Annotated in this window: 64 protein-coding genes (2 of these 64 running past the window's edge); 33 read left to right on the top strand and 31 right to left on the bottom strand. The window is 60.6% G+C overall.

Going from position 1 to position 54,084, the window contains the following annotated elements:
- The 5 genes from ACP15S_RS01770 to ACP15S_RS01750 form a co-directional block, all read left to right on the top strand.
- Positions 1-120 carry the final stretch of an AraC family transcriptional regulator gene (locus tag ACP15S_RS01770; protein WP_425037862.1) on the top strand. Its footprint begins 906 nt before the window's first position, so only the last 120 of its 1,026 coding nucleotides appear in the window; the start codon falls outside the window, past its left edge; the stop codon is at positions 118-120.
- A gap of 106 nt (positions 121-226) precedes the next feature.
- A complete protein-coding gene (locus tag ACP15S_RS01765) occupies positions 227-589 on the top strand; it encodes a glycine zipper family protein (protein ID WP_425037861.1) in 363 nt (120 codons plus the stop codon).
- A 150-nt stretch (positions 590-739) separates the two neighbouring features.
- Entirely contained in the window at positions 740-1,633 is an 894-nt protein-coding gene (locus ACP15S_RS01760) for an SDR family oxidoreductase (RefSeq protein ID WP_425037860.1), read from the top strand.
- Positions 1,630-2,340, top strand: coding sequence for a hypothetical protein (locus tag ACP15S_RS01755; RefSeq protein WP_425037859.1), 711 nt, complete (start codon positions 1,630-1,632; stop codon positions 2,338-2,340). The genes ACP15S_RS01760 and ACP15S_RS01755 overlap by 4 nt, the downstream gene beginning before the upstream one ends.
- Positions 2,337-3,365, top strand: a complete 1,029-nt coding sequence (locus ACP15S_RS01750; RefSeq protein ID WP_425037858.1) for a serine hydrolase domain-containing protein — start codon at positions 2,337-2,339, stop codon at positions 3,363-3,365. The genes ACP15S_RS01755 and ACP15S_RS01750 overlap by 4 nt, the downstream gene beginning before the upstream one ends.
- A gap of 49 nt (positions 3,366-3,414) precedes the next feature.
- Here the strand turns inward: ACP15S_RS01750 and ACP15S_RS01745 are convergent, their stop codons facing one another.
- Entirely contained in the window at positions 3,415-3,972 is a 558-nt protein-coding gene (locus ACP15S_RS01745; protein ID WP_425037857.1) for a 5-formyltetrahydrofolate cyclo-ligase, read from the bottom strand.
- Positions 3,969-5,363, bottom strand: a complete 1,395-nt coding sequence (gene mgtE, locus ACP15S_RS01740; protein ID WP_425037856.1) for a magnesium transporter — start codon at positions 5,361-5,363, stop codon at positions 3,969-3,971. The genes ACP15S_RS01745 and mgtE overlap by 4 nt, the downstream gene beginning before the upstream one ends.
- 114 nt (positions 5,364-5,477) lie before the next feature.
- Here mgtE and guaD point away from each other — a divergent pair, with 114 nt between their 5' ends.
- The 3 genes from guaD to ACP15S_RS01725 all read left to right on the top strand — a co-directional run bounded on the left by guaD (position 5,478) and on the right by ACP15S_RS01725 (position 9,048).
- Positions 5,478-6,785 (top strand): guanine deaminase, encoded by a 1,308-nt coding sequence (gene guaD, locus ACP15S_RS01735; RefSeq protein ID WP_425037855.1) that lies wholly within the window; start codon positions 5,478-5,480, stop codon positions 6,783-6,785.
- 183 nt (positions 6,786-6,968) lie between these two features.
- Positions 6,969-8,363: an aspartate aminotransferase family protein gene (locus ACP15S_RS01730; RefSeq protein WP_425039630.1), complete on the top strand. Its 1,395-nt coding sequence runs from the start codon at positions 6,969-6,971 to the stop codon at positions 8,361-8,363.
- Positions 8,305-9,048: a GNAT family N-acetyltransferase gene (locus ACP15S_RS01725; protein WP_425037854.1), complete on the top strand. Its 744-nt coding sequence runs from the start codon at positions 8,305-8,307 to the stop codon at positions 9,046-9,048. The genes ACP15S_RS01730 and ACP15S_RS01725 overlap by 59 nt, the downstream gene beginning before the upstream one ends.
- A 44-nt stretch (positions 9,049-9,092) precedes the next feature.
- Here ACP15S_RS01725 and ACP15S_RS01720 read toward each other — a convergent pair whose 3' ends face one another.
- Positions 9,093-9,638: a hypothetical protein gene (locus ACP15S_RS01720; protein ID WP_425037852.1), complete on the bottom strand. Its 546-nt coding sequence runs from the start codon at positions 9,636-9,638 to the stop codon at positions 9,093-9,095.
- A gap of 398 nt (positions 9,639-10,036) precedes the next feature.
- On the opposite strand from ACP15S_RS01720, the gene ACP15S_RS01715 reads away from it, so the two are divergent.
- Complete coding sequence (locus tag ACP15S_RS01715; protein WP_425037850.1) at positions 10,037-11,515, top strand: PLP-dependent aminotransferase family protein; 1,479 nt, start codon at positions 10,037-10,039, stop codon at positions 11,513-11,515.
- Here the strand turns inward: ACP15S_RS01715 and ACP15S_RS01710 are convergent.
- The 17 genes from ACP15S_RS01710 to coxB form a co-directional block, all read right to left on the bottom strand.
- Positions 11,484-11,723, bottom strand: a complete 240-nt coding sequence (locus ACP15S_RS01710; RefSeq protein WP_425039629.1) for a hypothetical protein — start codon at positions 11,721-11,723, stop codon at positions 11,484-11,486. The genes ACP15S_RS01715 and ACP15S_RS01710 overlap by 32 nt on opposite strands.
- A gap of 4 nt (positions 11,724-11,727) precedes the next feature.
- Positions 11,728-12,657, bottom strand: a complete 930-nt coding sequence (fmt, locus tag ACP15S_RS01705) for a methionyl-tRNA formyltransferase (protein ID WP_425037848.1) — start codon at positions 12,655-12,657, stop codon at positions 11,728-11,730.
- Entirely contained in the window at positions 12,654-13,148 is a 495-nt protein-coding gene (gene def / locus ACP15S_RS01700; protein ID WP_425037846.1) for a peptide deformylase, read from the bottom strand. Before def (ACP15S_RS01700) ends, fmt begins: the two co-directional genes overlap by 4 nt.
- Entirely contained in the window at positions 13,145-13,603 is a 459-nt protein-coding gene (gene def, locus ACP15S_RS01695) for a peptide deformylase (protein ID WP_425037844.1), read from the bottom strand. The genes def (ACP15S_RS01700) and def (ACP15S_RS01695) overlap by 4 nt, the downstream gene beginning before the upstream one ends.
- Positions 13,603-14,127 (bottom strand): peptide deformylase, encoded by a 525-nt coding sequence (def, locus tag ACP15S_RS01690; protein WP_425037842.1) that lies wholly within the window; start codon positions 14,125-14,127, stop codon positions 13,603-13,605. The genes def (ACP15S_RS01695) and def (ACP15S_RS01690) overlap by 1 nt, the downstream gene beginning before the upstream one ends.
- A 162-nt stretch (positions 14,128-14,289) precedes the next feature.
- A complete protein-coding gene (locus tag ACP15S_RS01685) occupies positions 14,290-15,702 on the bottom strand; it encodes an FAD-binding oxidoreductase (protein ID WP_425037840.1) in 1,413 nt (470 codons plus the stop codon).
- A 1-nt stretch (position 15,703) separates the two neighbouring features.
- The gene (locus tag ACP15S_RS01680) at positions 15,704-16,528 is read right to left on the bottom strand and encodes an MBL fold metallo-hydrolase (protein ID WP_425037838.1); all 825 of its coding nucleotides are present in this window, start codon (positions 16,526-16,528) and stop codon (positions 15,704-15,706) included.
- A gap of 52 nt (positions 16,529-16,580) precedes the next feature.
- Positions 16,581-17,405 carry an MBL fold metallo-hydrolase gene (locus tag ACP15S_RS01675; protein WP_425037836.1) on the bottom strand — a complete coding sequence of 275 codons (825 nt, stop codon included), beginning with the start codon at positions 17,403-17,405 and terminating at the stop codon, positions 16,581-16,583.
- Positions 17,406-17,485: 80 nt separating this feature from the next.
- Entirely contained in the window at positions 17,486-18,070 is a 585-nt protein-coding gene (locus tag ACP15S_RS01670; RefSeq protein WP_425037835.1) for a GNAT family N-acetyltransferase, read from the bottom strand.
- Positions 18,070-19,332 (bottom strand): M16 family metallopeptidase, encoded by a 1,263-nt coding sequence (locus tag ACP15S_RS01665; RefSeq protein WP_425037833.1) that lies wholly within the window; start codon positions 19,330-19,332, stop codon positions 18,070-18,072. The genes ACP15S_RS01670 and ACP15S_RS01665 overlap by 1 nt, the downstream gene beginning before the upstream one ends.
- Positions 19,329-20,717 (bottom strand): threonine synthase, encoded by a 1,389-nt coding sequence (gene thrC, locus ACP15S_RS01660; protein WP_425037832.1) that lies wholly within the window; start codon positions 20,715-20,717, stop codon positions 19,329-19,331. Before thrC ends, ACP15S_RS01665 begins: the two co-directional genes overlap by 4 nt.
- Positions 20,718-20,722: 5 nt before the next feature.
- Positions 20,723-21,394, bottom strand: a complete 672-nt coding sequence (locus ACP15S_RS01655; RefSeq protein WP_425037830.1) for an SURF1 family protein — start codon at positions 21,392-21,394, stop codon at positions 20,723-20,725.
- Positions 21,395-21,473: 79 nt separating this feature from the next.
- Complete coding sequence (locus ACP15S_RS01650) at positions 21,474-22,313, bottom strand: cytochrome c oxidase subunit 3 (protein ID WP_425037828.1); 840 nt, start codon at positions 22,311-22,313, stop codon at positions 21,474-21,476.
- Between the two features lie 25 nt (positions 22,314-22,338).
- A complete protein-coding gene (locus ACP15S_RS01645; protein ID WP_425037827.1) occupies positions 22,339-22,917 on the bottom strand; it encodes a cytochrome c oxidase assembly protein in 579 nt (192 codons plus the stop codon).
- A complete protein-coding gene (locus ACP15S_RS01640; protein ID WP_425037825.1) occupies positions 22,917-23,078 on the bottom strand; it encodes a cytochrome C oxidase assembly protein in 162 nt (53 codons plus the stop codon). Before ACP15S_RS01640 ends, ACP15S_RS01645 begins: the two co-directional genes overlap by 1 nt.
- On the bottom strand, positions 23,075-24,013 hold the full coding sequence (gene cyoE, locus ACP15S_RS01635) for a heme o synthase (protein ID WP_425037823.1): 939 nt from the start codon (positions 24,011-24,013) through the stop codon (positions 23,075-23,077). The genes ACP15S_RS01640 and cyoE overlap by 4 nt, the downstream gene beginning before the upstream one ends.
- A gap of 66 nt (positions 24,014-24,079) precedes the next feature.
- Entirely contained in the window at positions 24,080-24,934 is an 855-nt protein-coding gene (gene coxB, locus ACP15S_RS01630; RefSeq protein WP_425037822.1) for a cytochrome c oxidase subunit II, read from the bottom strand.
- A 163-nt stretch (positions 24,935-25,097) separates the two neighbouring features.
- Here coxB and tldD point away from each other — a divergent pair, with 163 nt between their 5' ends.
- The 3 genes from tldD (at position 25,098) to topA (ending at position 30,474) form a co-directional block, all read left to right on the top strand.
- The gene (tldD, locus tag ACP15S_RS01625) at positions 25,098-26,519 is read left to right on the top strand and encodes a metalloprotease TldD (protein WP_425037820.1); all 1,422 of its coding nucleotides are present in this window, start codon (positions 25,098-25,100) and stop codon (positions 26,517-26,519) included.
- Between the two features lie 84 nt (positions 26,520-26,603).
- Positions 26,604-27,734 carry a DNA-processing protein DprA gene (gene dprA / locus ACP15S_RS01620; protein ID WP_425037818.1) on the top strand — a complete coding sequence of 377 codons (1,131 nt, stop codon included), beginning with the start codon at positions 26,604-26,606 and terminating at the stop codon, positions 27,732-27,734.
- A 97-nt stretch (positions 27,735-27,831) separates the two neighbouring features.
- Positions 27,832-30,474: a type I DNA topoisomerase gene (gene topA / locus ACP15S_RS01615; RefSeq protein WP_425037816.1), complete on the top strand. Its 2,643-nt coding sequence runs from the start codon at positions 27,832-27,834 to the stop codon at positions 30,472-30,474.
- A gap of 73 nt (positions 30,475-30,547) precedes the next feature.
- Here the strand turns inward: topA and ACP15S_RS01610 are convergent, their stop codons facing one another.
- The 5 genes from ACP15S_RS01610 to ACP15S_RS01590 form a co-directional block, all read right to left on the bottom strand.
- Complete coding sequence (locus ACP15S_RS01610; RefSeq protein WP_425037815.1) at positions 30,548-31,111, bottom strand: F0F1 ATP synthase subunit B; 564 nt, start codon at positions 31,109-31,111, stop codon at positions 30,548-30,550.
- 4 nt (positions 31,112-31,115) lie between these two features.
- On the bottom strand, positions 31,116-31,667 hold the full coding sequence (locus ACP15S_RS01605) for a F0F1 ATP synthase subunit B' (RefSeq protein WP_425037814.1): 552 nt from the start codon (positions 31,665-31,667) through the stop codon (positions 31,116-31,118).
- Positions 31,668-31,760: 93 nt separating this feature from the next.
- Positions 31,761-31,985, bottom strand: coding sequence for a F0F1 ATP synthase subunit C (locus tag ACP15S_RS01600; RefSeq protein WP_425037812.1), 225 nt, complete (start codon positions 31,983-31,985; stop codon positions 31,761-31,763).
- A 78-nt stretch (positions 31,986-32,063) separates the two neighbouring features.
- Positions 32,064-32,819, bottom strand: a complete 756-nt coding sequence (locus tag ACP15S_RS01595; RefSeq protein WP_425037811.1) for a F0F1 ATP synthase subunit A — start codon at positions 32,817-32,819, stop codon at positions 32,064-32,066.
- Positions 32,809-33,144 carry an AtpZ/AtpI family protein gene (locus ACP15S_RS01590; RefSeq protein WP_425037809.1) on the bottom strand — a complete coding sequence of 112 codons (336 nt, stop codon included), beginning with the start codon at positions 33,142-33,144 and terminating at the stop codon, positions 32,809-32,811. The genes ACP15S_RS01595 and ACP15S_RS01590 overlap by 11 nt, the downstream gene beginning before the upstream one ends.
- A gap of 233 nt (positions 33,145-33,377) precedes the next feature.
- Here ACP15S_RS01590 and ACP15S_RS01585 point away from each other — a divergent pair, with 233 nt between their 5' ends.
- Entirely contained in the window at positions 33,378-33,731 is a 354-nt protein-coding gene (locus tag ACP15S_RS01585) for an ArsR/SmtB family transcription factor (protein ID WP_425037807.1), read from the top strand.
- A gap of 121 nt (positions 33,732-33,852) precedes the next feature.
- Here ACP15S_RS01585 and ACP15S_RS01580 read toward each other — a convergent pair whose 3' ends face one another.
- Positions 33,853-34,722: a LysR family transcriptional regulator gene (locus ACP15S_RS01580; protein ID WP_425039628.1), complete on the bottom strand. Its 870-nt coding sequence runs from the start codon at positions 34,720-34,722 to the stop codon at positions 33,853-33,855.
- 115 nt (positions 34,723-34,837) lie between these two features.
- Between ACP15S_RS01580 and ACP15S_RS01575 the strand changes: the two genes are divergently transcribed.
- The 12 genes from ACP15S_RS01575 to ACP15S_RS01520 all read left to right on the top strand — a co-directional run bounded on the left by ACP15S_RS01575 (position 34,838) and on the right by ACP15S_RS01520 (position 43,017).
- On the top strand, positions 34,838-35,422 hold the full coding sequence (locus ACP15S_RS01575; RefSeq protein ID WP_425037805.1) for an FMN-dependent NADH-azoreductase: 585 nt from the start codon (positions 34,838-34,840) through the stop codon (positions 35,420-35,422).
- Between the two features lie 263 nt (positions 35,423-35,685).
- On the top strand, positions 35,686-37,212 hold the full coding sequence (gene ffh, locus ACP15S_RS01570; RefSeq protein ID WP_425037804.1) for a signal recognition particle protein: 1,527 nt from the start codon (positions 35,686-35,688) through the stop codon (positions 37,210-37,212).
- Positions 37,213-37,218: 6 nt separating this feature from the next.
- Positions 37,219-37,764, top strand: coding sequence for a GNAT family N-acetyltransferase (locus tag ACP15S_RS01565; protein WP_425037802.1), 546 nt, complete (start codon positions 37,219-37,221; stop codon positions 37,762-37,764).
- The gene (locus tag ACP15S_RS01560; RefSeq protein ID WP_425037801.1) at positions 37,761-38,348 is read left to right on the top strand and encodes a GNAT family N-acetyltransferase; all 588 of its coding nucleotides are present in this window, start codon (positions 37,761-37,763) and stop codon (positions 38,346-38,348) included. Before ACP15S_RS01565 ends, ACP15S_RS01560 begins: the two co-directional genes overlap by 4 nt.
- Positions 38,345-38,872: a GNAT family N-acetyltransferase gene (locus ACP15S_RS01555; RefSeq protein ID WP_425037800.1), complete on the top strand. Its 528-nt coding sequence runs from the start codon at positions 38,345-38,347 to the stop codon at positions 38,870-38,872. The genes ACP15S_RS01560 and ACP15S_RS01555 overlap by 4 nt, the downstream gene beginning before the upstream one ends.
- Entirely contained in the window at positions 38,869-39,471 is a 603-nt protein-coding gene (locus ACP15S_RS01550; RefSeq protein ID WP_425037798.1) for a GNAT family N-acetyltransferase, read from the top strand. The genes ACP15S_RS01555 and ACP15S_RS01550 overlap by 4 nt, the downstream gene beginning before the upstream one ends.
- Positions 39,464-39,772 (top strand): chorismate mutase, encoded by a 309-nt coding sequence (locus ACP15S_RS01545; protein ID WP_425037796.1) that lies wholly within the window; start codon positions 39,464-39,466, stop codon positions 39,770-39,772. Before ACP15S_RS01550 ends, ACP15S_RS01545 begins: the two co-directional genes overlap by 8 nt.
- Positions 39,773-39,810: 38 nt before the next feature.
- A complete protein-coding gene (gene rpsP, locus ACP15S_RS01540) occupies positions 39,811-40,194 on the top strand; it encodes a 30S ribosomal protein S16 (RefSeq protein ID WP_425037795.1) in 384 nt (127 codons plus the stop codon).
- A gap of 132 nt (positions 40,195-40,326) precedes the next feature.
- A complete protein-coding gene (locus ACP15S_RS01535) occupies positions 40,327-40,467 on the top strand; it encodes a hypothetical protein (RefSeq protein ID WP_425037793.1) in 141 nt (46 codons plus the stop codon).
- Positions 40,464-40,970: a ribosome maturation factor RimM gene (rimM, locus tag ACP15S_RS01530; RefSeq protein ID WP_425037792.1), complete on the top strand. Its 507-nt coding sequence runs from the start codon at positions 40,464-40,466 to the stop codon at positions 40,968-40,970. Before ACP15S_RS01535 ends, rimM begins: the two co-directional genes overlap by 4 nt.
- 3 nt (positions 40,971-40,973) lie before the next feature.
- A complete protein-coding gene (gene trmD / locus ACP15S_RS01525; RefSeq protein WP_425037790.1) occupies positions 40,974-41,762 on the top strand; it encodes a tRNA (guanosine(37)-N1)-methyltransferase TrmD in 789 nt (262 codons plus the stop codon).
- Positions 41,763-41,853: 91 nt separating this feature from the next.
- The gene (locus tag ACP15S_RS01520; protein WP_425037788.1) at positions 41,854-43,017 is read left to right on the top strand and encodes a phytanoyl-CoA dioxygenase family protein; all 1,164 of its coding nucleotides are present in this window, start codon (positions 41,854-41,856) and stop codon (positions 43,015-43,017) included.
- A gap of 42 nt (positions 43,018-43,059) precedes the next feature.
- Here ACP15S_RS01520 and ACP15S_RS01515 read toward each other — a convergent pair whose 3' ends face one another.
- From ACP15S_RS01515 to ACP15S_RS01505, 3 genes are all read right to left on the bottom strand, one after another.
- Complete coding sequence (locus tag ACP15S_RS01515; protein ID WP_425037787.1) at positions 43,060-43,890, bottom strand: class II fructose-bisphosphate aldolase; 831 nt, start codon at positions 43,888-43,890, stop codon at positions 43,060-43,062.
- A 63-nt stretch (positions 43,891-43,953) separates the two neighbouring features.
- Entirely contained in the window at positions 43,954-44,796 is an 843-nt protein-coding gene (locus tag ACP15S_RS01510) for a 5-deoxy-glucuronate isomerase (RefSeq protein WP_425037785.1), read from the bottom strand.
- Positions 44,797-44,801: 5 nt separating this feature from the next.
- Positions 44,802-45,773 carry a PfkB family carbohydrate kinase gene (locus ACP15S_RS01505; RefSeq protein WP_425037783.1) on the bottom strand — a complete coding sequence of 324 codons (972 nt, stop codon included), beginning with the start codon at positions 45,771-45,773 and terminating at the stop codon, positions 44,802-44,804.
- 125 nt (positions 45,774-45,898) lie between these two features.
- Between ACP15S_RS01505 and ACP15S_RS01500 the strand changes: the two genes are divergently transcribed.
- From ACP15S_RS01500 to ACP15S_RS01490, 3 genes are all read left to right on the top strand, one after another.
- Positions 45,899-47,008, top strand: a complete 1,110-nt coding sequence (locus tag ACP15S_RS01500; RefSeq protein ID WP_425037781.1) for a Gfo/Idh/MocA family protein — start codon at positions 45,899-45,901, stop codon at positions 47,006-47,008.
- 12 nt (positions 47,009-47,020) lie between these two features.
- Positions 47,021-47,911, top strand: a complete 891-nt coding sequence (locus ACP15S_RS01495; RefSeq protein ID WP_425037779.1) for a TIM barrel protein — start codon at positions 47,021-47,023, stop codon at positions 47,909-47,911.
- Positions 47,912-48,004: 93 nt separating this feature from the next.
- Positions 48,005-49,138, top strand: a complete 1,134-nt coding sequence (locus ACP15S_RS01490; RefSeq protein ID WP_425037777.1) for a Gfo/Idh/MocA family protein — start codon at positions 48,005-48,007, stop codon at positions 49,136-49,138.
- A gap of 115 nt (positions 49,139-49,253) precedes the next feature.
- Here ACP15S_RS01490 and ACP15S_RS01485 read toward each other — a convergent pair whose 3' ends face one another.
- Complete coding sequence (locus ACP15S_RS01485; protein WP_425037775.1) at positions 49,254-49,886, bottom strand: hypothetical protein; 633 nt, start codon at positions 49,884-49,886, stop codon at positions 49,254-49,256.
- Positions 49,887-49,961: 75 nt separating this feature from the next.
- On the opposite strand from ACP15S_RS01485, the gene ACP15S_RS01480 reads away from it, so the two are divergent.
- From ACP15S_RS01480 to ACP15S_RS01470, 3 genes are all read left to right on the top strand, one after another.
- On the top strand, positions 49,962-51,194 hold the full coding sequence (locus ACP15S_RS01480; protein ID WP_425037774.1) for an MFS transporter: 1,233 nt from the start codon (positions 49,962-49,964) through the stop codon (positions 51,192-51,194).
- A 23-nt stretch (positions 51,195-51,217) separates the two neighbouring features.
- Entirely contained in the window at positions 51,218-52,084 is an 867-nt protein-coding gene (locus ACP15S_RS01475; protein WP_425037772.1) for a 50S ribosomal protein L11 methyltransferase, read from the top strand.
- 113 nt (positions 52,085-52,197) lie between these two features.
- A complete protein-coding gene (locus tag ACP15S_RS01470; protein WP_425037771.1) occupies positions 52,198-52,539 on the top strand; it encodes a hypothetical protein in 342 nt (113 codons plus the stop codon).
- A 168-nt stretch (positions 52,540-52,707) separates the two neighbouring features.
- Here ACP15S_RS01470 and ACP15S_RS01465 read toward each other — a convergent pair whose 3' ends face one another.
- The gene (locus tag ACP15S_RS01465; RefSeq protein WP_425037770.1) at positions 52,708-52,926 is read right to left on the bottom strand and encodes a DUF1127 domain-containing protein; all 219 of its coding nucleotides are present in this window, start codon (positions 52,924-52,926) and stop codon (positions 52,708-52,710) included.
- A gap of 321 nt (positions 52,927-53,247) precedes the next feature.
- Here ACP15S_RS01465 and ruvC point away from each other — a divergent pair, with 321 nt between their 5' ends.
- Positions 53,248-53,745 carry a crossover junction endodeoxyribonuclease RuvC gene (gene ruvC, locus ACP15S_RS01460; protein ID WP_425037768.1) on the top strand — a complete coding sequence of 166 codons (498 nt, stop codon included), beginning with the start codon at positions 53,248-53,250 and terminating at the stop codon, positions 53,743-53,745.
- Positions 53,742-54,084: the 5' portion of a Holliday junction branch migration protein RuvA gene (gene ruvA / locus ACP15S_RS01455; protein WP_425037766.1), read on the top strand. The gene runs 323 nt beyond the window's last position; only the first 343 of its 666 coding nucleotides appear in the window; the start codon lies at positions 53,742-53,744; the stop codon falls past the right edge of the window. The genes ruvC and ruvA overlap by 4 nt, the downstream gene beginning before the upstream one ends.

Genomic DNA, 54,084 nt, shown 5'->3' with positions numbered 1-54,084 from the left:
AAGGTCACCGTGAATGAAACAGCCTATCTTCTGGGCTTCTCCGAGGCGTCTTCTTTCGTGCGCGCGTTCAAACGCTGGACCGGGCTGAGCCCGACCGCCTATCTGCGTCAGGCCCTCTGAGCGCAGTCTGTTACGAAGTGTCAATTCCTTGATACCTGCGGTCATGCCCTGACCGCGTGAGGCTGGCTATCTGCTTTCTCGACACTGAAACGAGAAAGGTCAGACAATGAAACGCAAAGCTATGCATCCCCTCGCCGGGCTGGTCCTGTTGACCGCCTGTGCCGATGGCGGTGCGCACCACCACCCCATCCTCGACGGGACGCCTACCCCGGCCTATGAGGCGGACCTTGCCGCCTGTCAGGCCCTGGCCCGCGACCAGAGCCAGCTGGACCACGAGACCATGGGCGCAACACTTCTGGGCGCAGGCGCCGGTGCGGCCCTGGGGGAAGCCGAGAGAGGCGACGCTTTGGGCGGCGCTGTGGCGGGTGCGCTGGCGGGCGGTCTCGCCAGCACCGGTGATGTGCGCGAGCGGCGCAGCTCCATTGTCGTGGAATGCCTGCGTGGTCGTGGCCACCGGGTCGTTGGATGAGGGCTGCGCCATGACTGACATTCTACGCTATCGCGCGCGGCGGTTTCAGGCGCTCTGCGCTTTGCTCACGGGCGGGCCGCGCGAGGACCCGCCGCGCATCCGTCCCCCGCAACCGCAGGCAGGTTTTGCCGCCAGGGCAAGGGCTGTATCATGAAACGCGTGTTTATCGCAGGCGCGACCGGCTATCTTGGGCGCCATCTTTGCGCGGAATACCAGCGCCGCGGCTGGTATGTGATCGCGCTTGTGCGCCATATGCCGCAGGCCAATCCGATTGCCGCCGACCAACTTGTCGAAGCGCAAGCGACTGAGCCCGCGACCCTCGACGGGATCATGACCGGCGTCGATCTGGTGGTCTCCTGTCTCGGCATCACACGACAGGCCGATGGGCTGGGCTATTGGGAGGTCGACTATCAGGCCAACCTCAATCTCTTGCGCGAGGCAGAGCGCGCGGATGTGAGCCGGTTTGCCTATATCCACGTCATGCAGGCCCATGCGTTGGCGCATGTGCCGCTGGTTGCGGCCAAATCGGCCTTCGTTGAGGATTTGCAGCGCTCTCCAATCGCCTCCACGATCATCGCGCCCACGGGCTATTTCTCGGACATGGGCGACTTTCTGGATATGGCGCAATCCGGACGGGTGTTCCTGTTTGGCGATGGGCGCCAGCGGATCAATCCGATCCACGGTGCGGATCTGGCGACGGCTACGGCAGAGGCGGTGTCACAGGGTGCTGACTGGCGGGACGTGGGCGGCCCGGAGGTCTTCACACACCGGGCGCTTGCAGAGCTGGCCTTCGCCTGTGTCGGCCGCCCGCCCCGGATCGTCTTTCTGCCTGACACTGTTCGGCGCATCGCGTTGTGGCTTTTGCCCTATATGGCGCCGCGCCGGATCAGCGGCCCGGCCCGCTTCTTTCTCAGCGCGCTTGCCTTTGACATGGTTGGCACGGCCCACGGCACCCATTCCCTGAAAGATCACTTCGAGCACCGCCTCGCAACCGCTGGCCCAGCGCGCGCAGACCACTCACCCATGGCAAGGAGCGGATCATGACACTGCAACATATCGGCGGGCTCGCTGCCTTGATCTGTGCGGGCACCTACATTTTCGGCTTTGCCGCTCTCGTCACGTTTCTGGCGGGCCTCGGCTACGGGACAGGCGAGATTGATGCAGCCGCCGTGGTCGGGTTCACGGCAGAAAACCCGGCAGTCCTGCTGTTGTGGAACACGGCGATCTACATCGTGAATGCGCTGGCGCTTGCTGTGCTGGTTGTTGCATTGGCGGGCCGGGTGCGGCGCCTGTCTGAGGACTGGGCCAACACGTCGCTCGCCTTCGGCCTGATCTGGGCAACGCTGGTTCTGGCCGCGGGCATGCTCGCCAATGTGACGACCGAGCGTGTCGCCGCACTGTCACCGCGCGATCTGGACGCGGCAATCCGGAGCTGGGAGGTGCTGCACGCGGTTGAACTGGGCCTTGGCGGCGGTAATGAGATTGCCGGAGGGGCGTGGATCCTCTGCCTTAGCCTTGCCGGCCTGCGCCACCGCATCTTCGGGAGCGCGGTTCTCGGGCTTGGCCTCCTGACTGGCCTCGGCGGTGTGCTGACACTTCTGCCCCCATTGGGAGATGTCGCGGGCGTGGTCTTCGGGCTGGGCGCGATTGGCTGGTTCGTGGCAGTGGGCCTGTCGCTGTGTCTCGGCCGCGACGGCGCAGGGGGGCCGCCGCAGAGCCAACCTGCCGACCAGGGAGGCAAGACCCCATGAGCCTCGCGGACGATCTTCAAGCCCTGATGGACGCACAAAGCGCGCGGACACATACCAATGGTGTGCTGCTGCGGGTCTGGTCCGGCGACGGTCAGGTGGATTTCAAAGGCAGCGCGGGGGCCGCAAGGCCGCAGAGCCGGTTTGCGATTGCCAGCATCACCAAGATGTTCACCGCCACGCTGATCATGCAGCTCGTGGACGCGCAACGCATCGCGCTGGGTGAGAGGGTGCAAAACATCCTGCCCGCGCTGGATCTGTCCGGGCTGCACATCGTGAACGGGGTGGATCACGGGCCCGCGCTGACCCTGCGCCACCTCCTGCATCACACATCCGGCCTGGCCGATTACTATGAAAGCGATCTGGCGAGAGATCTGAAAAGGGGCAAGGATCGCAGCTATGACATGCGCGACGTCCTGCAAATGACGAAGGCGCTGCCACCACAGGCCGCGCCCGACAGCGGCAGGTCGCATTACTCCGACACCAACTACCAATTGCTTGGGGCCGTGATCGAAACCATCACCGGCCAGACCTATGATCAGGCGCTTCAGAGCCGCATCTGTGACCCGCTTGGCCTCAAACAGACGGGCGTTTTGCAGGGCCCCGACGCAGGCCTGCCGATCTATCACAAGGACAGGCGTCTGGACGTCCCGCACATCCTGACAAGCATGACTGCCGACGGCGGCATCATCTCGACACTGGATGAGATGCTGATCTTTCTGCGTGCCTTCATGCAGGGCCAGCTCTTCACACCCCATAGCGCCGCGCAGATGCGCCAGTGGAACCAGCTCTTCTTCCCGCTGCACTATGGATACGGCCTGATGCGCATCAAGCTGCCGCGCTGGATGACCTTGCTGCGCGCCACGCCAGAGCTGATCGGGCATTCCGGCGCCAGCGGCACCTTCGCCTTCTACGCCCCCGAGCAAGACAGCTACGTCATCGGCACGTTCAACCAGACAGATGCGCCGCAGCGGCCTATAGGCTTCATGCACCGCGTGCTGCGCGCCTGTCAGAACGCGCAGGGATAAGCGGCAATGAGCGGGCTCGCGATATGGGGCCTGCACCCCGGCAAACAGGTCAGCCCTGCTCAAACACGCCCGCCTCCGTCACGATCAGATCGAGCGGCTGGTCCGTAGGCTCCAGCGGCAGGTTATCCGCCTCCTGTGCCGCATAGGCAAAGCCCACGGCCAGAACCGGACCGCGCGCGCGCAGACCCTCCAGCGTCCGATCATAAAACCCGCCGCCATAGCCCAAGCGTCCACCGTGCCGGTCAAAGGCCACCAGCGGCACAATCACAATCTCGGGCACGACCCAGTCAAGCCGCGCGGGGATCGCCGCCCCGAACATGCCCTTGACCATCTCCATGCCCGGCTCCCAGCGGGCAAACTGCAAGGGCCGGCCCGCAGCCTCTATGACAGGCACAGCGACCGGCCCGTGGGCTGCGGCCTCTTCCATCGCGGGCAACGGATCAATTTCCGTGCGGATCGGCATGTAGCCCGCCAGAGGCACGCCGCGATGGCCCGCCAAAAGCGCCGAGAGATGGCCCGCGCCAGTGCCGGGATCTGCGCCATGGGCCGCCTTGCGGCGCGCAAAGGCCGCCTTGCGCGCGTCTGCCTTCAAGGCATCGAGGCTCATAGCAGCACCACAACGGCAAGGCCCAGAAAGGCGAAGAAACCCACCACATCCGTGACCGTCGTGACAAAGGCGCCCGAGGCCAGTGCCGGGTCAATCCCGAGTTTCTCGAGCACCACGGGGATGACCGTCCCCGCGAGGCCCGCCACTACGAGGTTGATCACCATGGCCGCCGCGATCACATAGCCCAGCGCGGGTGAGCCAAACCAGATCATGCCGACCACGCCCATGACCACCGCGAAGATGAGGCCGTTGATCAGCCCCACCAGCACCTCGCGCCGGATCACCCGCCACATATTGGCCGCCGTGAGGTCTTTGGTGGCAATGGCGCGCACGGCCACGGTCAGCGATTGCGTGCCCGCATTGCCGCCCATGGAGGCCACGATAGGCATGAGCACCGCAAGCGCCACGATCTGGGCCAGCGCCACTTCAAACTGAGCAATCACAAGCGAGGCCAGGATCGAGGTGATCAGATTGACCGCCAGCCACGGAAAGCGCCGCTTGGTGGTTGCGATCACGGTATCGGAGAGCGTGCTTTCCTCGTTCACACCCGCCAGACGCAGGATGTCCTCATCATGTTCCTCATCCAGCACGATCATCGCATCATCGATGGTGATCTGCCCCACGAGCCGGCCCTCGTCATCGACAACGGGCGCCGAGATCAGGTGGTATTGATTGAAGGCATAGGCCACCTCGGATTCCGGCTGCGTCGCGGGGATGACCTTGAACATCTGCTCGGTCAGGTTCTTGAGCGCGGCTGTGCGCGGCGCGCCCATGAGACGGCCCAGGGTCACGTTGCCGATGGGGTGCAGGCGCGGGTCCACCAGAATGACGTGGTAGAATTGCTCTGGCAGATCATCTGTTTTCCGAATGAAATCGATTGCATCCCCGACAGTCCAGTGCTCGGGCGCCATCACGACCTCGCGCTGCATCAGACGGCCTGCGGAATATTCGGGATAGCTCAGCGATTGCTCGACAGCCGCGCGGTCCGTGTCTTCCAGCGCATCGAGGATGGCCTCCTGCTGCGGCTCCTCAAGATCTTCGATGAGATCGACCACATCGTCCGTCTCGAGCTCGCGCACCGCATCCGCGAGCACTTCCGGGGTGAGGACGTCGATGACATCCTCGCGCACGCTCTCATCAAGCTCCGAGAGAATCTCGCCATCAAATTCCGCATCATAGAGCCTGACGAGCCCCATGCGCTCCTGCGCGCCGACCTGTTCGAGCAAATCGGCGATGTCGGCGGGGTGCAGCGGCTCCATCTCCGCCATGAGCGCATCCCGGTCGCCCGCATCGACTGCCGCAAGGATCGAAGCGATTCTGGATTTCTCCAAAGTGTAGCCCGCATCCTGTGCGGCGTCGTTGGGCTGGCTGGGATCGGCTGTCTCAAGCATGGCGCGGGCCTCCTGCTGGGCGGTCGAAGCGTGGGCGCACCATAGGCCCTGCACCGGAGGAGGAACAGAGCCCGGATGCCATTTACCCGCCCGCACAGAGCGCTTACGCTGCCCATGATGACAGGAGAGGCAGAGATGCAGCTGATTTGCGGGCAAGTTCTGGACATTCAGTCCAACCCTTTTGAGACGCCCGTGCCTGAGGCCGCGCGCCACCTGCGTCGCGGCGCCATTGCGATTGAGGCCGGGCGGATTGTCCGGGTCGGGGAGGCTGACGCCTTGCGCGCGGCCTATCCCGGCACAGAGACGGTCGAGATGGGCGACGCACTTTTGCTGCCGGGCTTTGTGGACGCCCATGTCCACTACCCCCAGACCGGCATTATCGCGAGCTGGGGCAAGCGGCTGATTGACTGGCTCAACACCTATACCTTCCCTGAAGAAGAGCTCTTTGACGCGCCCGATTACGCCATGGAAGTGGCCACGCGCTACCTTGAGCTGACCACGCAGAACGGCACCACCAGTGTCGCCAGTTTCTGCACGATCCACCCCGGCAGCGTCGATGCGCTTTTTGCCTGTGCGCAAGCGCGGGGGCAGGCCATCGTCGCAGGCAAGACCTGCATGAACCGCAACGCGCCGCTGCGACTGCAAGACACCGCGCAGAGCGCCTATGACGAGAGCGCCGCGCTCATTGCCCGCTGGCATGGGATGGATCGGTTGACCTACGCCATCACGCCGCGCTTCTCGCCCACTTCGACGCCGGATCAGCTTGAGGCGCTGGGCGCGCTCTGGGCCGCCCATCCCGATTGCCTGATGCAGACGCATCTGAGCGAACAGACCGACGAGATTGCCTGGGTCCGGGAACTTTATCCCGACGCGCGCGACTATCTCGATACCTATGAGGCCCACGGGCTTCTTGGCGCGCGCGGGCTCTACGGCCACGCGATCCACCTGGAGCCGCGCGAGGTTGACCGGCTGGCCGAGGTCGGCGCGGCGCTCGTCCATTGCCCGACGTCGAACACTTTCATTGGCTCCGGCCTCTTTCAGATGGCCGCGCTGCAAGCCCGCGGGCTCTCCATCGGGTTGGCCACGGATACCGGCGGCGGCTCGTCCTTCTCGATGCTGCGCACCATGGCCGCGGCCTATGAGATCGGGCAGCTCACCGGCACGGCGCTGCACCCGGCGCAGCTGCTCTGGCTGGCCACAGCCGGTTCGGCCCGCGCGCTGCATCTCGATCATGAGATCGGCACGCTTGCGGAGGGCAGCGCGGCAGATCTCGTGGCGCTGGATATGGGCGCGACCTTTGCGATTGAACAACGCGCCGAGCGCGCGCGCGATGTCTGGGAGGCCATCTTCCCCACAATCATGATGGGCGATGACCGCTCTGTTGCAGGCGTCTGGATTGCCGGTCGTCGCGCCATCGGGTGAGGGCCATGCCGCGCAGGTGAGGCCCGCAGAAATCTGCCAAAATCGCGATGCGCCAATGGCTTGCCCGAAGGTGTCGCCCATCTGGCCCTATATCACGAAATCATCTGGCCCTATTTCTTGGCACGAAAGCCGGGTTTCTGGCATAGTAAGGATACAACGCGTGCAACCGGGGGTCGCATTATGATCGACGGAACTTTCAACGAAAATGATCTTTCTGGCGTGATCGAAGCAGACCGCGCCCATGTCTGGCATCACCTGATCCAGCACGAACCCTTCTTTACAGGCGCCGATCCCAAGATCATCGTCGAGGGCAAGGGCCTGCGCGTCTGGGACCAGAAAGGCATCGAGCATATTGATGCGGTCGCCGGTGGGGTATGGACCGTGAACGTTGGCTACGGTCGCGAAAGCATGGGCGATGCGGTGCGCGATGCAATCGTGAAGATGAACTTCTTCGGCGGCACCGTGGGCACGATCCCCGGCGCGCGCTTTGCCGAGCGGCTGATCGAGAAGATGCCCGGCCTGGACCGCGTTTACTACGCCAATTCCGGCTCCGAGGCCAATGAGAAGGCGTTCAAGATCGTTCGCCAGATCGCGCACAAGCGCTACGGCGGCAAGAAGCACAAGATCCTCTACCGCGACCGCGACTATCACGGCTCGACACTGGCCACGATGTCTGCAGGCGGGCAAGACGAGCGCAATGCGCAATACGGCCCCTTCGCGCCGGGCTTTGTCCGCGTGCCCCATTGCCTGGAATACCGCAAGCATGAGCAGGACGGCGCGCCGGAGGAAAACTACGGCGAATGGGCCGCCAACCAGATCGAAGAGGTCATCCTGCGCGAAGGCCCCGAGACCATCGGCGCGCTCTGCCTTGAGCCGGTGACAGCGGGCGGCGGCGTGATCGAGGCGCCCGAGGGCTATTGGCCGCGCGTGCAGGAGATCTGCAAGAAATACGACATCCTGCTGCATATCGACGAGGTCGTCTGCGGCGTGGGCCGTACCGGCACATGGTTCGGCTACCAGCATTACGGCATCAAGCCCGACATGGTCACAATGGCCAAGGGCGTGGCCTCGGGCTATGCGGCCATCTCCGTGCTGGCGACGACCAACGAAGTCTTTGACATGTTCAAGGACGACAGCTCCGATCCGATGAACTACTTCCGCGACATCTCGACCTTCGGCGGCTGCACCGCCGGGCCCGCCGCCGCGCTCGAGAATATGCGGATCATTGAAGACGAAGGTCTGCTGCAGAACACGATCGACATGGGTCACTACATGAAAGACCAGCTGCGCGCGCTGCAAGACAAGCACGCGGTTGTCGGTCAGGTGCGTGGCAAGGGCCTCTTCCTGGGCGCTGAGCTGGTCGCAGACCGTGAGACCCGTGAGCCTGCCGCAGAGGCCATGGTGCAAGCGGTCGTCAAGGATTGCATGGCCCAGGCCGTGATCATCGGCGCGACGAACCGCTCCCTGCCCGGGCGCAACAACACGCTGTGCTTCTCGCCCGCGCTGATCGCCACCAAGGATGACATCGACCAGATCGTCGGTGCCGTGGATGGCGCTCTGGGCCGGGTCTTTGGATAGGCAAAACACATATGGCCAGCCCATCGGGCGGCCTGTTGAGATCGAAGTGCCGCGTCCCTCTCCGGGGCGTGGCATTTTTCTGGGCCAGTATTGCCGCCTCGAGCCGCTGACCCGCGCCCACGCGCCGGCCTTGTTCGAGGCCTTTGCCGAGGATGCCCCGGGCTTCACCTACCTGCCTGAAGAGCCCTTCGTGCGGCAAGAGGACTGCGCCGCCTTTTGCGAGACGGCGGAGGGGCGCGAAGACCCCCTGCTTTTCGCGATCTGTGATCCCGGCGGCCGCGCTCTGGGCCATGCAAGCTACCTGCGGATACAGCCTGCCAGCGCCTCCATCGAAGTCGGCTATATCCACTTCTCCCCCGCGATGAAGGGCAGCCGGATCGCCACGGAGGCCATGTTCCTGATGATGGCCCATGCCTTCGACGATCTGGGCTATCGCCGCTACGAATGGAAATGCGACGCCCTCAACGCGCCCTCGCGCGCCGCCGCGCAACGGCTGGGCTTTCAGTTCGAGGGCATCTTCCGACAAGCCACAATCACCAAGGGCCGCAACCGGGACACGGCCTGGTTCTCCATCCTCGATCACGAATGGCCCGCGCTCAAATCCGAGTTCACCCGCTGGCTCGATCCGGGCAATTTCGATGCAAACGGGGTACAGCGCTCTCGATTGGTCATGCCGCGCGCATGACGAAGGGATAGTCAGACGCCGATCCCCGCGCGCTCAAAAGCCCGTCACTCCGGGTCGCCCAACCGCAGCTGTGCCACCGTTCTATACATCTCAACGATGTCTTGCTCCGGAAGCGGCAAACCTGCCGTCAATCCCTCGGCCGTGGCCTCATAGGCGGGCACGCGCTGGTGATAGTAATGCTTGACCAAAACATCGCCGCGCATCTGCATGTGGTAGAGAACGACCTCTCCGGTTTCGGGATCATTCCGATAGGCGCCGCAAAAGACGACGAACAGCGCCGCATCGGGCGTCACCTCTTCAAAAATCTGAACGTATGATGACGTGCAGGCCCTGTCATACCGCTTGATCTCGCCCCCGGCATAGCCTTCCACATTGGGCTTCAATGGTCGCTCCACGTAAACGGCATAGAGCTTGGTCCATGCATCGAAGCTCTCAGATTTTGGGATCAGCTCCCAGATATAGACATCGCGCCCCTGTGCGTTTTTTCCCTGATCGCGAGACACCTTAGCCCTGTCCAGCGGCGCATTCACGCTTGCCCATGCGGGCAGTTGCGTCTGCGTGACAAACCCGAAGGTGTTTTGAACATACATGGGGGGCGGCGTCTGACTTATGGCTGGCGCGGTCAATCCTTCCAGTGCCAAGGCAACACACATGATGGCGACAGACAAACTTGCTTTCACGTGGTCTTCTCCCAACTGCGAAGTGTCATCCCGAGGCACCGTCGCACAGTGTCGGGGCTAGGGCAAAGGGCCCTGATGTCAGCTGTTCAAGTTGGAGCGCCTCGCCAGCGCATGGCCCGTTGCGCAGTGAGCGCGCGCTGACCGCCGCACGCAACGCCCATTTTGTGCGATTTGGAGGGTGTTTCGTACAAAAGCCCCCCAAAAGCCCTCCCAAAAGCCCCCTGTGGCGCGGCTTGGTTTCGTCAGGCGCCATGGGCTGGCCTTAAGGCCAGATTGCCTTACGCTTAAGTCCAGACTAGAGTGCAGGCATGTCCCTGCCCATCGAAGCCTATTTCCTCGATCCACACAGCCACGGCACGCTGCAGACGCGGATTCAGCAGATGATCGCGAATAACGTGCTCACAGGGCTTTTGCGCCCGGGAGACAAGTTGCCCTCATCGCGCAAATTGGCGCAGCATCTGGGCGTGAGCCGCATCACGGTCACGCTGGCCTATACCGAGCTTCTGGCCAATGACTACCTGACGGCGAAGGGGCGCTCGGGCTATTTCGTCTCGGACAATGCGCCCGACCCGACAACCTATCGCCGTCCTCCCAAGCGGGTGGATGCCGTCGATTGGGCCCGCGCCCTGCCGCAGCGCATGGCCACACAGGCCACAGCCCTGAAGCCCGCAGATTGGCAATCCTACCGCTATCCCTTCGTCTATGGGCAGACCGATCCGTCCCTCTTCGATCATGCCAACTGGCGCCTCTGCGCCCTGCAAGCCCTTGGTGCAAGAGACTTTTCCGCGCTGACATCCGATTATCATGATGCCGACGATCCCGAGCTGACGTCCTTTTTGATCCGCCAGACCCTGCCGCGCCGGGGGATCTATGCCGAACCGGAAGAGGTGCTTGTCACGCTGGGCGCGCAGAATGCGCTTTGGCTTGCCGCGCAGGTACTGCTGTCGCAACGACGCACGGCGGCGCTGGAGGAGCCGGGCTATCCTGCGCTGCGCGATATTCTGAAGCTGTCGCGCTGTCATCTCTCGATGGTGGAGGTGGATGCCGATGGCTTGCCGCCGGAGCATATTCCGGGCCACACGGACGTGATTTTCTGCACGCCCAGCCACCATTGCCCCACGGCGGCGACCATGCCATTGGCCCGGCGCGATGCGCTTCTGGAGCGCGCGAGAGAGATTGACGCGCTGATCGTGGAGGATGATTACGAGTTCGAGATTGCCAGCAAGGACAACCCCTCGCCTGCGCTCAAATCACTCGATACCGAAGGCCGTGTGATCTATGTGGGCAGCTTCTCAAAATCGCTCTTTCCCGGATTGCGCCTCGGCTATCTCGTTGCTTCTGCTGCATTTATTCGCGAAGCACGCGCTTTGCGCGCCACTGTTCTGCGCCATCCGCCGGGCCATCTGCAACGCACCGCCGCCTACTTTCTGGCGCGTGGACATTACGATGCTTTGGTCCGCAAAATCTCCCGCGCCCTGACCAATCGGCGGCGCGCCATGCTCGCGGGCATCGCGCGTCATGGGCTTAACATGGCCGGCACAACGGCAGAAGGCGGCTCGTCACTGTGGATGCGCGCGCCCGAAGGCGTCGATACACAAGTCCTCGCAGATCGCCTGCGCACGGAAGGTGTTTTGATCGAACCCGGACACACGTTTTTTGGCCAATCCAACGCGCCGCGATGCTTCTACCGCTTGGGCTATTCGTCGATTTCAGAGGCGCGGATCGAGCCCGGTTTGGCCCGCGTGGCCGCTGCGATCAACGCCGTCGCCAGTGAAACGGCACAATAATCAAAGCCCCGATCGAAGACACAATCGCATTCATCCCCGGGGAGCTGAACCCAAATCCAAACATCAGCCGGACAAAGTAAAACAGGAACGCGCCACCGATGCATATGATGATGCTTTGCAAGATACCATTGCGAGTCCAGCCTGTCTTTTCAGACACATAGCCAACGATCCCCGCAATAACGACGGTTCCGATCAGAGTTGGAAACATCGGCTCACGCGCCTCCTTTGCCACCCAGAACATCGCCTCTTTGCAACGGGTATCCCCGCAAAAAGACCTCTGCTGTCTGCGCCCCTTTGCCCGCGCGCTGCAGGCTTTCGAGAACGACGCTCCCCTCTCCGCAGGCGATGGTCAATGGGTTGAGGGACACGATCTCACCGGGCGCGCCGCTGGCCTCAGCCTCGCGCGACATGAGGCATTTGATCCGCGTCTCGCCCCCGTGCAACGTCCATGCGCCAGGAAAGGGGCTCAGACCACGGATTTGCCGGTCGATCTCCGCCGCAGGTTTGCGCCAGTCCAGTTGCGCTTCGTCCTTGGTGATCTTTTCGGCATAGGTGACGCCCTCTGCGCTTTGCGGCACAGGCGTCAATGCGTCCAGGTCTTGCAGCGCCTCCACGATCAACCGCGCGCCCATCTCCGAGAGCCTGTCATGCAAACGGGCCGTCGTGTCCTGAGCGGTGATTTCAGTGCTCTCGCGCAGCAAAACGGGCCCGGTGTCCAGACCTGCTTCCATCTGCATGATACACACCCCGGTCTCCAAATCGCCCGCCAGGATCGCGCGATGTATCGGCGCCGCCCCGCGCCAGCGCGGCAAAAGCGACGCGTGTATATTGAGACACCCGTAGCGCGGCGCATCCAGCACCGCCTGCGGCAGGATCAACCCGTAGGCCACCACAACCGCCACATCCGCCTCAAGCGCGGCGAATTCCGCTTGTGCGGCTTCATCGCGCAACGACACCGGATGGCGCACCGCGAGGCCCAACGCCTCCGCGCGGGCATGAACAGCCGTGGGCCGGTCCTTCTTGCCCCGCCCTGCGGGCCGCGGTGGCTGACAATAAACGCAGGCGATTTCGTGGCCTGCATGAACCAATGCCTCAAGCACAGGCACCGAAAAATCGGGCGAGCCCATGAAGACAATCTTCATTTCTGCTTCCTTGCCTTCTTGATCAGCATCTCGCGCTTCATCTTACTGAGGTGATCGAAATACATCTTGCCATTCAGGTGATCGATCTGATGCTGCACCGATGTGGCCCAAAGATGTACGAAATCCTGTTCGCGGATCGTGCCCCTCTCATCCATGAACCGCACGGTCACGGCGCGCGGGCGCGAGATCTTGGCCCAGACACCGGGCAGGCAAGGGCTGGCCTCCTCATGATCTCGAAACTCGACGGAGGCGTGCAGCACCTCCGGGTTCGCCATGCGCACGACGCGGCCCCGGTCGTCAGACGCATCCACGACGGCAAGCCGCTGCAGGATGCCCAATTGTGGCGCAGCAAGTCCGAGCCCCGGCATGGCCTCCATGACAGCGATCATTTCATCCCAAATGGCGCGCGTCTCATCAGAAATCGCTTCCACGGGAGCAGCCTTGGCGCGCAAGCGCTTGTCTGGCCATTGCAGGATCGGGCGCGGGCTCATGCGGCGGCCTCGTAATCCGTGATCAGGATGCCATCGAGATGGTCGCGCTCGTGTTGTACGCAGGCAGCCTCAAACCCCTCAAACCGTGCGTCATGCCACGCACCTCCAAGATCCTGCCACCGCATGCGCACCCAGGCGGGCCGCGCGACTGGCATAGGTTGATCGGGAAGCGACAAACAGCCTTCCTCCTGCGTCACCAATCGCTCAGACGCCACAACTATTTCAGGGTTACAAAAGACACGCGGGATCGGACACGCGCTCTTCCATTGGCTGTCCATGACAAACAAACGCACATTGAGCCCGACCTGTGGCGCAGCAAGGCCACGTCCCTTGGCCTGATACATCACGCGCAGCATCTCAAACGCCACCTCGCCCCACGCGCCCTCTGCAAAATTCAAAGGCGCGCAAATCTGACGCAGAATAGGGTCAGGCGCCAAAACGAGGCTGAGCGTCATCAAGCGCGCTCCCGTGCGCGCTCTTTCTTGAATTTGACCATCTTTCGCGTGATCATCTGGCGCTTGAGGGGCTTGAGGTAATCGATAAAAAGCTTGCCATTCAAATGGTCAATCTCATGCTGCACACAGGTTGCCCAAAGACCATCGAAATGCTCGCGCTGTGCATTGCCGTTCTCATCAATCCACGCAACATCAACCTCCGCTGGCCGCGTGACATCCGCATATTGATCCGGGATCGACAGACAGCCTTCCTCATACGTGTTCAACTCATCAGAAGACGCAATAATCTCAGGATTAAACATCGCCAGAGGCCGAGGCGCCGCACCGTCTTCCTTAACGCAATCCAGAACGATCAGGCGCGACATCACACCGATCTGCGGCGCAGCCAAACCAATGCCCGGCGCATCATACATGGTCGACAGCATGTCCTGGGCCAAGCTGCGCAACGCGTCGGATAGATCATCGACAGGTGCACAAACCTTCTTCAATCGCGGATCGGGATGGATGAGAATAGGACGTTTCATGCCCCATGATCTAGGACAGGGCCAGCGAAAGTGCAACGTGGCCCTTCATCTTGCCCCTAAACTCCGGGGGAGGTTGCGCGGTACGCGCGACCTGGGGGCCGAGCCCCCAATCCGGCGCGGCCTTGGCCGCGCCATCCATAAAGCGCGAGGCGTGCCTCGCACCTAGGCCAGAACAGCACCAGGGTTCATGATCCCCGCCGGGTCAAGCGCAGCCTTTATGGCGCGCATGGCCGCCAGCTTGGCCGGGTCGCCATAGCGCTCGAGATCCGCCACCTTGAGCCGCCCGATCCCGTGCTCCGCGCTGACCGAGCCGCCCAGGTCATGCACAATGTCATGCAAAGCGCGCTTGATGGCATCGCGGCTGTTTTCATGATCCGCGCGGCTGCGCCCGGGCTGCGGGAAGACGTTGTAATGCAGATTGCCATCGCCCACGTGGCCAAAGCAATTGATCCGGAAATCTCCGATTGCGGCCAGTGCCTCGCCGCCACGGGTGATGAATGTGGGGATCGTCTCCATAGGCACGGAAATATCATGCGAGCTGACCGCGCCAATGCGCCGGTTGGCTTCGGGAATGGACTCGCGGATATGCCAGAAGGCATCGCGTTGCGCTTGTGATTGCGCGATCACGCCATCTGCCGTCAGGCCCTTGGCTTCGGCTGTCGCAAAAAGATGGGCCAGCGCATCTTGCGGATCGAGCCCTTTGGGCAATCCCAGCTCGATCAGGACCATCCAGTCCGGCAACGTCTCAAAGGGCATTGCGATGTCAGGCCCGACCGCGCCCAGAAAATCGAACCCCTGCCGGTGGATCAGCTCAAACGCACTGACCCCTTCGCCCAGCTGGTCGCGCGCCAGCGCCAGAAGATCCAGCGCCGCCTCAGGCCCGGGAACGGAAAAGAGCGCCGTTCCCTGTTCCGCAGGAATGGGCGACAGCCGCAGGCTCGCCGCTGTAATGACCCCCAAAGTGCCCTCGGCCCCCATGAGAAGATGCTTGAGGTCATACCCCGAATTGTCTTTGCGCAGGCGTTTGGTCCCATGCCAGATCGTGCCATCCGGCAGGACCGCCTCGAGCCCGAGACAAAGATCGCGCGCATTGCCGTAGCGCAGCACGTTCACGCCGCCTGCATTGGTCGACAGACAGCCGCCGATACGGGCTGTGCCCTCCGAAGCCAGCGACAGCGGGAACAGCCGGTCCACCTCGCGCGCGGCCTGCTGAACTTCAGCCAATGTCGCCCCTGCCTCGACAATCATGATGTTTTCGCGCGGATAGACGCCGCGCACCTGCCGCATCCGCTCCAGCGAAAGGATCACGGGCGCGGGCCCATCCGGCGCCACCTGCCCACCGACAAGCCCGGTCCCGCCGCCATAAGGCAGCACCGCGACATGCGCCGCGGCACATGCCGTCACGATGCGAGACACATCCTGTGTGTTGCGCGGCCGCGCCAGAAGCGCGCTTTGCCCGGCATAACGCCCGCGCGGTTCTTCGAGATAGCGCGGCTCGGCTTGTGAGAGAATACCCTCCCCAAGCGTCTCTGTCAGACCCTTCGCAAACGCTGCATCAGCCGGTGCCAAACCCATGTCAGTCCTCATCTCGCAACCACGCAGGCCGCAAGACTACAACCGTTGGCCGCGAGGGCAAGGTCGCGAGAGATACTTCAAGCGATGGCGCGTCGGGCCGCTCGATCGCAAATTCGCCCGCCATGCCCGACAGGAAGGTCTGCAGGCCCGCGTCCGAGAACCAGTGCATAGGCACCACGAGCGAAGAGCGCAGGCGTTGGAGGATATTGATCATGACCGGTTGCGGCAGCGTGTAGCCGCCATCAACCGGCGCCATGACAACATCCAACCGGCCCAACGCCGCGTATTGCGTCTCGTCTGGCTCATGGTGCAGGTGCCCCAAATGCCCAATGCACAGTCCTTCCACTTCGAACACAAAGATCGAGTTGCCCTTGGTCTCCATTCCTGAGAATTGTGAGCGGATATCGGTCGAGACGTTGCGGACAACCATCTCGCCCAGATCGAGGTAGTGCTCGATACCTGCGCCAAACTCCTCCCCCCAACCACGCAAGACATGGGGAATGGCCGGATCGGGGTTCGGCGTCCAATGGGTCGAGTGGGCGTGGTTCATGGTCACGACATCCGGGATCAGCTGCGTATTGCCGATAAAGCCCGTGAAATCCGTCACGGCCGTCAGGCCACCATGGGTCTGCAAGAGGAACGACGCGTGAGAAATATAGTGCAGCCGCACGGAATATTGCCCGACGGGTGCGCGCCAGCTGGCTCTATGGACATATTCCAGGCCGGGCGCGGCATCGGCAATCGCGATGCAATGGCTGGGCCTGCGCTCCTGCGCCTGCACCATTCCGGCCGCACAGATCAGCAGAACGACAAAGAGAAACTTCATGAGCAAATCCTCCCTGCGAGATAGCTAGCGCGGGCGGCTGTTGCGGCGAGGATCAGCTGTCTTCGTTCAGAGGATCAGGCGTCAACACAACAATCGTAGGCTCCTCGGGCAGCGTCCGCAGGGACACTTCAAGGGCTGAGCTATCGCGCCGATCTATGGCAAAATCTCCCGCCAGATCAGAGAGGAAGTTGATCAGATGGGCCTCATTGAACCAATGCATGGGCAAGATCAGCTTGGTATTGAGCCGCTCCAGCATCCTGACCATGTCGTCCTGGGGCAAGGTGTAGCCATCGCCGACAGGCACCATGGCCACATCCAGCCGACCCAACGCGGCGTATTGCTGAGCGTCCGGTTCGTGGTGCAGGTGCCCCAGATGCCCGATGCACAGGCCCTCGGCTTCAAACACGAAAATCGAATTGGCATTCTCGGTCCGGCCCAGGGAGGCGGAGACGATATCCGTCGGCACGTTGCGCACAACCAATTCGCCGAGGTTCACGTAGTGCTGGACGCCAGCGCCCTTGGTCTCGCCCCAGCCTTGCAGCACATGGGCAATTGCCGGATCGGGGTTGGGGGTCCAATGGCCGCGATGGATGTTGTTCATCGTCACAATGTCCGGGACAAACACGCCAGCACCTTGATGACCGCTGTAGTCCGTGACCGCCGTTTGACCGCCCTGCGTTTGCACCAGAAATGACGCGTGGCCCAGCAAATGCAGCCGCACCGCATAGTCTTCCTCGATCTGCGGCAGGCTTGCCTTGTGCAAATAGGTCAGACCCGGCGCGGCCTCCGCAATGGCCAGACAATGGCTAAACCTGTGTTCCTGTGCCTCGGCAAAAAACGGCAGGCAGCACAAAAGTCCGAAAAGAAAACGACGCATGATCTTCACCTCTTCCCGTGCGACATAGTACCGCACTCACGAAGGGCGAAGATTTTCTGTTTAAGAGACCACGTGTGGGCTTAGCCCGCGTCGCTCTTGCCACGCCGGTCCATGCGCAATGCCGCATACAAAACATGGGTGCGCCAGCGGCCATTGATTTGCAGATAGGATTGCGCGACGCCTTCATATTTGAAGCCGCTCTTTTCCAAGAGCCCGCGCGATGCGGCATTCTCAGGCAAGCACGCCGCCTCAATGCGGCTCAGGTCCATGCGGGTGAAAGCGTGATGCACGAGCGCGGCAATGGCCTCGGACATATAACCCTGACGTGCGAAGGGCGCGCCAGTCCAATAGCCCAAAGTGCCCGATTGCGCAGGGCCGCGGCGGACATTGTCGAGCGTGATCGCACCTACCAAAGCCTGATCTTGCCTGCGGATCAGAAAAAGCGGCAAGGCGGAGCCCTGGCTAACGGCGCGGCTCGCCCAGTAGACGCGGTTGGTAAAGCTCTTGCGCGACAGGTGGTCTTGCGCCCAGGTCGGTTCCCAATGAGTGAGGTAATCGCGGCTTTCGGCGCGCAGACCCGTCCACGCCCGGAAATCGCTGTGCATTGGCGGCCGCATCGTCAATCGCTCGGTTTCGAGCTTTGTTTTGCGCCGCGACAGAAGCATCAGGCCGCGCGATGCAGGCCCAACGCCTCAAGCGAAGGGGCTGTCTCGATAGGCCCATAGAGCGCGAGCGCGGCAGGGGCCTGTTGCGCGACATGGGCGGCAAACGCACGCACGCGCGCCACATCTACCGCATCAATGCGCTCCACTGTCTCGGAAATCTCCGGAATGCGATCCCAGATTTGCAGCAAACGCGCCAAACGCTCGGCGCGCGAAGACGGGCTTTCGAGCCCCATCAAGAGCCCTGCCTTCATTTGCGCACGGGCGCGCTCAACCTCGGCAAGGCTCATATCATCAGCGGATCGCGAAATCTCGTCGAGCGTAAGCCGGAGCAATTCAGGAACTTCGTCCCCGCCCGTGCCAGCATAGATCGTCGTCAACCCGGTGTCTGCATAGGCTCCTGCCTGCGAAAAAATCGTATAACAGAGCCCGCGCTTCTCGCGGATCTCCTGAAACAGGCGCGACGACATCCCACCGCCAAGCGCGACGGAATAGACCTGGCTCACATAGATATCATCGTCGCGATATCCCGGCCCTTCAAAGGCCAGCGCCACATGGGCCTGCTCCAGCGCCTTTTCGCGGCGCACGTCGCCGCCGCCAAAGCGTGCCTCGACATGCTCCGTTGTTCCGCGTGCAGGCAAATGGCCAAAAAGCGCCTCGGCCTGCCGGACAAGTGCCGCATGATCCACGGCACCTGCGGCTGACAGGATCATCTGGTCCGGGCCGTAGTGTTCCTGAACGAAGGTCGCGAGATCATCGCGCTGGAACGCTTTGATCCGTTCCGCCGGCCCCAGTATGGTGCGACCCAGAGGTTGATCCGGATACGCCACATCCTGCAACCAATCGAAGATCACATCGTCCGGCGTATCCAGCGCCTGGCCAATCTCCTGAAGAATGACCCCACGCTCAACTTCGATCTCGCGCGCATGAAAGACCGGATTGAGCAGAATATCCGCCAGGACATCAACTGCGAGCGACACATCGTTGCGCAGCACGCGGGCGTAATACGCCGTGACTTCCCGGGAGGTGTAGGCATTGATGTAGCCACCCACATCCTCGATCGCTTCCGCGATTTGCAGAGCGCTGCGGGTCTTTGTGCCCTTGAACGCCATGTGTTCGAGAAAATGGGCAATGCCATTTTGCTCTGGCCGCTCATTGCGCCCGCCTGCCGCAACCCACAGGCCCACGGAGGCAGATTCCAACCCGGGCATATGTTCAGTCACGATCCGAAGGCCGTTAGACAGCCGTTGCAATTCCACCGTCACGAGCGTCGCGTCTCCCGAATGTGTTCTTGAAGCGCCTGCAGATCATTGGCGATCCGAGTCACGCGCTCGGGACGCTCATAAAGGTCCGACATGCGATTTGGAAGTGGCGGGTGAATGCCGCTGGCTTGCTCGACAGCTGCCGGGAATTTCGCTGGATGGGCCGTGGCCAGCGTGATCATAGGGATTGAAGCATCCCGCTGTGTCTCAGCCACCTCGACTCCAATCGCGGAATGGGGGCAGAGAAGCTCTCCCATCTCCCGATGGGCCCGTGCGATCATGGCCAGCGTTTCAGCTTCCGAGACACGACCAGAGGAAAACGTATCCTGCAAGCGCTCCAATGCGCCCTGGCTGACAGCAAAGCCCCCGGTTTGCAACTCATCCATCAGTTGCCGGATCGCACCGCCGTCGCGATCATAAACGTCAAACAACGCGCGTTCGAAATTTGAGCTGACCTGAATATCCATGGAGGGGCTGATCGATGGCAGGACATCGCCCTTTTGATAGGCCCCGGTGCTCAGGCAACGATGCAGAATGTCGTTCTGGTTCGTCGCCACGATCAGCTTATCAATCGGCAGCCCCATGCGCTTGGCAATATAGCCCGCGAAGATGTCACCAAAATTGCCTGTCGGCACAGTGAAACTGACGCTTCGGTCAGGCGCGCCCAGCGAGGCCGCAGAAGAGAAATAATATACGACCTGCGCCAGAACCCGCGCCCAATTGATCGAATTGACACCCGCCAGCCGCACGTCGTCGCGGAAGGCGTGATCGTTGAACATATCCTTCAGGCGCGCCTGGGCATCATCAAACGTGCCGTCGATGGCCAGCGCATGCACATTGCCTTCGCTTGGCGTCGTCATTTGGCGGCGCTGAACTTCCGACACGCGGCCGTGGGGATAGAGAATGAAGACATCCACGTTTTCCAGCCCACGGAAGGCTTCAATCGCGGCGGAGCCCGTGTCACCGGACGTTGCGCCGACGATTGTCACCCGCTCGCCGCGCCGACCCAGCGCTTCCTGGAACAATTGCCCGATCAACTGCATTGCGAAGTCTTTGAACGCGAGCGTCGGTCCGTGGAACAATTCCAGCAGGAAATGATTGGGCGCCAGTTGAACCAGCGGAGCCCGAGCGGCATGGCCAAAGCCAGCATAGGCGTTTTGGATCAGATCGCGGAAAGTTTCGTCATCAAGCGTTGATCCAACGAAGGGCCGCATCACCCGGAACGCTGTTTCTTCATAAGACATACCTTGGAGGCTGCGCATGTCGTCGGCGGACATCTGCGGGATCGTTTCGGGCACATACAATCCACCGTCCCGTGCAAGCCCTGAGAGCATCGCGTCTTCAAATTCAAGCGCCGGCGCCTGACCTCGTGTGGAGATGTATTGCATGCTTGTCAGGCCTCTCGTTTGAGAACACGGGTAATGAAAAAGCCGGTCATCACCAGCCAAATCGCGGCAAGTGAAAACCATGTGATGGCGTAGTTGAGGTGATCATTCGGGATATTGGCCGTATCGACAGCCAGCGGGGTCGTCCCCAAATCTGTATCTGATTGCGCGAGTATAACCATGAGCGGTTCGGTTTTCAGCGCCTCGGCCATCGCCGCCACGTCACGCGCAAACCAGATGTTCCCGCCCACATCGTTGTCGGGTGTAGAAGACGTGCGATCATCAGGCCAGTTGATATGGCCGCGGATTGATGCGGGGCCGGTTGGTCTGATTTCATCACGCTGGTCTGTCCTCACGAAACCGCGGTCCAGCAATATGGTGCGTCCGTCTTCCGTGGTGAAAGGTGAAATCACGAGATGTCCTGCGCCGACACGTTTGCGCGATGTCAGGACATAGAGCTCATCAGCGCCAACCTCCCCGGTGAGCGCAACAGGCGCATAACGATGCTCTTCAGGGTCCGGTTCGGTTGGAAGCTCAATCGGCGCGCCTGAGATACGGGCCTCAATGCGCGCAAGAACTTCTTCTTTCCAAGCCAGTCTCTGGATTTGCCAAACGCCCAAAGACACCAGGATACCCGCCCCGATCAGACCAAACAGAAGTGGATATAAAATGCGGCTCATCATTCCCGTCGCTTATCAGAAAAAGCGCGGGCCTCGAAAAGAGGCCCGCGCGCGTTCTAATACTTCAGTGCACTCGGGTTCAAGCGCCCCAGATGTAGATCGAGGCAAACAGGAATAGCCAGACAACATCAACAAAGTGCCAATACCAAGCAGCGGCCTCAAAGCCGATGTGTTTGTCTTGCGTGAAGTGCCCCCGCATCAGACGCAACAAGCAGACAAACAGGAAGATCGTGCCAATTATGACGTGGACGCCGTGAAATCCAGTCGCCATGAAGAAGTTTGCGCCATAAATATTGCCAGCGAACCCGAAGCCCGCATGCGTATATTCATAAGCTTGGAACCCGGTGAAGATAACGCCCAGCACGATGGCCAGAATCAGACCCCATTTCATGTCATCCCGGTTGTCCTCGTGAACCAGAGCATGGTGTGCCCATGTTGCGGCTGCGCCCGAACACAGCAGGATCAATGTGTTGATCAGGGGCAAATGCCAAGGGTCAAACGTTTCTATGCCTGCGGGTGGCCAAACGCCATCAATCGCGGGGCTCAAACCTTCCGGGTGCATCGGATAGAGCGCGTGCTTGAAGAAGCTCCAGAACCACGCAAAGAAGAACATGACTTCGGACATGATAAAGAGAATGAAGCCGTACTTCAGACCAATTCTCACAACCGGCGTGTGATCGCCGACGTGGCTCTCGGCGACAACATCCGCCCACCAGCCGAACATGACGTACAGCACGGCCACAAAGCCGATGAGGAACAGCCATGGACCGGAGATCTCGACCGCCTCAAACAGGATGGTTATTCCTCCCGCCATCCAGGCGACGGCCCCAAAGAGCATGAAGAACGCAGCCACCGCGCCAAGCAATGGCCAGACGGAGGGGTTCAGAATGTGATAGTCGTGGTTTTTGACATGGGCCATGTGTGTTGTTCCCTCGTGGCTCAGTTCAGTTCGTGTTTTTTTCGTTATCAAGCTCGACTGCGGCAATGTCTTCCGGCAGGTCGATTTCGTAGAATGTGTAGCTCAGCGTGATGTGTTTAGCGTGCTTCGCATCTCGATCCGTGACGATTTCCGGATCAACATAAAAGGTTACGGGCATCTCGACACGCTCACCCGGCTGCAAGACCTGTTCCTCAAAGCAGAAGCACGCGATTTTCACAAAGAAGCTACCCGCGTCAAAAGGCGCAACGTTATAGCTTGAAGATCCCGCAATCGGGCGATCCGTCGGATTATAGGCTTCGTAGAACGCCAAACCGGTCTCACCGATCCGGATTTCCATTTCCCGCTGCATCGGGCGGAATTCCCACGGAAAGTCTCGTTCTTTGGAGGCGTCAAACCTGACTTTGATGGTTTGGTCGAGGATGACATCGCTGCCCGTTTCCGCAACATTGGTTGCGCCGCCGTAGCCTGTCACACGGCAAAACCAGTCGTAAAGCGGGACCGAAGCCCAAGCCAAAGCACCCATGAAGAGCACCACACTGACCGCTTGCGCAGCGGTCCTGTTTTTCCCAGTCAATCCAAACATCAGTAATCCTCCCCGGTCACAACCGCCTCGAAACCGCCCGATGTCACCTTGACCACGGTCAAGCCCAGGACGATTCCGATGAGCGACACAAGAAGCAGCGCAACGCCGACATTTCGGCCGCGCCGCCTCTGGTGGAGCTCATGTTCACGAGAAAAACTCATGGCCACATCCCAACCCGCGTCAGAAAGGCGTCGATCAGGATCGCGCCAAAGTGCAGGAACAGATAAGCAAGAGACAATTTGAAAAACTTCTTTTCGACCGCGAAATTGTCAGTCTCCGACACAACCTCGTCACGGCGCCAGATGTCGTATGCCCCCTTGAGGAAAAGGGCATTCAAAATAACCGCCGCCACCAAATAGACTGGGCCACCTGCGCTAGTGAAACCCATCGCGAGGGCCAGAACCGCCAACAAAACCGTATAGACAAGAATATGAATACGGGTGGCGCGTCGCCCGTGGGTTACTGTCAGCATCGGCACGCCTGCGTCGTCGTAGTCCGAGCGCATAAAGAGCGCCAACGCCCAGAAATGCGGCGGCGTCCACATGAAGATCAAAGCAAACATCAACACGGCTTCAATGGAAATGCTACCTGTCGCCGCAACCCATCCAATCATCGGAGGAAAAGCACCCGCGGCCCCGCCAATAACGATGTTCTGCGGCGTCCAGCGCTTGAGCCACATTGTGTATACGACAACATAGAAGAAGATCGTGAACGCCAGCAACCCGGCCGCCATCCAATTCGTCGCCAGACCAAGAAACATCACTGAGAAGCCGGACAGACCCAGGCCAAGCGCCAACGCCTCGCCTTCGGTGACCTTCCCTGCAGGGATAGGCCTACGAGCCGTGCGCTTCATGATGGCATCAATATCAGCATCCCACCACATGTTCAGCGCGCCGGACGCGCCACCGCCGATTGCAATGAACAAAATGGCGCAGAATGCGATGAACGGGTGGACTGTCACAGGCGCGGCCAGAAGACCGACGAAGGCCGTGAACACCACAAGGGTCATCACGCGCGGCTTCAAAAGAGCGAAGTAATCGCCCATTTCAGCATCGCCATGTTTGGCCACTGTTTGAGTGTAGCTGGCGTCGCTCATCGCAGGCTCCCCATACGGTCGGGTTCAGGTTTGGGTGGGGCTCAATGACCCTGCCCAAAGGTTCACTTAATCGGCCGACGCAACGTTGAAGGATTGGGCCTTGCCAGCGAATTCCTCGATGGCACCCTCAAGCCACGCAGCGTAAGTCTCCTCGCTTACCACTTTGACCGTAATCGGCATGTAGGCATGGTCCTTGCCGCACAATTCGGAACACTGACCGAAGTAGACACCTTCCTTTTCAGCGGAGAACCAGAGCTCTGCGAGGCGGCCCGGCACGGCGTCCTGTTTCACGCCGAAGGCAGGGATCGTCCAGGAATGGATCACGTCCGCCGCGGTGACTTGCATCACAACGGTCTTGCCCACGGGAACAACAACGGCTGTGTCGGTCGCGAGCAGGTAAAGATCATCGGAATAGCCGTAGTCGGCCAGCGCTGTGCGATCCAGCATGAAGCTGTCAAAAGCGAACTCGTGATCAACGTACTCGTAACCCCAATACCACTGGTAACCCGTCACCTTGATTGTGATGTCGGCTTCAGGAATCTCCTGTTGCTTGAACAGAACCGGCAAAGAATAGGCCCCGATCAGCACAAGGATGGCGATTGGAATCACAGTCCATGCGATTTCAACGGGCGTATTGTGCGTGAAGCTCGAAGGGTTTGGATTCGCCCGACGATTGAAGCGCACCACGCACCACGCCAAAAGCGCGACCACAAACAACGTGATGATAGTGATGATGACCAGAATCATGCCATCCAGCCACTGCAGGTCTGACGCCAGTTCCGTGGCCGCGGGCTGGAAGCCTGTTCCACGATCAACCGGCGCACCGATCACCTCAAGTTCTTGTCCTGCAACAGATTGAGCTGCTGCTGGCAGTGCGGCGAGGACAGCGAAAGCCGTCGCGAGAATCGAAAAAAGTCGCATGCGAAACACCCTGATCGGTCGTTTGTTGGTTCCCTCGGTGGTTGGCGAGCACCACCCATTGTCTCTCCCCGGGTTAAAACCATATTCTTAACTCCAGATAAAGAGGAACCGGCGCGTCAAACAGACGCGACACTTTGATCTAGATCAAAAACTGAGGTGCAAGATGCCAGACTCCCAATTTCGCCCTTTTGAAACGGCGCTGGATCGCGACAAGGCTCTGGCGCTCCTGCAAGTTGCAACGAACGGCGCTGACGATGGTGAGCTCTTTCTCGAACGTCGTCGCTCCGAGGTTTTGGTGTTTGACGACGGTCGGGTCAAAACGGCCAGTTATGATGCCTCAGAAGGGTTTGGACTACGCGCAGTGCGCGGCGAAGTGGCCGGCTATGCGCATTCATCGGAGTTGAGCGAATCGGCCTTGAAGCGCGCCGTTGAAACCGCGCAATTGGCGGTCGGAGCGGGTGGCGGCGTGCTTGCGGATGCGCCAAAACCAACGAATGCCCGGCTATACTCTGATGAAGACCCTATCTCCGACGCCTCGTTTCCTGTCAAAGTCGAGACACTGCGGGATATAGATGCATATGCACGGGGCCTTGATCCACGGGTCGTGCAGGTCTCTGCAACAATAGCCGCCTCTTTGCAGGAGGTTGAGATCATGCGACCTGACGGGATCGTGGCCCGCGATGTCCGGCCCATGACGCGCGTCAACGTGTCCATCATTGTCGAAGATCAGGGCAGGCGCGAAAGCGGCACGTCCGGTGGCGGCGGGCGCGTCGGGCTGGATGGGTTGCTCGATCCGGCAGATTGGCAGGCGAAGGCGCGCGAGGCTCTGCGCATTGCCTGCGTCAATCTCGAGGCCCTACCCGCACCCGCCGGCGTTATGGATATTGTTCTGGGCCCGGGATGGCCGGGAATCCTGCTACACGAAGCTGTCGGGCACGGGCTTGAGGGCGATTTCAATCGCAAGGGCAGCTCTGCTTTTTCGGGGCTGATGGGCCAGCAGGTCGCTGCACGGGGCGTGACCGTTCTGGACGACGGCACCATTCCAGACCGGCGCGGATCCATTTCAATCGACGATGAAGGCACGCCCTCGGGCAAGAATGTCTTGATCGAGGACGGCATTCTCGTCGGCTTCATGCAAGATCGCCAGAATGCGCGGCTCATGGGAGTTGAGCCGACAGGCAACGGTCGGCGCGAGAGCTATGCGCACATTCCGATGCCACGGATGACCAACACATATATGTTGGGCGGAGAGACTGCGCCGGACGACATTGTTGCCGACTTGAAAGATGGCATCTACGCCGTTGGCTTTGGCGGCGGGCAGGTTGACATCACAAATGGCAAGTTTGTTTTCTCCTGCACCGAGGCCTACCGCGTCCGCAACGGCAAGATCGAGGCACCGGTAAAGGGGGCCACACTCATCGGCGATGGCGCTACGGCACTGAAACAGATTCGCGCCCTTGGCAACGATATGGCGCTGGACCCCGGCATGGGAAATTGCGGCAAGCAAGGTCAATGGGTTCCGGTGGGGGTCGGCCAACCCACTGTGATGATTGGAGGATTGACTGTGGGCGGTGCCTCAGCCTGACGTTTGGGAAAATTAGGGACGGCTGTTCACACTACGTTAACCAGCTTGGGGGTAGGTCTATTCGAGCAAGCTGGCGGAGCGGATATGACCGAAGAAACAGTTTCTTCCACTCACCCCCTACTCCCACCCACCTCGGAAGATGATCGGCTGGATCGGCTCCGCCTCTTGCGTTCCCGCCGCGTGGGTGTCTCAACCTACAAGCGTCTCCTCTCGGAACATGGCACAGCGCGCGCTGCGCTCGAGGCGCTGCCCGATGTCGCGCGCGCGGCAGGACTTCTTGAATATCGCGCCTGCCCGATGCAGATCGCCGAGGGCGAATACCGCGCCGGCGAACGATTGGGCGCGCGGCTCGTGTTTCAAGGCGAAGCGGACTTTCCACATCAGATGTCTGAGATAGACGACGCACCGCCAATGCTCTGGATGCGCGGCAATACCGAGCTTGCGCAAACGGCCTCCATCGCACTTGTCGGCGCACGCAACGCGTCGTCTCTGGGCACGCGCATGTCACGCGCTTTGGCCAATGATCTCGGGCGTGCCGGTTTTACAATCGTCTCTGGTATGGCGCGTGGGGTTGATACCGCCGCTCATCTCGCATCCCTGAAAACGGGCACAATCGCGGTCTTTGCCGGAGGGGTAGATGTGTTTTATCCAGCCGAGAACACGCGGCTGGGCGAAGATATCGCGAGCCATGGGCTGATCGTTTCCGAGCAACCCATCGGCCTGACGCCAATTGCCCGCCATTTCCCGCTGCGCAACAGAATCATCTCGGCCCTGTCGCAAGCTATGGTGGTTGTGGAGGCTGCTGCGAAATCAGGATCCCTCATTGCGGCGCGTCATGCGCTGGATCAGGGGCGGGAGGTTCTGGCTGTGCCGGGACATCCGATGGAGCCCCGAGCGGCAGGATGCAACATGCTCATCCGGGATGGAGCGAAGCTGGTGCGCCATAGTGATGATATCCTCGAAGCCCTCAGCACACTGGCGCCCGATACGACCTCGCCCCCGATCGAGGCCCCTGCCCCGCAACAAAATCTGCGCCAGACGGCTCAGCTCCATGGCGAGATCCTCGCGCGACTTGCCCCCGCCCCCATGGCCGAAGATCAGCTGATCCGTAGCCTCGACATGCCTGCAAATGTGGTCACCGAACAGCTCACGGATCTTGAATTGGAAGGGTATGTCGAACGTGCAACGGGCGGTGTCGTGCGTCGTCTCAACTAGACGGACAACCGGTCGCGCGTTGACAATTCCCTCTTGCGTACCACATGTTGCGCCGCCATACGCGCCATGTCACTGACCCATTTATGAGGCCCTCTTAATGCCAGTCGTTGTTGTTGAGTCCCCGGCTAAAGCCAAGACAATTAACAAATATTTGGGCTCTGACTATGTTGTGCTGGCGTCTTACGGCCACGTGCGCGATTTGCCTCCAAAGGACGGGTCCGTCAATCCGGAGGCCGATTTCGAAATGAAATGGGAGATCGCCAATGACTCGCGCAAGCACGTCTCCGCGATCGCCGAAGCGCTCAAAGATGACAACGCGCTGATTCTCGCAACAGACCCTGATCGCGAGGGAGAGGCCATCTCGTGGCACCTCGAGGAGGCCCTGCGCAAGCGGCGCGCGATCAAGAAAGACACGCCCGTGAGCCGCGTGGTCTTCAACGCGATCACGAAGACCGCCGTCACCGAAGCAATGCAGAATCCGCGCGAGATTGATGCGCCTTTGGTCGAGGCTTACCTGGCACGACGCGCGTTGGACTATCTTGTGGGCTTCAACCTGTCGCCGGTGCTGTGGCGGAAACTGCCGGGCGCACGGTCTGCTGGACGCGTCCAGTCTGTCTGCCTGCGTCTTATCGTTGAGCGCGAGATGGAGATCGAAGCCTTCAATCCGCGCGAATACTGGTCGGTCAAGGCGGCGTTTGAGACGCCCCGCGGACAAGGATATGAAGCCCGGTTGACGATCCTGGGCGGAAAAAAGCTGGACCGCTACGACATCGAGACCGCGACTGCGGCTGAACTGGCCGTGCAGGCTGTGACCTCACGTACGTTGCGCGTCGATTCCGTTGAGGCCAAGCCGACCTCCCGCAACCCCTCGCCGCCTTTCATGACATCCACGCTTCAGCAGGAAGCCAGCCGCAAGTTCGGCATGGGCGCGCGGCAAACGATGAACGCGGCTCAGCGTCTCTACGAGGCTGGCCACATCACCTATATGCGGACCGACGGGATCGACATGGCGCCCGAGGCAGTCGCCGGGACGCGCGACGCCATCAAGGAGCGCTATGGCGCGAATTTTGTGCCCGAGAGCCCGCGTGTCTACAAAAACAAGGCCAAGAACGCGCAAGAGGCCCATGAATGTATCCGCCCAACGGATATGATGCGCGATGCGACGGACCTCAAACTGCAAGACGCAGATCAACGCAAGCTCTACGATCTGATCTGGAAGCGGACGATGGCCTGTCAGATGGCAGGCGCGAAGCTGGAGCGGACAACTGTCGATGTCCTGTCGGAGGACGGTCAGGTGGGCCTGCGCGCGACGGGCCAGCGGATCCTCTTTGAGGGCTTTTTGAAGGTCTACGAGGAAGGCCGGGATGATGTTGTCGAGGACGATGACCGCATCCTGCCCCAGATAGACAAGGGCGAGCCGGCCAAATTCCGGGCCGCTTTGAGCGCAGATGCCGCGAAGGCCAAGGAAAACGGTGCAGCCGTTCTGGCCGAAAACGAGGCCGTCCTGGCCCAGCAGCACCATACCCAACCCCCGCCCCGCTATACTGAGGCGACCCTTGTCAAGCGCATGGAAGAGTTGGGGATCGGGCGCCCGTCCACCTATGCCTCCATTGTGACGACGATTCAGGACCGCGAATACGTTCGCAAGGACAAGAACCGGCTTTTCCCCGAAGACAAAGGCCGGATCGTCACGCATTTCCTGATGAACTTCTTCCGCCGCTATGTGGAATATGATTTCACCGCCGGTCTCGAAGACCAGCTTGATCATGTCAGCGCGGGTGAAGCCGACTACAAGGAATTGTTGCAGAAGTTCTGGCGCGATTTTCATGCCGCCGTGACAGAAGCCTCCGATCTGCGGATCTCTGAGGTCCTTGATGTTTTGGATGACGCGCTTGCGCCGCAATTGTATCCGCCCCGCGAGGATGGGTCAGACCCGCGCGTCTGCCCGAAATGCGGAAACGGACAGCTTCACCTCAAGACGTCCAAGACGGGCGGTTTCGTCGGCTGTGGAAATTATCCGGAATGCACCTACACGCGCCCGATTGCGGGTGAGGGTGCAGATGGTGACGAGCGGCTTCTGGGCGAAGACGGCGGTGATGAGATTTGGCTGAAGTCGGGCCGCTTTGGACCCTATGTGCAGCGCGGCGAACCCACGCCGGAGAACAAGAAACCCCCGCGCGCATCCTTGCCGCGCGGTTGGTCCAAGGATGACATGGACCTCGCCAAGGCGCTCACCTTGCTCAGCTTGCCCCGGGAAATCGGGGAGCATCCCGAGGGCGGCATGATCAAGTCAAACTTCGGTCGCTTTGGGCCGTATATCATGCACCAAGGGCCCGAAGACGCGAAGCCTGTCTACGCCAATCTCAAGGATCCGAACGATGTGTTCGAGGTGGGCATGAACCGTGCCGTTGAACTTCTGGCGGAAAAGCGCGCGAATCCGGGTCGCCGCGGCGGTGGTGCCGCGGCCAAGCCGTTGCGCGAACTGGGTGAGCATCCCGATGATGGCGGTCCGATCAATATCATGGATGGCCGCTACGGGGCCTACATCAAATGGGAAAAGGTCAACGCAACGCTTCCCAAGGATGTGAAGCCTGAGGACGTGACCGTGGAAATGGCGACGGCGCTGATTGCCGAGAAAGCCGCCAAGAAAGGCGGACGCAAGAAAGCGGCACCCAAGAAAAAGCCGGCGGCAAAGAAGAAGCCTGCGGCCAAAAAGAAGCCTGCGGCCAAGGACAGCTGATCTTTTCTCCGCCCCACGAAAAAAGGCCCGGACGCATCGCCCGGGCCTTTTTCTTGAGAAACTGAATTCTGTCTTACTGAAGCCGAGCACCCACGTGCTGGATCGCATCGTCAATCAGGGCTGCACCATCTTTGGCGGTCAGCTGGCCTGCAACAACCTCCTGAGCGGCAGCAACGGCAATGGTTGCGGCTGTGTCGCGAACATCCTTTACGGCAGACGCTTCAGCCGAGGCCAATTGCTCTTCCGCAGCGGCCAAACGGCGCGCGATGGAGGCTTTCAGATCTTCCTTGGCCTGCTCTGCCGCGGCGGAAGCTTCGGACTTGGCGGCGGCTACAATGCGATCCGCCTGTTCCTGAACTTCTTGCTGCTTGCGCTCATACGACGCCAGCAGGGTTTGCGCTTCCTCGCGGATCGCGCGGGCTTCGTCGAGATCGTTGCGGATCCCTTCGGCCCGTTTGTCGAGCATGCCGCCCAAGGTCGGGAAGACTTTGAAGTACAGCAGGACGCCCACGAAAAGCAGGAAACCGATCAGGACCACAAAGTCCGTGTTGGCCAACGAGAAGAAGGGCTTGTCCTTGCCGGCGGCCAAAGCGGGCCCGGCAGCGGCGATGAGCGCCAATGTCGTCAATACGCGCATCTTGTTACCCCTTCACCTTGGCAGCCACGGCCGCATCGATGGCCTTTGCGTCAGCTTTACCGCCAAGCGCTTCGATGATGGCTGCCGCCGTATCTTTTGCGACCACTGAGACGTTCTCCATGGCGGAGGCGCGAATGTCAGCGATGGCTTTCTCGGACTCGGCTGCCTTTGCTGCGATCTCAGCGTCTGCCTTGTCCGTCGCCGCTTGCAAATCCGCCGCGATTTCCGCGCGGGTTTCAGCGACAATATTCTGTGCTTCGGCACGGGCATCCGCCAGCGCCTTGTTGTAGGCCGCTTCGGCCTCTTCCGCCTGACGCTTCAGCTCTTCAGCCTGGGACAGGTCGTTTGTAATCGTGCCCTGACGTTCGGCCAGCACCGCCGCGATACGCGGCAAGGCAACCCGTGACAGGACAAAAAAGATCACGATCAGCGTGATGACAAGCCAGAAAACCTGGTTGCCCATCCAATCGACGCAGAGCTGGGGCATGCCAATCGCGGACCCATTCGGGCCGACGCATGCGCCTGCGAGCTCTTCCTGATATGGCTCGGTTGCCATGATGTCCTCCGTCAGAACTTACTGAGACTTTTGGGTTTACACGGGCGGACCAGATGGCTGGCCCGCCCAACGTAAGGATCCGTAAGCTCTAGCTTAGACGGCAAACATCAGCAGCAGCGCGACGAGGAAGGCGAAGATGCCCAGAGCCTCGGCGAAGGCGATGCCGATGAAGAGAGTAGCTGTTTGGCCGGGAGCGGCCGAGGGGTTGCGCAGCGCGCCGGCGAGGAAGTTGCCAGCAACATTGCCCACACCGATTGCGGCTGCGCCGGAACCGATTGCTGCGAGACCTGCGCCGATATGTGCGAGTTGACCTTCCATGGTGGTATCTCCTTACGATTGGAAGTTTAGCTTGTGCGACGCTAACCCATGACAGGCCGGTGCCGCGCGTCTGGTGAATTAGTGATGCGGATGCAGCGCGTCCTTGAGGTAGACGCATGTGAGGATCGTGAACACGTAGGCCTGGATAAAGGACACGAGGACCTCCAGCGCGTAGATGCCCACGATGCCGATCAAGGCCAGTGGCGCGACGGCAGTGATGGCCGCGAAGCCTGCGAACACCTTTAGAACCGCGTGGCCCGCCATGATGTTGCCCGCCAATCGAATGGAATGGCTCACGGGGCGCACGAAGTACGAAATCAGCTCGATCACAGCGAGGATCGGGCGCAGCGCCATGGGTGCGCTTGAAACCCAGAAGAGGCTCAGGAACGATGCACCGTTTTTCACGAAGCCCAGCACGGTGACAGCGATAAAGACGCCGAAGCCCAGGATCGATGTCACTGCGATCATGGATGTCGGCGAGTAGGACATCGGGATGAGCGCCAGGAAATTGGAAAACAGGATGAAGATGAAGAGAGTGAAGATGTAGGGGAAGTACTTCACAGCGTCTTTGCCGGTCACGTCTTCAATCATCTTGTAAACGAATCCGTAGGCCAGTTCGGCCACCGATTGAACGCGGCTCGGGATGATGCCACGACCGGCTGTCCCGATCACCATCAGGCCAATCGTGCAGACAACGGCCAGAGCCAGCCAAAGCGTCAGATTTGTCACTGTGAACATGCCCACCGGACCATCGCCAAACAGGGGTTTGACAATAAACTGGTCCATCGGGTGGAAAACAAGACCGCCGCCTTCGCCGTTTGCCTCAGTCGCCATTCTGCGTCTCCTCTGCGCTTGCGCGCGCTTCCGTCTTTGTCTGGGCTTCCTGTGCGGTGCGCATCATCGTTTTGACGCCAGCCGCAAGCCCCAAGAATATAAACAGCACCATGAGGAAGGGTTGCGTTCCAAAGAGGATGTCCAACCCGTATCCGATGCCAAAGCCAATCCCCAATCCGGACACCAGCTCGATAACCATTCGCCAGGCCAGTTGCGCCTGAGAATAATGCTCCTCCTGGTGCGGTTTGGGCGCATCCTTGGCCTTTTGAGCCTCGATCCGCGCCTCAAGTGCACGTAGCCGGTCCTTCGTCTCGGTGTCCGTCACGCGCCCCTCCAGCGTTGAAGCTTTGGACAGGTTGCTATGTCTCCCACGCCTCAGAGTCAAGAAAGCGCGGAGCACAGGATGACGCATCCTAAATATCTGTATTTAAACACTTTTGTTGGGTCATATCTGCTTCATGCTTTACCGCAGCCCCCACCTGAGGGCGCAGATGCTGCAAAACAGCATATTCAACCAATCGGTTGACGAACCCGAAGCCCTGCCCCATCACGGGTGCCATGTCAGATACGCTTGATATCGTTTTTGCCGCGCTGGGGGATCCGACGCGCCGCCATATCCTGACCATGTTGCTGGAGGATGACATGGCAGTCACGGATGTGGCGGAACCGTTTGATATGTCGCTGGCGGCTGTCTCAAAGCATCTCACCATCCTCACACGGGCCGGGCTGATTTCTCAGGAGAAGCGGGGCCGCGTGAAATGGTGCAAACTCGAGCCCGACGCGCTGCGCGCGGCTTCAGTCTGGATGCAAAGCTTCGGGCAATTCGAGCCTGTCCATCTCGATGCGTTTGAGCGATTTCTCGAAACGGAACTGGGGGAAGACGAGGCCACACTATTACGCGACACACCTTGACGGCTTATGACGCCATTAGAACACACACCGGTACCAGCACTTACAACACAATGGCCTCGTCTGCCTCAAACTACGACGGGGCGGGTGCGAACTCACTGGGAAAAGCAGGGGCGCGTTCCCCTCAAAGTTCGAACGCGGCCACATTTGCTTTCAGGAATTGCAGCAATGCCTGAACTTTGGGCGTTCTGTGCAAATCGACATGGGTCACGAGCCAGAACGAAGCAGACCAGCTCTCGAGCGGCGGCATCACTTCGACCAGCTTGTGATCGCGCGCTTCCCAGGGGGTATAGAAGCCGACGCCCACGCCTGCACGAATTGCGGCCTGCGCCGCTTGTCGGTTGTCCGTCCGAAAAATGATCTGGTTTTCATCGACCGTCTCAATCAACCAGCGATAGGCTGGCGCACGTGGCTTCGGATCATCTGGCCCCACAAACTGCATCTTGCTGAGATCACGGTTATCGCCAAAGGGCGCGAGATAGTCTTCGGTCGCAAAGAGGCCGAAGCTGTGTTTCGTGAAGTGCTGGACGACATTGTCAGGTTGATCTGGCGCGACGCTGCCCGCGCGGATCGCAACATGCGCTTCGCCATATTCCAACCGGGCGAGCTGCTCTCCGGCCAGATACCGCAGCCTGATCCGGGGCCGTTCTTTTTGGAACTCTGCCAGAAGCGGCACAAGCACATCCGCCAGAAGCGACAGAGACGTCACCACGAGCTCTCCCGTGACATCTTCGCCCCGGCCCCGAAGCCTGCCGCCCAGTTGTGACAGTTGATCGTCCGTCGTCCGGGCCACGCGCGCGAGATCCTCACCGGCTTCTGTTGGCGTATACCCCCGCGCGTGGCGTTGAAACAGTTTGACACCGAGCCTGTCTTCGAGGGCATCGATATGGCGGATCACGGTCGCATGATGCACGCCCAAGGCATCGGCAGCACCGCTGACCGTCCCTTCCCTAACCACGTAATATGCCGTGCGCACTTCATCCCAGTTATCCATCATGTGCTCCCGGCATCTGTGCATTTTCAAACATCCACTGATCGAAATCGCAAATTGCGTTCGCATTTGCAATGTCTAGTTTGCCCTCAACGATACCCGCACAAGGATTTACGAGATGACCGAGACACTCCTCAAGATCGACGCCTCCGCCCGCATGCAAGGGTCTGTGACCCGGCAAATGACGATGGACATCGTGGAACAGTTGCAACCGGCCAACACACTCAATCGCGATCTCGCCGAGGCGCCGCTGCCGCAATTGTCAGAAACATGGGTCACTGCGAATTTCACGCCAAGCGATGCCCGTACGCAGGCGCAGCGTGATGTGCTGGCCCTGTCAGACGCCTTGATCGAAGAGCTCACGCAAGCGGAGACGATTGTCATCGGTTTGCCCATCTACAACTTCGGCGTGCCTACCGCTCTGAAGGCCTGGATTGATCTGGTTGCCCGCGCGGGCGTGACATTCCGCTATAGCGAGAACGGCCCAGTGGGTCTGCTGGAGGGCAAGCGCGCCATCATCGCCGTGGCCTCAGGTGGCACCCCCGTTGATAGCCAGATCGATTTCGCCACACCCTATCTGCGCCATGCGCTTGGCTTTATCGGCATCACCGATGTGACCGTGATCGCCGCCGATGCCCTTGGTCAGGGTGCCGAGGAAAAACAGGCCGCCGCTCAGGAGGCCATCGCGGCCCTCGCCGCCTGAGAAGCGACCCGAGACGCTCCCTGACGCGCAATCGCCCGGGTTGACTCGCACAGCCCGGGCGCTTAGACCGCAGCCCATGCCGGAAGCTTCAGCTTTCCGGTCCTGAAATACTCAGGATCGCCCCCCGTCAGCGCGTTGCGCCCACGGGGGTCGTGCTCGTTTGGGGCATGCCGATGGCAGTGTGTCGCCCGGGCATTTGTCGTTTTGCCGGTGTGTGCATACCTTATGCCACATCACGAAGTTGGAAGGAGGGCTCGGGCCCGATGTTTGAAAACCTATCCGAACGCCTCTCCGGCGTCTTCGACCGGCTCACGAAGCAGGGCGCGCTTTCCGAGGATGACGTCAAAACCGCCCTACGCGAGGTGCGTGTGGCCCTGCTGGAGGCCGACGTCTCGCTTCCCGTGGCGCGCGATTTTGTCAAAGCGGTTCAGGCGAAAGCCACCGGCCAGGCGGTTACCAAATCCGTCACGCCGGGACAGCAGGTCATCAAGATCGTGCATGACGAGCTCAAACATGTGCTCGCAGGCGAAAAAGATGGCGAAGAGGGCAAGCTCAGGATCGACAACGCGCCCGCTCCGATCCTAATGGTTGGCCTGCAGGGCTCAGGTAAGACGACGACCACAGGCAAGCTCGCCAAACGCCTGAAAGAGAAAGACGGCAAGAAGATCCTCATGGCCTCGCTCGATATCTATCGCCCTGCGGCGATGGATCAGTTGGCCGTGCTGGGCACGCAAGTGGGCGTTGATACATTGCCCATCGTGAAGGGCGAAAGCGCGGTCCAGATTGCCAAGCGCGCCAAGCAGCAGGCGATGCTGGGCGGCTATGACGTCTATATGCTCGACACGGCCGGACGCCTTCAGATCGACCAGACACTGATGCAAGAGGTTGAGGATGTCCGCGACGTGGTCTCGCCGCGCGAGACGCTCCTTGTCGTTGATGGCCTGACCGGTCAGGTCGCCGTCGAAGTGGCTGAAGAGTTTGACGACAAAATCGGCATCTCCGGCGTCGTGCTGACGCGGATGGACGGCGACGGGCGCGGCGGCGCGGCGCTCTCGATGCGCGCAGTCACGGGCAAGCCGATCAAATTCGTAGGCCTTGGCGAGAAGATGGACGCGCTTGAGACCTTCGAGCCCGATCGCATCGCGGGCCGCATCCTGGGCATGGGCGATATCGTGGCCCTCGTCGAGAAGGCGCAGGAAACGCTTGAGATCGAACAAGCCGAGCGCATGATGAAGCGCTTTCAAAAGGGCATGTTCAACTTCAACGACCTGAAATCCCAGATGGAGCAGATGCTCAAGATGGGCGGCATGCAGGGCATGATGGGCATGATGCCCGGCATGGCCAAGATGGCCAAACAGGTCGAGGATGCAGGCTTTGACGACAAGATCATCCGCCAGCAGATCGCCCTCATCAACTCGATGACCAAGAAAGAGCGCGCGAACCCCAAGCTCCTGCAAGCCAGCCGCAAGAAACGCATCGCCGCAGGCGCGGGCATGGATGTCTCGGACCTCAACAAGCTTCTCAAGATGCAGCGCCAGATGGGCGACATGATGAAGAAGATGGGCAAGATGGGCAAAGGCGGCATGCTCAAACAGGCCATGAAAGGCATGTTCGGCAAGGGCGGCATGCCTGACGGAATGGACCCCGCCGCGATGGCGGGCATGGGCGCCGATCCCAAGGCGCTGGAACAGGCTGCAAAAGCACTTGGCAAAGGCGGCCTCGGCGGCATGCCCGGTATGGGCGGCGGCGCCCTGCCCCCCGGCCTCTCGGGCTTTGGAAAGAAAAAGTAACGCCCCATGCATTTCGCCAGCGCCATATCCTTTCAGCCCCGCGCTGAAGCGCCCCGCCTGAGCGCGGGCGAGGTGGCATTGCGCGGCCATGTGCTGGCGGATTTCGATGCGTTCTGGGCCTTCTTCCAGACAGATCGCGCGGCTTATGTGGGAACGCCCAAAACGCCGACGCATCTTTGGTACGGGCTGGGCTCCGAGATCGCGTCCTGGCAGATGCGCGGCATCGGTGGATGGGCGGTCGAGCTGAACGGTGCGCTGGCCGGGCAAGTGGCGATCATGCAGCCGCCGCATTTTCCCGAGGTCGAAATTGGCTGGACGCTCTTTGACGGGTTCGAGGGGCGCAATATCGGCTTCCGTGCCGCCCGGCTCGCCTTGGATTGGTTCTGGTCGACAACGGATCACCCCAGCCTTGTGAGCTACATAACGCCCGAGAACGCACGCTCTATCGCCCTTGCAGAACGGCTCGGCGCATCCCATGACCCGCTGGCCATCCTACCGGCCGACGAGACACCTGCGGAGACGATCGTCTATCGTCATCGGAGGCCTGCATGATGCGTTGCACACAACCGACGCTGGGTCCAGCTTTGGATCAAGTGGCGACGATGGGGGCCTCGATCCCTGTGCTGCGTGGGCCTCGTGTCACGCTGCGGGCGCCCAAGCTCCGCGATTTTCCCGCTTATCAGGAGATCATCTGTTCCGAACACGGGCAGTTCCTGGGCCCGGAGAACGCCAGTCCGAGTGAAGCGTGGTACGGGTTTGCCGCCATGACCGGCGGATGGCTTCTGCATGGGCATGGCGGCTGGGCTGTGGAGCTATCCGCCGGTGAAGCGGCGGGGGAAACCGTTGGGTTTGTGCTCATCGGTCTGGAGCCTGGAGATCTGGAGCCAGAGCTTGGCTATCTCTTCCGCGCGGCCTTTGAAGGTCAGGGGCTGGCCTTTGAAGCCGCGAGCCTTGCCCTCTCGCACGCCAGCGCCGCGCTGCAGTTCCCAAGCCTCGTGAGCTATATCGACCCCGAGAACAGCCGCTCTGTCGCATTGGCCAAAGCGCTGGGTGCCGCGCCCGATGGCACGGTCAGCGGCAGCGTCGTCTATCGCCACCTGATGGATGGCGACGGAGCCCCGGAGGCTTACGCATGACGATCCTGAAAGTGAACATTCCCGTCATCGAGACAGAGCGTCTGCGCCTGCGCGAGCCGCGCGAGAGCGATTTGCCCGCCGTGATTTCTTTCATGGGCTCCGAACGGTCGCGCTTTGTGGGCGGACCCGTTGCAGAACATCACGCCTTCCGCAGCTACGCGGCGAGTTTGGGCCACTGGATGCTGCGGGGCTATGGCTTCTGGATGGTAGCTGATCTTGCGACCGATGCCCCTTTGGGTCGCGTGGGTTTTCTTTACGGCACCGGTTGGCATGAACCAGAGCTCGGCTGGCAAATGTTCGAAGGCGCCGAGGGCAAGGGGATGGCCTATGAGGCGGCCAAAGCCGCGCGAGCCTATGGACGCGCGAAACTTGGCCTCGATGGTGTGATCTCATACCTAAACCCGGCGAATACGCGATCCATGGCGCTCGCCAAACGGCTGGGCTGCACCCATGAGCGCGACGTGACCTTCTTCGGTGAAGAGGGGATCGGCATTTGGCGTCATCCCAAGGGAGGCACCTCATGATCTATAATATTCCGATTATCGAGACGCGGCGCTTGGTCCTGCGCGGGCCCGAGGCCGAAGACTACCCGGATTTCAAAGCGACCTTCTCCAGCTACCGCGCGCGTTTCATGGGCGGGCCCCTCAATGCCTATGAGGCCTGGATGCTCTATGCAGCCGAGATCGGCCACTGGCAGATCCGTGGCTACGGCATGTGGATGATCCACGACAAGGATACCGACGAGACGCTGGGCATGGCGGGCGGCTGGAAACCTGCGAAATGGCCCGAGGCGGAGATCGCCTGGATCATCTGGCCCGACAAGGCTGGCCATGGCATCGCGCTTGAGGCGACCCATGCCGCGCGCGGCTACTTCTACAAGGAGCTCGGTTGGGAGGGCGCGGTCAGTTATCTCGACCCCAAGAACCTCGACAGCATTCGCCTTGCCGAACGTCTGGGTGCCGTGCGCGACAAGGAAGCGCCCACGGTGGATGGCAATGACGTGGTCTACCGCCACCCCTCGCCCGCGCAACTCGATGGCACGCAGCTCTCCCATGGGATCGACATGGAGATCAGCCATTACGCCGACCCGCTCTTCAAGCCGAAAGGATACGCCCTTGACTGACGCGACCAAAGACGTCGTGGCCACCGCCGCCGCCGTGCTTGCCGAACATCGCAGCAGCATCGACCGGCTTGATGCGATCCTCGTCTACACGTTGGGCGAGCGGTTCAAACACACGCAGGCTGTGGGAAAACTCAAAGCCGAACACGACCTTCCGCCGTCCGATCCCTCCCGCGAGGCCGATCAGATCGCACGGCTCGAAGACCTGGCGCGCCGCGCCGATCTCGACCCGGAATTTGCCAAGAAATTCCTGAACTTCATCATCGCTGAAGTCATTCAGCACCACAAACAACACCAATCCTGAGCTCAACCAGCTCACACCGCCATTCAAGGAGAAAACCAATGGCCATTAAAATCCGTCTTGCCCGTGGTGGCTCGAAAAAGCGTCCCTTCTACCGCATCGTGGCGGCCGACAGCCGCATGCCCCGCGACGGCCGCTTCATCGAAAAGCTCGGCACCTATAACCCGCTCCTGCCCAAGGACAGCGAAGAACGCGTGAAAATGGACGTGGAACGCGTGCAATACTGGCTGGGCCAGGGCGCGCAAACCACGGACCGCGTTGCCCGTTTCCTCGAAGCGGCAGGCCTGGCCGAGAAGACCGAACGCGCCAACCCCAAGAAGGGTGCGCCCGGCAAGAAAGCGCAGGAGCGCGCTGAGGAGAAAGCCGAGAAGGCCGCCGCCGCTGCAGAAGCCCCTGCCGAAGAAGCCGCAGCCGCGGACGAATAAGGTGATCCGGGGGGCGCGGGCATGACATCTCTGCGTCCCACGCCTAAAATGACAATCGCCGAGGCAGTGCATCCGCGCTGCCTCGTTGCATTTGACGCCCTCGCAAGAGTTCAACCGAAACGGAGACCTGCCATGGGATTTCTACTGCACCCCATCCGTACCCTGATGCTGGTGGGAGGGGCTTTTCTCGCGGGCGTCTTTTATGAGAAGTACGAAACACACCAACGCTGCATTCTGGCCGGTGGCCAGGTTCAAGAGGGGGTTTGCCGATGAGCGAAGACCGGATCTGCGTCGCGTCAATTGCAGGGGCGTATGGCGTTCGGGGCGAAGTGCGTCTCAAGAGTTTTACGGCCCAGCCCGAAGCGGTCGCCGCTTATGCCCCACTAACGACCGAGGATGGTCAGCGGAGTTTTGACGTCTCCCTTGGTCAGTCCATCAAGGGGGGCTTTTCCGCGCGGCTGTCCGGCGTGACCAGCAAGGAAGAGGCCGATGCTTTGCGCGGGGTTGCGCTTTACGCGCCGCGAGACCGGCTGCCGCAACTGCCAGATGATGAGTTTTATCATGCCGATCTGATCGGGATCGAGGTCGTTGACACGGGCGGCGCTGTTCTTGGCCGCGTCAAGGCGGTTCACAATCATGGCGCGGATGATCTGCTGGAAATCCATGGCCCCAAATTGAAGGCCACGGTTTTGCTGCCCTTCACGAAGGCCTGCGCGCCGACGGTCGATCTGACCGCAGGACGCATTGTCGCCGATCCTCCGGAAGGGTTGTTTTGAGCCATGGCTGCGCCAACCAAATCTCACGGTCGTAAGACCATCCGCGCCACGCTTCAGCCGCGCGCGTTGATGGAAGAGAAAACCGAACTCAAAGGTGCCTTCTCCGCACGGGTCATCACGCTGTTTCCTGAGCTTTTCCCCGGCATTCTCGGGGCATCTCTGACGGGCAAGGCGCTGGATGACGGTCTGTGGCAGCTGCACACGATCGACCTGCGACGGTATGGCGAGGGCAAGCATCGCAACGTCGATGATACCCCATCAGGCGGCGGCGCGGGCATGGTTTTGCGCGCGGATGTCGTCGGCAAAGCGATCGAGGCAGCCCGCGCGATGGGAGACGGGCCCATCGTCTACCTGTCTCCGCGAGGGCACCCTTTCAATCAGCAGATGGCCCATACCCTCGCGGCGGCTCCCGGCGTGACCCTTCTGTGCGGGCGCTTTGAGGGGGTCGATGAACGCGTTTTGGAGCATTACGGCGTCGAAGAAGTCAGCCTTGGAGATTATGTCCTGACCGGTGGGGAAATCGCGGCGCAAGCGGTGCTGGATGCCACCGTACGGTTGATCCCGGGCGTTTTGGGCAATGCGGATTCAGCTGTGGATGAGAGCTTTTCGAATGGGCTGCTCGAACATCCGCAATACACGCGGCCTGCGAGCTGGATGGGGCGCACGATCCCCGATGTGCTGACATCGGGCAATCACAAGGCCGTCGAGGCCTGGCGGCGGGCGCAATCCGAAGCCCTCACCAAAGAGCGCCGACCAGATCTCTGGGCGGCCCACTCCAAAGCTGAGGAGTAACCCCCGCTGTTGGCCTGTGCCCACTGCACTGGTGTTTATGCCTTGATTGCAACCGGTTTCAATGACACCCTCTCGCAAGGGAGGACGCAGCATGGCGACATCGAAACGCACGGGCTATTTCTCGGAAGAGACCGTTGATCTGGAGGCCTTCCGCGCGCTTGTCGAGCATAGGTGCACCGCGCAAGATGCACCAATGGCGGCCGACATCCTCGGCAATGTCCCGATTTATGACGTGGCGCAGCTGGATCTGACCGACCCTGACATGCGCACCCGTGTTCTCGCGGAATGGGCGCAAATTCTTCTGGATGGCGCCGGAGTGTTTGCGTTGCGCGGGGCCTATGCGGATACGGCGCCCATCGATGCCGCAACGGCTGTCTTCATGGATATTATCCAAAACGAGACCGCCGCGGGAGGCGGCGCAGATCATTTCGCGGCAGCAGGGTCGAATGCGCGCATTTGGAACGTGGTCGAAAAACTCTGTCACGCGGCGCCCGACGTCTTTGCGCGGTATTTCGGCAATTCGGCGATTGCTGCGGCCTGTGAGGCCTGGCTGGGGCCGGGATACCAGATGACCGCACAGGTCAATCTCGTGCGTCCCGGCGGCGGTGCGCAAACCTGCCACCGTGATTACCATCTGGGCTTCATGACATCCGAGCAAGCGGCACGCTACCCGGCCCATGTCCACAGGCTTTCGCCCGTTTTGACGCTGCAAGGTGCCATTGCCCATTGCGACATGCCCGTTGAAAGCGGGCCCACGAAACTCTTGCCGTTTTCCCAGCGCTACGACGCGGGGTACATGGCCTACCGACGCCCCGAATTCTCGGAGTATTTCGAGGAGCACTACGTTCAGGTTCCCCTGATGAAGGGAGATGCCCTGTTCTTCAATCCGGCGCTTTTTCATGCGGCGGGGGCCAATACATCCAAGGATATCGAACGTCTGGCCAATCTCGTGCAGGTGTCCTCACCGATGGGGATTGCCATGGAAAGCATGGATCGGCATGCGATGTGCAAGCGGCTCTATGGGCCGTTGCGAGAGGCGGCTCAAGATATGCCCCCGCTGGATGTCGAGGCGGCCATCGCGGCCTGTGCCGATGGCTATGCCTTCCCGACGTCGCTTGATCGGGATCCGCCCGTGGGTGGCCTCGCGCCTGAAACACAAGCTGACATCATGCGCCGGGCCATTGCCGAGAATTGGGAGCAGGGACAGTTCAAAGCCGCGCTCAGAGACCGGGCCCTGCGGCGCTACGGCGACTGATCCGGTCAAGAGACGCGCTTCTGTGCACTGGTTTTGCGCCGATTAAGCCGGTTTGAAATCCGCCAAGACATCACGCGTCGCCGTAACCATTGGATCATGCACATCGCTCAGTATGGCGTTGCGGTCAAACCTGTCAGTGTCGGTCGCCACGGAGGCGCGCAGGGCATGTCCGAAGGCGCGGCGCAGTTCTGTGCCAATATTGAACTTGCAGATGTTTGATCCCTGCGCGAGCCGGCGGCGCTGCGCTTTCGGCACGCCAGACCCCCCGTGAATGACCAGAGCAACATCCGTCATCGCTTCAATGGCGCGAATGGCCGGCTCGTCCAAGCCGTCTCCCGCTTGGGTTTGCAAATGCACATTGCCCACAGAAATCGCCATGGCGTCGACGCCTGTCTCGCGGGCAAACCGTTGGGCCTCGGCAGGGTCAGTGCTTTGAGACGCGGCCCCCTCGGAATAGCCCACGAAGCCAATCTCCCCCTCGCAGGACACGCCAGCGGCATGGGCCATCTCGACGATCTCGCGCGTCGCCTTGATGTTGTCGTCCAGCGGCAACTTTGAGCCGTCAAACATGACCGAAGTGAACCCGCTGGCAATCGCCTCCCGGCATTCCTCTATCGTGTAGCCATGATCGAGATGCGCCACGACAGGGACAGATGCCCCCTTCGCCAGATAGCGAAACATCGCACCCAGGACGGGCAACGGCGTATGGGCGCGGCATCCGGGCCCCGCCTGCAAGATCACAGGCACTCCCTCTGCTTCCGCCGCGGCCACGTAGGCGCGCATGTCTTCCCAGCCGAGGCAGACGAGGCCCGCCACCGCAAAGCCCTCGCGCTGTGCGGGTTCCAGAACATCGGTCAGGCTGACAAGGGGCATCTTGATCTCTCCACATTATCTGGATCGCAGTAAACATGGCGCGTCCACTGCGACGCAGAGCCGTCACTTGAATTTCGCCACCATATCCTTGATCCCAGGGATCGTCTCGATCTGGTAGGCATGGGTTGGCTGGAAGAACTGCACAAGGCTGCGCTGCGTCAGGCCGCCAAGGATGGTAAAATAATACATCTCATACCCCGGCAAAACCGCGCAGGGATGATAGCCATTGTCGATGCACACCGTGGAGCCGTCGACGATGTGATAGGCATCGCCTGATTTGCCCTCTTCGCGCTGAAGCATCTGGACGCCCGAGCCCCAGTTCGGCTTGAAGCGGAAATTGTAGGTCTCGTCATGGCGTGTCTCATCGGGCAAACGGTTGGTGTCGTGCTTGTGGCTGGGAAAGCCTGACCAGCCCCCCGCCCCCACCGTGAAGAGCTCCGAGACCAGCAAGCGACCAACCTTACCGTGTTGTTTCTGGCCCAGAATATGCTTGATCTTGCGATGCGTCTTCGTGTCGTCAGAGCCATATTGCACAAGATCAATGCCATCGGCGCGCACGTCGAAAGGCTCCAAAACCTCATCGAACTTGGCTCCGGCGATAAACGTCTCGGTCGCCTCGGACACGCAGGTCATCCGCACTTTCGCACCCACGGGCACATAGACGCCTTCCGGCTCCCCGTCCCAGACATCTTCGCCCCGATTGCCAAGCGCAGGGAACGCGAGCCCTTCGATCTCGACATCAACCGTCCCGGTCGCCGGGACGATACAGGTCTCATAGCCGGGCACCTGATATTCGAAGACCTGGCCCCGGTTGAGCTTGACGATGTTGAAATAGTTGAGCGGAACCGTGCTGTCTCCGGCGTCAACAATGGGCACGTTCTTGTTGTCAAAAGGCGCGATATGCATGGACGTCAGGCTCCTGTGGGACCGGGATGTGAAGAGAGAAACTCTGTGAGATCGTCTGGTGTTGGCAAGGCCGGGGCGCAACCCGGACGCGAGACAGTGATGGAGGCGCAGGCGGATCCCTTCAGGATCGCGGCACGCAGATCGTCGCCCTCAGAGAGGCCCGAGATGAAACCTGCCATGAAACTGTCACCTGCCCCAACGGGTTTGAGCGCTTGCACGGGATAGATTCCCGTCGCGATTTCTGTGCCGTCCGCAAAAGTGATCGCGCCTTCGGGGCCGCGCTTGTAGACAATCGTGCGTCCGCCTTCGGCCAGCGCTTTCGCCTTGGCCAGACCTCGACCGTAGTCGCCTGCCATGAAGCCAAATTCTTCATCGTTGCCCACGATCAGATCCGCCAAATCGCCCGCGCGGGACAGTACATCCGCAGCGACCTCGGGCGACGGCCAGCTGTAGGGGCGATAATCAATGTCGAAGATCACCGGCAGCCCCGCCGCCCGCGCCTTCTCGAAGGCGGCAAAGGCCGCACTGCGCGACGGCTCTGCGGCGAAAACAGTGCCCGCTGTGATCAGGCAACGAAATGCGGCGTAGTCGATCTCGGCAACGTCCTCGAGCGACATCTGAAAATCCGCTGCATTGTTGCGATAGATCGTGTTGGTATGGGTTTCGAGACAGGAATCATAGATCGCCAGAGACGTCCGGCACTCGCCACTCACGGTCCGAATATGGCTTGTATCGACACCATACTCCGCAAGCTTGCCCACGCAGAAGCGTGCCACGGCGTCGTCGGAAACCGTTGTCACAAGCGACGCCTGTTGTCCAAGTTTGACAAGCCCCACCGCGATATTGGCGCTCGATCCTCCGATGTCGATCAACGCCTTTTTGGCCTCCCCCACACCAGTGCCCGGCGGGTCAACGATGACATCCATGCCAACACGACCCACAACAAGAATTGGCCGCTTGTCCGCGCTCAGATCCATCAAGCCCCCCATGTGATGCCCCACCCCGACATTTACCTTGCGAGGTTTCGACTCATAGGATACCCGTAATCGCAGTATTTGCAACCGGTTGCAAAGTTGGGCCACATGGCCCGTGGGAGGGCGAAATGGACCAGCGCGAGATTGGTATCGGGATTGTCGGTGGCGGCTATATGGGCAAGGCCCACGCGGTGGCCATGTCGTCCGTGGGCGCACTATTTGATACGCAACTCCGCCCGCGCCTAGAAATGGTGGCCGCGCGGTCTGAGGACAGCGCCGAGACCTACCGTGCCGCCTATGGGTTTGCGCGCGGCACGTCCGACTGGCGGACGCTGGTGGCGGACCCCAAGGTCGAGGCCATTGTCATCGCCTCGACGCAAGACACCCATCGCGCCATTGCAGAGGCTGCGTTTGCCTTGGGCAAGCCCGTGCTCTGCGAAAAGCCGCTGGGGGCATCCATCGAGGACGCGCGCGCAATGACTGCGGCCGCAAAAGCGGCTGGCGTGATCAACATGATCGGGTTCAACTATGCGCGCACTCCCGCGACGCAATACGCCCGCAAGCTTCTGGCCGAAGGCGCGATTGGACGCCCGACGTGGTATCGCGGCGAACATACCGAGGATTTCCTCGCAGACCCAGACACGCCATACAATTGGCGCTGTAGCGGACGCGCCACGGGCACCATGGGCGATCTCGCACCACATCCCGTGAACTGCGCGCTGGCGCTGATGGGGCCTGTGGCCTCCGTCATGGCCGAGATCGAAACCGTCCATTCTGAGCGCCCCGGCGGCAAGGTCGACAATGATGATCACGCCCAGATGATGGTGCGGTTTGAGAGCGGTGTGCTTGGGCACATCTATGCCAGCCGGACGGCGACGGGCCGCAAGATGGGCTATGCCTATGAGATCCACGGCACCCAGGGCGCGATCCGGTTTGACGGCGAAGATCAAAACGCGCTTTGGCTTTATAAGGCAGACGGCCCGGAGGCACAGCGCGGCTTTACCAAGATCCTCACGGGCCCAGAGCATCCCGATTACCTGCCGTTCTGTCAGGGCCCCGGCCATGGCACGGGGTATCAGGATCAGATCATCATCGAGGCCAAAGATTTTCTGGAAGCCCTTGCCTCCCGGGAAGCCCGCTGGCCCACCTTCGCTGACGGCCTGGCCGTCTCGGAAATCATCGAAGCCGCCTGGCGCAGCAGCGACAGCCGCGCCTGGGTCAATATATCCGACGTTTGAGGAGACACCCCCATGACCATTCGTATCGGCAATGCGCCCTGTTCCTGGGGTGTGGAATTTGCAGAGGATCCGCGCAACCCAAGCTGGGAAACCGTGCTGAAGGAAAATGCTGAGGCTGGCTATACTGGCATCGAGCTGGGCCCCGTGGGTTTTATGCCGGAGGACCCGGCAGTACTGGGCGATGCTCTTGCCAGACATGACCTCGAGCTGATCGGCGGGGTTGTCTTCCGTGCTTTCCACGATCCAAGCGCCTGGGATGATGTCATGGACGGGGCCGTGCGCACGTGCAAGGCGCTCAAGGCCCATGGCGCCCAGCATCTCGTGTTGATCGACAGCATTTCGCCGCGCCGCGCGCCGACGGCGGGCCGCGCCGATGAAGCCGAACAGATGGACAAGGCAGAGTGGACCGCTTTTCGCGATCGCATTGCCACCGTCGCGAAGATGGGCGCCGAGGAATACGGGCTAACCGTGGGAATGCATGCCCATGCCGCAGGCTTCATCGATTTCGAACCGGAGCTCGAGCGCCTGCTGAATGAAGTTGATGAGACTATTCTCAAGATCTGCTTCGATACCGGCCATCATTCTTACGCAGGCTTTGATCCCGTGGCATTCATGCGCCGGTATATGAGCCGCATCAGCTATATGCATTTCAAGGATATCGACCCGGCGGTGAAAGCCGATGTGATTGCCAAGCGCACGGGCTTTTACGATGCCTGCGGGCAAGGCATCTTCTGCAATCTGGGTGACGGCGATGTTGATTTCCCGACGGTCCGGCAGATCCTGCTTGATCACGGCTTTGAAGGCTGGTGCACTGTGGAGCAGGATTGCGACCCGACCCTTGATGTGCGGCCGATGGATGATGCGAAAGCCAACCGCGAATACCTGCAAAGCATCGGATTTTAGACGCCACAGGCCGTTTGCAAAACGGCCCCGCGCCAGCCGTGCCCGGGTTGAGCAACAGACCAAAGCCCCGGACAGATGAGGGAGACACCTGAGATGACAAAACTGAAATGGGGTATGATCGGCGGCGGAGAAGGCAGTCAGATCGGGCCGGCCCACCGCCTTGGGGCGCAAGCGGACGGGCAGTTTGAATTCGCAGCCGGAGCCCTCGATCATCGCCCCGATGTGGGCCGCGATTATGCCCAGCGTCTTGGGATCGCTGCTGACCGCGCCTATGGCTCCTGGCAGGACATGCTTGAGGGTGAGCGCGGTCGCGAGGACCGGGTTGATCTGGTAACTGTGGCCACGCCCAACGCGACCCATTTCGAGATCACCAAGGCCTTTCTCGAGGCAGGGTTCAATGTGCTCTGTGAAAAGCCCATGACCATGAGCGTTGAGGAAGGCGAGGAGATCGTGCGGGTGGCCGAGGCCTCCGGCAAGGTATGCGCGGTAAACTATTGTTATTCCGCCTATCCCATGATCCGTCAGGCGCGCGCCATGGTCCGCGCGGGCGAGATCGGCAAGGTGCGTCTGGTCGTGACCAGTTTCAGCCACGGCCATCACGGCGATGCAACCGACGCAGACAACCCGCGCGTGCGCTGGCGCTACGATCCACAGATGGCCGGTGTCTCCGGGCAGTTTGCCGATTGCGGCATACACGCGCTGCATATGGCGTCTTTCATCTGCGATGATGAGGTCGCGCGGCTGTCCGCAGATTTCGCCTCCACCATCCCGAGCCGCGTTCTGGAAGATGATGCGATGGTCAACTTCCGCATGACAGGCGGGACCGTCGGGCGGCTTTGGACCTCTTCCGTGGCCATCGGGCGCCAGCACGGTTTTGACATTCAGGTCTTTGGAGAAACCGGCGGGCTGAAATGGTTCTCCGAGCACCCCAACCAACTGGAATACACGCCCGTTGGCGGGCGCAAACAGATCATCGAGAAGGGCGAAGGCGGTCTGCATGAAGATGCGATGCGCTTGTCGCGCGTCTCAATCGCACATCCCGAGGGCTTTCCGCTGGCCGTTGCCAATATCTACTGCGATCTGGCGGATGCGATCCGGGGTGAGGCGCGCGATAGCCTGCCAAACGCGGCAGATGGAGTCCGCTCCATGGCGGCAGTCCATGGCGCGGTCAGCTCGGCACAACAGGATGGCGCATGGGTTGATGCCCGCCCGCCCATGTTTCGCTGACGCATAGGTACCCCATAGCCCTTAAAGAAAAACCTGGATCACGAAAACACTGCCAAGCACCTGCTTTCTCGTGATTTTCGTGATGCTGGATGTCTCAGGATTTCGACGACGTGCTTTAGTTCACATCCTGAACGCTGAGCCGGGCCGCCAGCCGCAACGCGTGGCTGGCATCCTTGGCCACAAGCGGCATCGTCGGATCATACGCCGCGCGGATCAGACCCGCAATCTCTGGTCGCAGGATCGTGTGACCGCCCTCAACATTGGCCAGCGGCGAGCGCTCCCGAAATGCCTTGTCGGACCAAAGCAAGATAGTCTGGACGACCTGGCTCAACGCCAGCGTTTCGGCAGGCACGGCCGAGAGATTCTGGTCCATCCGCAAGAAGACAAAAGCGGCCTTGATGCCGCCCGTATTGTCAAAGCGGAAGACACGGTATTGATTGGCGTCTGCATCGTCCAGACGGGCCACCAATGGCTCCAGATCCGGGATCAGGCGATCCAGATCACGCACATCCAAAAGCTCACGCCACTCGCGAAAAAAGAAGACCATGCAATTGGACCCAAGCTCCGGATCGGTCTCCATCATCTGATGGCCTGCAAGCGCGCAAACCGCCTCCAACGCCCCTTTGACGATGCCTAGAGTGGTATCCTCCACGCCAAACACGATAGGCGCAATAGGCCGCCCCCACCGGGCGAAAGCATAAGCGCCATCGGAGCGCGTAAAGAGTTCTGTGATCTCATCGGCTATCATGGGCGCAGGTTTATCAGCCGTGGTGCGCAAGCAAAAGGTCTCGCAAACGAGGAAAAAGAGGCGTAAGCGAAGGGCATGCAGACCGTCCCCCTCTCTGAAACATCCCGGCTTGCCTGGTGGCGCAGGCCTCTGGCGCTGCTGTTTTTGATGTCTGTCGCCATGCCGATGGCGTTTGCAACCTGGTCTGCCCTGCTCAACAACTTCGTCGTTGAGGTCGCAGGCTTCGATGGGTCTGACATCGGTTGGCTGCATACCTTTCGCGAGATCCCGGGCTTTCTGGCCTTCGCTGTTGTGTTCCTGCTTCTGATCTTCCGGGAACAGGTGCTCGGGTTGCTCTCTCTTGTTCTTCTTGGCGTGGCCACGGCCCTGACGGGGTATTTCCCGACGATCGGCGGGATCATGGTGCTGACCGTGCTGTCCTCCATCGGGTTTCACTATTACGAGACCGTCAACCAGTCGCTGCAATTGCAATGGCTCTCGAAGGAGGAAGCGCCGCGCAAGATTGGCCTGTTGATGGCCGCTGGCTCCGCGGCGACCTTTGTGGCCTATGTCTGTATTGTCCTGACGTGGGAGGCCTTGGGGCTATCCTACACGTCCGTTTACGTTGTGGCAGGAGCGATCACCGTCGCGCTGTCGATCTTCGCATTTCTGGCCTATCCGCAATTTGAGGAGCCGCACCCGCAACGTAGGCAGATTATCCTGCGCAAACGGTATTGGCTCTACTACGCGCTGCAATTCATGTCAGGCGCGCGGCGGCAGATCTTCATCGTCTTCGCCGCCTTCATGATGGTCGAGCGGTTTGGCTTTGCGGTCCATGAGATCACTGCGCTTTTCCTCGCCACGCTGGTCGTGAACATGGCAGCCGCGCCATTGCTTGGCCGCGCCGTGGCGTTTTTTGGCGAACGCGCGGCCCTTGTGTTCGAATATGCTGGATTGCTCGGGATCTTCCTTGCCTATGCCGGGATCTATTATCTCGACTGGGGCGCAGCCGTTGGCGCCGCGCTTTATGTGCTGAACCACATTTTCTTTTCGCTCGCGCTGGCCATCAAGACCTACTTTCAGAAAATCGCCGATCCTCGCGACATCGCGCCAACCGCGGCCGTCGCCTTTACGATCAATCACATCGCCGCTGTCTTCCTGCCAGCGCTGCTCGGATATGTCTGGCTGACCTCGCCGGGCATGGTCTTCATTCTGGCCGCCTGCATGGCGCTGATCTCGCTTCTGCTGTCGCTCCTGATCCCGCGCCACCCCGAACCCGGCAACGAAACTGTCCTGCGCAATACGCCGCTTGCATCGCCTGCTGAATAAAACACATCAAGAACGAGGCCCGCATGCCCACCTACACTGCTCTGACGACGCTGACGGGGAAAGACCCGGCTGAACGCCTTGGCCTTGCCATGGAGAATTTGGTTCCGGAGCCCACTGGCATTGGCGTCTTCGAGATCGAGGACGGGTCCGGGCTTTGGGAAGTGGGCGGCTATTTTACCGAAGCCCCTGATGAGACCGCCCTATCGCTGCTGGCCGTGGCGTTTGAGGCAAAACCCTTTGCCATCTCTGAATTGCCCGAAACGGATTGGGTCGCCAAGGTGCGCCGTGATCTCGCTCCGGTCGAAGCCGGGCGCTTCTTCGTTTATGGCTCCCATGATGCCGACAAGGTGCCCGAGGGCTCTGTGCCATTGCTGATCGAAGCGGCCATGGCCTTTGGGACCGGGCACCACGGCACGACGCTTGGCTGTCTGCGCGCATTGGATCACTTGGTCACACAAGGTTTTGTTGCCCAGAATGTCGCCGATATCGGCTGTGGGACGGCTGTGTTGGCGATGGCAGCGGCCCGGGTCTACCCCAATCCGGCCTTTGCCTCAGATATTGACGAAGTGGCCGTGGATGTCGCGCGTGCCAATGTCTCAGCAAATGACATGGAGGGGCGCGTTGTCTGTCTGGAGGCCATGGGCTTTGAGCACGAACACCTGCTGGCTGCCGCGCCGTTTGACCTCATCTTCGCCAATATTCTCAAAGGACCGCTTCTGGAGCTGGCACCCGATATGGCGAAGCACCTCAAGCCGGAGGGATTCGCCATTTTGTCCGGCATCCTGACCGAGCAAGCCGAGGAGGTCATCGCGCATTATTCACAGAACGGCATCAATCTCTCCCGACGGGAAGACATTGGTGAATGGTCCACCCTGATATTGACACGTTAACGATAAGTGTTGCCGTATTTTCAGCGAATTTGAGCGATTTGCCCCATTCCTGCCACATTTCAGACCTACCCCTTGATGCGTTCGGTGGGGGCCGGATTTGAAAGGCTGCCACCATGGACGCTTCGCTTAAATTTGACAAACGCGTGCGCACCATCGCCAAAAAGAACCGCCGTATTGCGCGCGGTCACACGACTTACATCGATGCAATGGGCGTCATTCGCAAACGCCCGTCGCGCGGGATCGTCAGCAATATCCCTTTCAAAGGCATCATCTACCTGTTTCTGGGGTTCTCGATCTTCAAAGCCGTTGCTTTGGCGAGCGCGGGAAGCGCCACATATGCGGCGCGGCTTGGCCTGCTTGAAAGCGGCACGCTGTTTGAGCGCGCAGGGGCCTGGGTCCTGCAAATCGATCCCGTTACGCGTTTTCTCGCTGGCATCTTTGCCCCGATCTTCTGAATTGCGTCTCTGACCTCACTGCCGGGCACAGGCCCGGCAGCCTTTGGCAGACGGCACCCTTTCTCCGGTTCCCGGGCATGTCTTTTCATTTCATGTCGATTTAACAAGTAAGGCCGCTGTTCTTTCCAGAACAGCGGCCCTTTTCGTGCAACCTGTGAGCGGCAGAAGTCAGCCGCGCGCAGGCATTTGGATCATCGTGTCGATATCGGCGCGGCACAGGCCGATGTCATTGAGTTCACGATCGCTCAGTGCTTTGAGCATTTTGCGGGTGGCGCGCGCTTCGGTCCAATCGTTCACGAGTGCAACCGCCGCCAAAACCTTTGCCATGGCGCGCCCTGCGAAAACCGAAGAAGCGGCAGGGGCACGCGAAATATCATATACAGCCATGTGTTCAGTCCTTGTTTGAGATCGCCGCTTGGGCGGTTTGGAGATTGGCCGCATTTAGGGCCGAATATTGCACTCAACAAGCGCTGAAATTGCATAGGACACATGCACTTTCCGCATAGCAGAAAGAGACCTTAACAGACTGTGAAAAAAGCAAAAAATCGACATTTGGAAATGTCGTTTTTGCACCAAAACCAGTGCCGGAACGCCCGGTCATGTCGCAAGTGTGCAAGACCTGTCGCAAACACTGCATTCCGGCATTAACCTTGGCTTTTGTTCGCGTTTCGTGCTAGTGCTGCAAAAAAGAAACATGTGAGGCGATCAGTGCGCGTTTTGGGAATCGATCCGGGGCTTCGCAACCTCGGTTGGGGCGTCATTGATGTGGCCGGCAATCGTCTGTCCCATGTCGCCAACGGCGTATGCCATAGCCAGGGAGACGATCTTGCCAATCGGCTATGCAATCTGCACCAACAATTGACCCGCATCATAGAGCAATACGCCCCGCAGACCGCTGCGGTTGAGCAGACCTTTGTGAACAACAACGGCGCCGCGACACTCAAACTGGGCCAGGCCCGGGGCATTGCCCTTCTTGTGCCCGCCCAAGCAGGGCTGGATGTCGGGGAATATGCGCCCAATGCCGTGAAGAAGACCGTGGTTGGCGTCGGCCACGCCGACAAGGCGCAGATTTCCCATATGGTGAAAATGCAGCTGCCGGGCGCGGCAATTGCCGGACCCGATGCCGCCGACGCTCTCGCCATTGCGATTTGTCATGCATTCCACGTCGGCGCAGCGGCGCGGCTCAAAGAAGCACAGCGCGCATGATTGGCAGGCTTTCAGGACGCATCGAATACCGCGCGACAGATCATGTCCTGCTGGATGTGCGCGGCGTAGGCTATGTTGTGTATTGCTCTGAGCGCACCTTGGCCGCGCTGCCCGGCACAGGCGAGCAAACCACGCTATATACCGACCTTATGGTGCGCGAGGATTTGCTCCAGCTCTTTGGCTTTCCAACGCTCATCGAGAAGGAATGGCACCGTCTGCTGCTCACCGTTCAGGGCGTCGGGGCGAAAGCCGCGCTCGCGATCATGGGCACTCTGGGCCCCGACGGCGTCAGCCGCGCAATCGCCTTGGGCGACTGGAATGCGATCAAGGCCGCCAAAG

Source organism: Primorskyibacter sp. S187A, assembly GCF_049800955.1.
GTDB lineage: Bacteria > Pseudomonadota > Alphaproteobacteria > Rhodobacterales > Rhodobacteraceae > JAKVBH01.
This window is presented reverse-complemented; position numbering and strand designations above follow the sequence as displayed.

Excerpts from the sequence above, each read along its gene's own strand:
- ACP15S_RS01520 (WP_425037788.1), top strand. The coding sequence starts at position 41,854 with ATGGCGACATCGAAACGCACGGGCTATTTCTCGGAAGAGACCGTTGAT.
- fmt (WP_425037848.1), bottom strand. The coding sequence starts at position 12,657 with ATGAAGATTGTCTTCATGGGCTCGCCCGATTTTTCGGTGCCTGTGCTT.
- ACP15S_RS01555 (WP_425037800.1), top strand. The coding sequence starts at position 38,345 with ATGACGATCCTGAAAGTGAACATTCCCGTCATCGAGACAGAGCGTCTG.
- ACP15S_RS01560 (WP_425037801.1), top strand. The coding sequence starts at position 37,761 with ATGATGCGTTGCACACAACCGACGCTGGGTCCAGCTTTGGATCAAGTG.
- ACP15S_RS01610 (WP_425037815.1), bottom strand. The coding sequence starts at position 31,111 with ATGCGCGTATTGACGACATTGGCGCTCATCGCCGCTGCCGGGCCCGCT.
- ACP15S_RS01645 (WP_425037827.1), bottom strand. The coding sequence starts at position 22,917 with ATGTTTGGATTGACTGGGAAAAACAGGACCGCTGCGCAAGCGGTCAGT.
- ACP15S_RS01480 (WP_425037774.1), top strand. The coding sequence starts at position 49,962 with ATGCAGACCGTCCCCCTCTCTGAAACATCCCGGCTTGCCTGGTGGCGC.
- coxB (WP_425037822.1), bottom strand. The coding sequence starts at position 24,934 with ATGCGACTTTTTTCGATTCTCGCGACGGCTTTCGCTGTCCTCGCCGCA.
- rimM (WP_425037792.1), top strand. The coding sequence starts at position 40,464 with ATGAGCGAAGACCGGATCTGCGTCGCGTCAATTGCAGGGGCGTATGGC.
- def (WP_425037846.1), bottom strand. The coding sequence starts at position 13,148 with ATGAGCCCGCGCCCGATCCTGCAATGGCCAGACAAGCGCTTGCGCGCC.
- ACP15S_RS01755 (WP_425037859.1), top strand. The coding sequence starts at position 1,630 with ATGACACTGCAACATATCGGCGGGCTCGCTGCCTTGATCTGTGCGGGC.
- ACP15S_RS01760 (WP_425037860.1), top strand. The coding sequence starts at position 740 with ATGAAACGCGTGTTTATCGCAGGCGCGACCGGCTATCTTGGGCGCCAT.
- ACP15S_RS01580 (WP_425039628.1), bottom strand. The coding sequence starts at position 34,722 with ATGGATAACTGGGATGAAGTGCGCACGGCATATTACGTGGTTAGGGAA.
- tldD (WP_425037820.1), top strand. The coding sequence starts at position 25,098 with ATGCCAGACTCCCAATTTCGCCCTTTTGAAACGGCGCTGGATCGCGAC.
- topA (WP_425037816.1), top strand. The coding sequence starts at position 27,832 with ATGCCAGTCGTTGTTGTTGAGTCCCCGGCTAAAGCCAAGACAATTAAC.
- ACP15S_RS01470 (WP_425037771.1), top strand. The coding sequence starts at position 52,198 with ATGGACGCTTCGCTTAAATTTGACAAACGCGTGCGCACCATCGCCAAA.
- def (WP_425037844.1), bottom strand. The coding sequence starts at position 13,603 with ATGACGCTCAGCCTCGTTTTGGCGCCTGACCCTATTCTGCGTCAGATT.
- ACP15S_RS01750 (WP_425037858.1), top strand. The coding sequence starts at position 2,337 with ATGAGCCTCGCGGACGATCTTCAAGCCCTGATGGACGCACAAAGCGCG.
- ACP15S_RS01710 (WP_425039629.1), bottom strand. The coding sequence starts at position 11,723 with ATGTTTCCAACTCTGATCGGAACCGTCGTTATTGCGGGGATCGTTGGC.
- ACP15S_RS01550 (WP_425037798.1), top strand. The coding sequence starts at position 38,869 with ATGATCTATAATATTCCGATTATCGAGACGCGGCGCTTGGTCCTGCGC.
- ACP15S_RS01680 (WP_425037838.1), bottom strand. The coding sequence starts at position 16,528 with ATGAAGTTTCTCTTTGTCGTTCTGCTGATCTGTGCGGCCGGAATGGTG.
- ACP15S_RS01715 (WP_425037850.1), top strand. The coding sequence starts at position 10,037 with ATGTCCCTGCCCATCGAAGCCTATTTCCTCGATCCACACAGCCACGGC.
- ACP15S_RS01500 (WP_425037781.1), top strand. The coding sequence starts at position 45,899 with ATGGACCAGCGCGAGATTGGTATCGGGATTGTCGGTGGCGGCTATATG.
- trmD (WP_425037790.1), top strand. The coding sequence starts at position 40,974 with ATGGCTGCGCCAACCAAATCTCACGGTCGTAAGACCATCCGCGCCACG.
- ACP15S_RS01595 (WP_425037811.1), bottom strand. The coding sequence starts at position 32,819 with ATGGCGACTGAGGCAAACGGCGAAGGCGGCGGTCTTGTTTTCCACCCG.
- ACP15S_RS01495 (WP_425037779.1), top strand. The coding sequence starts at position 47,021 with ATGACCATTCGTATCGGCAATGCGCCCTGTTCCTGGGGTGTGGAATTT.
- rpsP (WP_425037795.1), top strand. The coding sequence starts at position 39,811 with ATGGCCATTAAAATCCGTCTTGCCCGTGGTGGCTCGAAAAAGCGTCCC.
- ACP15S_RS01605 (WP_425037814.1), bottom strand. The coding sequence starts at position 31,667 with ATGGCAACCGAGCCATATCAGGAAGAGCTCGCAGGCGCATGCGTCGGC.
- ACP15S_RS01600 (WP_425037812.1), bottom strand. The coding sequence starts at position 31,985 with ATGGAAGGTCAACTCGCACATATCGGCGCAGGTCTCGCAGCAATCGGT.
- thrC (WP_425037832.1), bottom strand. The coding sequence starts at position 20,717 with ATGCAATACATCTCCACACGAGGTCAGGCGCCGGCGCTTGAATTTGAA.
- ACP15S_RS01670 (WP_425037835.1), bottom strand. The coding sequence starts at position 18,070 with ATGCTTCTGTCGCGGCGCAAAACAAAGCTCGAAACCGAGCGATTGACG.
- mgtE (WP_425037856.1), bottom strand. The coding sequence starts at position 5,363 with ATGCTTGAGACAGCCGATCCCAGCCAGCCCAACGACGCCGCACAGGAT.
- ACP15S_RS01475 (WP_425037772.1), top strand. The coding sequence starts at position 51,218 with ATGCCCACCTACACTGCTCTGACGACGCTGACGGGGAAAGACCCGGCT.
- ACP15S_RS01510 (WP_425037785.1), bottom strand. The coding sequence starts at position 44,796 with ATGCATATCGCGCCTTTTGACAACAAGAACGTGCCCATTGTTGACGCC.
- ACP15S_RS01765 (WP_425037861.1), top strand. The coding sequence starts at position 227 with ATGAAACGCAAAGCTATGCATCCCCTCGCCGGGCTGGTCCTGTTGACC.
- guaD (WP_425037855.1), top strand. The coding sequence starts at position 5,478 with ATGATGACAGGAGAGGCAGAGATGCAGCTGATTTGCGGGCAAGTTCTG.
- ACP15S_RS01505 (WP_425037783.1), bottom strand. The coding sequence starts at position 45,773 with ATGGATCTGAGCGCGGACAAGCGGCCAATTCTTGTTGTGGGTCGTGTT.
- ACP15S_RS01745 (WP_425037857.1), bottom strand. The coding sequence starts at position 3,972 with ATGAGCCTCGATGCCTTGAAGGCAGACGCGCGCAAGGCGGCCTTTGCG.
- ACP15S_RS01515 (WP_425037787.1), bottom strand. The coding sequence starts at position 43,890 with ATGCCCCTTGTCAGCCTGACCGATGTTCTGGAACCCGCACAGCGCGAG.
- ACP15S_RS01720 (WP_425037852.1), bottom strand. The coding sequence starts at position 9,638 with ATGTATGTTCAAAACACCTTCGGGTTTGTCACGCAGACGCAACTGCCC.
- ACP15S_RS01655 (WP_425037830.1), bottom strand. The coding sequence starts at position 21,394 with ATGAGCCGCATTTTATATCCACTTCTGTTTGGTCTGATCGGGGCGGGT.
- def (WP_425037842.1), bottom strand. The coding sequence starts at position 14,127 with ATGAAACGTCCTATTCTCATCCATCCCGATCCGCGATTGAAGAAGGTT.
- ACP15S_RS01585 (WP_425037807.1), top strand. The coding sequence starts at position 33,378 with ATGTCAGATACGCTTGATATCGTTTTTGCCGCGCTGGGGGATCCGACG.
- ACP15S_RS01465 (WP_425037770.1), bottom strand. The coding sequence starts at position 52,926 with ATGGCTGTATATGATATTTCGCGTGCCCCTGCCGCTTCTTCGGTTTTC.
- ACP15S_RS01685 (WP_425037840.1), bottom strand. The coding sequence starts at position 15,702 with ATGGGTTTGGCACCGGCTGATGCAGCGTTTGCGAAGGGTCTGACAGAG.
- ACP15S_RS01575 (WP_425037805.1), top strand. The coding sequence starts at position 34,838 with ATGACCGAGACACTCCTCAAGATCGACGCCTCCGCCCGCATGCAAGGG.
- ACP15S_RS01725 (WP_425037854.1), top strand. The coding sequence starts at position 8,305 with ATGACATCGACCAGATCGTCGGTGCCGTGGATGGCGCTCTGGGCCGGG.
- ACP15S_RS01490 (WP_425037777.1), top strand. The coding sequence starts at position 48,005 with ATGACAAAACTGAAATGGGGTATGATCGGCGGCGGAGAAGGCAGTCAG.
- dprA (WP_425037818.1), top strand. The coding sequence starts at position 26,604 with ATGACCGAAGAAACAGTTTCTTCCACTCACCCCCTACTCCCACCCACC.
- ACP15S_RS01565 (WP_425037802.1), top strand. The coding sequence starts at position 37,219 with ATGCATTTCGCCAGCGCCATATCCTTTCAGCCCCGCGCTGAAGCGCCC.
- ACP15S_RS01675 (WP_425037836.1), bottom strand. The coding sequence starts at position 17,405 with ATGCGTCGTTTTCTTTTCGGACTTTTGTGCTGCCTGCCGTTTTTTGCC.
- ACP15S_RS01640 (WP_425037825.1), bottom strand. The coding sequence starts at position 23,078 with ATGAGTTTTTCTCGTGAACATGAGCTCCACCAGAGGCGGCGCGGCCGA.
- cyoE (WP_425037823.1), bottom strand. The coding sequence starts at position 24,013 with ATGAGCGACGCCAGCTACACTCAAACAGTGGCCAAACATGGCGATGCT.
- ACP15S_RS01535 (WP_425037793.1), top strand. The coding sequence starts at position 40,327 with ATGGGATTTCTACTGCACCCCATCCGTACCCTGATGCTGGTGGGAGGG.
- ffh (WP_425037804.1), top strand. The coding sequence starts at position 35,686 with ATGTTTGAAAACCTATCCGAACGCCTCTCCGGCGTCTTCGACCGGCTC.
- ACP15S_RS01485 (WP_425037775.1), bottom strand. The coding sequence starts at position 49,886 with ATGATAGCCGATGAGATCACAGAACTCTTTACGCGCTCCGATGGCGCT.
- ACP15S_RS01650 (WP_425037828.1), bottom strand. The coding sequence starts at position 22,313 with ATGGCCCATGTCAAAAACCACGACTATCACATTCTGAACCCCTCCGTC.